Genomic DNA, 55801 nt, shown 5'->3' with positions numbered 1-55801 from the left:
TCGCCTCGATCATCCGCCGAGAACTTTCAGTGCGGTCGAAACCGGTCAGCAGCAAACCGCGCGGCTGATACGCCATGTAATTGCGCAGCAGGTTTTCTTCTTCATCGCGCGAGTAATGGAAGTTGCCGATCAGGACTTCGAAGCTCTTGGGGCGCAAAACCTGATGAATGGCTTCCAGCGTATCAATGAACAGCAAGTTGGACAGCGACGGCACCAGAACCACCACCGAATGGCTCTGGGCCGAGGCTAACGCCCGGGCAGCAGGGTTGACCACGTAGTTGAGTTCAAGCGCCGCTTTCTGCACTTTTTCCACCAGTTCGGTGGCCACTGTGCTGACACCGCGCAAGGCGCGGGAGGCGGTGATCGGGCTGACACCAGCCAGGCGTGCGACTTCGTTCAAGGTCGGGCGGCCAGTGGTGCGCGTATTTTTATCGTTTTTAGGGGAGTTCATCGAGCGGCTTGCCAAACAAAATTCGAGGCACTAAGGTAGCGCTGTCTCGATGCAGCTGCAAATGCGTGAGCGGGGTTTGCCTGATCCCCGCTTTTTGGCATTGGGAACGAACATGCTGCAACCCACAAAAATGACAAGAAGGCGTCGGCAACTTCTGCTTTTGTTCCAGTGTCACAACTGTCAAAGGTAGCGCTGTCTGCGCGCTGAGGTGTTACATGAATCATCCCATCACCGCCCTGGTCATCATGGGCGTTGCCGGTTGCGGCAAGACTTGCGTCAGCGAGGCCTTGTGCCAACTCAGCGGCGCGACCGCCATTGAAGGCGACACTTTTCACCCTGCCGCCAATATCGAAAAGATGAGCGCGGGTATCCCCCTGGACGACGAAGACCGTGCCGGCTGGCTCGACAGCCTGTGCGATGAGCTGCGCCGCGTGGATGCCAAGGGCGAGCGCCCGGTGCTGACCTGCTCGGCCCTCAAACACAGTTATCGCGAACGTCTGCGCAGCGCCTTGCCTGGCCTGGGCTTCGTTTTTCTTGAGCTGACTCCTGAAGTTGCCGCCGATCGTGTGTCTCACCGGCCTGGCCACTTCATGCCATCGACCCTGATCGACAGCCAGTTCGCCACGCTTGAATCGCCCGTTGGCGAGCCCCTGACCCTGGCTCTGGACGCGTCGAACCACAGCGTCGAGCAATTGGCGAAGCAGGCGCATGTCTGGTGGCTGGAACACGGCCTGAAACTCGCCGTATGAGTCTGGCCAGAAAAGATAGCGCTGTCCTTATCGCGTGCGAATTACCCGCTTTAATAACAACAACAACCAGGAGACACCCCTAATGTTTGGCATGTCCCACGAGACGTTCCTGCTGCTCGATGCAGTGGTCACGGTGATCGGGCTTATCGTCCTGATCACCAAGTTCAAGCTCCACCCGTTCATTGCCCTGATCATTGCCGCCGCATTCCTCGGGCTGACCTCCGGCATGCCGATCGGCACCATCATCAAGGCGTTCCAGGACGGCTTCGGTGGGGTGCTCGGTTTCGTCGGGATCATCCTTGCGCTGGGCACGATGCTCGGCAAGATGATGGCCGAGTCGGGCGGGGCGGATCAGATTGCCCAGACCTTGATCCGGGCGTTCGGCAAGGACAAGGTGCAGTGGGCCATGATGTTCGCCGCGTTCCTGGTCGGCATTCCGCTGTTCTTCGAAATCGGTTTCGTGCTGCTGATTCCGTTGGTGTTCATCGTCGCCCGGCGTACCGGCGTGTCGATCATCAAGATCGGTATCCCGCTGCTGGCCGGTCTGTCCGCCGTTCACGGCCTGGTGCCACCGCACCCGGGTCCGTTGCTGGCCATCGGCGTGTTTGGTGCCGACATCGGTAAAACCATTCTCTATGGTCTGATCGTTGCGCTGCCGACGGCCATTATCGCCGGCCCGATCTACGGCACGTTCATTGCCAAATACATCCCTGGCCATCCTAACCAGGAACTGGTGGATCAACTGGCTCGCGAGCCGGACGCGGCCGAGCTGCCAAGCTTTGGCATCACCCTGGTCACCGTGCTGCTGCCGGTGTTCCTGATGTTGCTCAAGACCTTTGCCGACGTGGTGCTGCCGGAAGGCAACTTCGCGCGCTCCTTCATGGACCTGGTCGGTCACCCGATCTCGGCGTTGCTGTTGGCGCTGCTGCTGTCGCTGTATACCTTTGGCCACAAGCAGGGCATGGGTTCGAGCAAGATTCTGAAGTTGCTCGACGCCAGCCTCGCGCCGACCGCCGCGATCATTCTGATCATCGGTGCCGGTGGTGGCTTCAAGCAGATGCTGGTGACCAGCGGCGTGGGTGACGTGATCGGCCACATGGCCGTGAATGCCCAGATCTCGCCGATTCTGCTGGCCTGGCTGGTGGCGGCAGTGATTCGCGTGGCGACCGGTTCTGCGACCGTGGCGACCATTACCGGCGCAGGCATCGTGGTGCCGGTGGTGGGGATGATTCCGGGTGTGAACCGTGAGCTGCTGGTGCTGGCTACCGGTGCCGGTTCGCTGATCCTGTCTCACGTCAACGACGCGGGTTTCTGGCTGGTGAAGCAATACTTCAACATGACCGTGGCGGAAACCTTCAAGACCTGGACCGCGATGGAAACCATCCTGTCCATTGTGGCGCTGGGCTTTATCCTGCTGCTGTCGATGTTCGTCTAAGCACACTGTCGCACTGATCGTTCCCACGCTCTGCGTGGGAATGCATCCCGTGACGCTCCGCGTCACAGTGGACGCGGAGCGTCCATAGCGGCATTCCCACGCGGAGCGTAGGAACGATCAGGTACAAAAAAACCGCATCGCTGCGGTTTTTTTGTGTCTGCTTAATCGATCAGGCGTTGGTTTTGGTTACTAGCCCATCCGCCCGGAACATCGCGCGAATCCCGCGCACAGCCTGGCGAATCCGGTCCTGGTTTTCGATCAGCGCGAAGCGCACATGATCATCCCCGTATTCCCCGAATCCCACACCCGGCGAGACGCAGACCTTGGCCTCGGCGAGCATCTTCTTGGCGAATTCCAGCGAGCCCAGGTGCGCATACGCCTCGGGAATCTTCGCCCAGACGTACATCGAGGCTTTCGGGTTCTCGACCATCCAGCCCAGTTCATGCAGGCCTTTGACCAGCACGTTGCGTCGCTGCCGGTACTGCTCGGCGATGTCTTTGACGCACTGCTGATCGCCTTCCAGCGCGGCAATGGCCGCGACCTGCAGCGGGGTGAAGGTGCCGTAGTCGTGATAACTCTTGATCCGCGCCAGGGCGTTGACCAGTTCGGCGTTGCCGACCATGAAACCGATGCGCCAGCCCGCCATGTTGTAGCTCTTGGACAGGGTAAAAAACTCCACCGCGATGTCCTTGGCGCCCGGCACCTGCATGATCGACGGGGCTTTCCAGCCGTCGTAGACGATGTCGGCGTAAGCCAGGTCGTGCACCACCAAAACGTCGTACTGTTTGGCGAGCGCGATCACGCGTTCGAAGAAATCCAGCTCCACGCATTGGGCCGTGGGGTTGGACGGGAAGCCGAGGATCATCATTTTCGGTTTCGGGATCGAACCACGAATGGCGCTTTCCAGTTCTGCGAAGAAGTCCACGCCAGGAATCAGCGGCACCGAACGCACTTGGGCGCCGGCAATCACGGCACCGTAGATGTGAATCGGATAGCTCGGGTTCGGCACCAGGACCGTGTCGCCCTGATCGAGGGTGGCCAGCATCAAATGCGCCAGGCCTTCCTTGGAACCGATGGTCACGATGGCTTCGCTTTCCGGGTCGATATCGACCGCGTAGCGATCCTTGTACCAGTTGGAAATCGCCCGGCGCAGACGTGGAATGCCTTTGGACGTCGAGTAACCGTGGGTGTCTTCACGCTGGGCGACGGTCACCAGTTTTTCGACGATGTGCGGCGGGGTCGGGCCATCAGGGTTGCCCATGCTGAAATCGATGATGTCTTCGCCACGACGACGGGCGGCCATCTTCAGTTCGGCAGTGATGTTGAATACGTAAGGGGGGAGTCGATCTATGCGCGCAAAGCGGCGCGGCGAACCTGGATTGGCCATTGTTGCCTCGGATAACGTGAGCGCCCGGAACCGTCCGAGCGACGCTGGCCACTGCGGTGGCCTGTTGCGGAAGATAAGGGCTGGTATGGCACACTGTCCAGCGACTCTGTAAACAAATTTGTCCGAAGGAAATCGGTTGATGGAATTTACCAGCGGCTTCTTGCTGAGCCTTTCGCTGTGCCTGGATATCGGCGTGGCCAACATCGCGATGATCACCCTGGCCATGCAGCGCGGCTATTTTCAAGGCTTTGCGCTGGGGTTGGGGACCTGTGTCGGCGACCTGATCTACGCGGTGCTGGCACTGGCGGGCATGACGGTTTTGCTGCAGTACGAAACCGTGCGCTGGGTACTGTGGATCGGCGGTTCGGCGTTGCTGGTGTATTTCGCGGCGAAGATGATCTACTCGGCGATTCACCATGAGGCGGTGCTGGCGCAGTCTGCGGAAGTGGGGCAGAACTCCCATCGCAAGGAGTTTTTCCGTGGCATCTTCCTCGCCATGTCATCCCCCAGCGCCATTCTGTGGTTTGCGGCAGTGGGCGGCACCTTGATCGCGCGCTCCGGCGGCAGTGGCGCCCTGAGTTCGGCGTTGTTTCTCGGCGGGTTTCTCTGCGCTGGCGTGCTCTGGTGCGTCGCGTTGTGTTTCGCTGCGAGTCACGGCGGCAAGTTGCTGGGCGACAAACTGCTGCGCTACTCCTACATGGCATCGGCGGCGATCTTCTGCTATTTCGCGGTCTACGTGATTCTATCGGGCTACAACGAGTTTATCGGCTCGGGCGCCGTCGAGCAGTTGCAGGCCCTGTAAGTGGGCGAATCGGTTCGGGCTTCTATACTCCCAGCCGAACCCACTTTTTTAGCCTCAGGAGTTGAGTCATGGATGAGCAAGAAGTCGTAAAACCGGCCGAGCCACGCATCGAACATGGGCACTTTCTGCTCATTGCCGGTTTTGGCGGGCGATTTACCCAGGAAACTTCCAGGAAAATTCCCGACCTCTGGGAAAAATTCATCCCCGAGATTGGCAAGATTCCTGGTCAAAAAGGCGAAGTAACGTACGGCATCTGCTGCAATCCGGATGGCAAAGGTGGTTTCGAATACATTGCCGGCGTGGAAATCAGCAAGCTCGATGACCTCCCCGACAAGTACCGCTGGGTCGAGGTTCAGCCCCAGCAATATGCCGTGTTCGAGCACAAGGGTTCACTGGACACCTTGCCCAAGACTTTTCAATACATCTGGAAGACATGGCTGCCGCAGTCCGGGTATCAGGCGGCGGACGCGCCGGAGTTCGAACGCTACAGCGAAGACTTCAACCCGAAGCTGAACACCGGAAAGCTGGAAATCTGGCTGCCGCTCAAAGAGTAATGAGCGCATCGAGAGGCGGATCGACTGTCCGCCTCTCGATATCACTTGCCTCGCTTCATCCGTCGCGCCCGCATCAGGTCGATCGACAACGTGATGAAGCCAAACGTGCTGATGCCCAACAGCATAAGAAGACCGATCTGAACGCTGCTCATGGTGAGTTCCCCCTATTGATGTCCAGAGACAGGACACATCAATAATCCACTCCAACGAGCAATGACAGCGCCTATACGCAGGCTTTACGGCGCCTGCGGTGATCGATATGAACACCTTATTAATCTATGATCCCAAGCCTTCTCATTCGCTGATTCCGAGCTGCCATGAACACCGTCATCCGCCACGTCATTCCTGCTGACCTGGACCGTTGCTACGCCATCGAAACCGTTGCCTACGAAGGTGACGAAGCCGCCACCCGGGAAAAAATCGCCACCCGCATCGCCACTTGGCCCGAGGGGTTCATCGTCGCCGAAGTCGACGGCGTGGTCGCCGGTTTCATCAATTCCGGTGCGGCGTTTCAGGTGCAAATGTCAGACGAAGCTTTCAAGGAACTGATCGGCCACGACCCGGCCGGCCCGCAAGTGGTGATCATGTCGGTGGTGGTGCACCCGGATTATCAGGGGCAGGGTTTGGCCAAACGATTGATGGCCGAATTCATCGAGCGGATGCGAGGTCTGAAAAAAACCCATATCCATTTGATGTGCAAGGAACGACACATTCCGCTCTATGCCGGATTCGGGTTCGCCTACATCAAGCCTTCGGAATCCGACCACGGCGGCATGGCGTGGCATGAGATGGTGTTGGCGCTGTAAACCTCTATCAAACAGCGCAGACCCCTGTGGGAGTGAGCCTGCTCGCGATAGCGGTGGCTCAGCCACCGATGATGTCGTCTGACACACCGCTATCGCGAGCAGGCTCACTCCCACAGGGGTTAGGTGTTGTGTCCGTGAACGCTGTCGCTCAGCCTTGCAGCACGCGTCTCAAAAAACCAGACTCATGCGCCGTTCATAGCCGATCCGGCCCTTGTAGGCTTCGCCGCTGTCGACCCAGCCGAATTTCGCATAGAGCGCGATGGCCGCTTCGTTGTCTGCATCCACCGATAATTCCAACGCTTTTATCTCTGGAAATGCCTGGCGTGCGACGTCGGGCAAGGCTTGCAGGCAGGCCTTTCCATAACCTTTGCCCTGAGCCCGCTGATCGACTTGCAAGGCGTGCAGGGTGGCGCTGTGTTCGTCGGCCCACGCGGGCAGCACCGGCGGACGCTTGAGCAACAGGAAGGCGACTGGCTTCTCCTCGGCCAGCAGGGCAAATCCCTTGACCCCGGGGCCAGGTTTGGAAAGCAGCGAGTGCAGGGCGCCGTGGATGTCGCCCGAGAACCTGATTTGCTCTTTGTGAACTTCGATGGCCTCGATCTGCTGGCGCTGAAGCGCGTTCAGGCTTTCATAAGGCACGAGTCGGGTTATCACTGGAGTGTCCTTTTTCCATCACAAAATATGTTTCGGATTCTAGCGAGTTTGCGTTCGTGGATTATTTTTATTTCAACGGTCGATTTGGCCTCAGGTCAGACGACTAAGGGTGTCTTCACACTGAAAACCACGGAGATCCACCATGAACGCTACTCACGAAATCGAGACCCTGATCGAACACTATCGCCAGGCCGTCATTGCCAAGGACATCGACAAGCTCATGCCCCTGTATGCCGAGGACATCGTCTCCTACGACGCGGTCAAGGCTCTGGAGTTTCGGGGTAAAGCCGCCTATCGCGCGCACTGGGAGGAGTGCATGGAAATGTGCCAGGGCGCGCATAAGTTTGATTTCAGCCACATGAACATCGTGGCGGATGAGCACATCGCCTTCGCCCACTGGCTGGCTCATTGCGGCGGCACCAATGAACAGGGTGAAACCCAGGCCTGCTGGATGCGTGTCACCGCCTGCTATCGGCGCGATGCCGGGCAATGGCGCATTGTCCACGAACATTGGTCGGCCCCGTTCGACATGACGAGCGGCAGCGCACTGTTCAACCTTGAACCCTGATCGTCGGGTTGTTTATCGGGAAGCCGCGCGAAAACACCCATCTGCGGCCATAGTTGATCAGTTCGATCCGGGAGAGTCCAAATGAAGTATCTGTGCCTGGTCTACAGCAACGAACAGACGTTGCACTCCTTGCCCGACAGCCCCGAGGACGCCGAGTGCCTGGCCTACGCCGAGTCAATCCAGGGCAGTGGCCGGATGCTCGCGGCCGAGGCGCTGGAATCGGTGCAGACCGCGACCACCGTGCGCATGCGCAACGGCAAGCTGTCGATCACCGACGGTCCGTTCGCCGAAACCAAGGAGCAATTGGCCGGCTTTTACCTGATCGATGCCAAGGACCTCAATGAAGCGATCCAGGTCGCCGGCAATATTCCGGCGGCCCGGGTTGGCAGCGTCGAGGTGCGTCCCGTTCGCCAGTTGAATCCCTGAATAACAATCAAAAAAACCAGGAGAGCCCATGAGTCCGCAAACCTTTGACCGCAAACCTGCCCCGTACGAGTTGTCCATCAGCCGGCTGATTGACGCGCCGCGCCGCAAGATCTTTCGCGCCTGGACCGAGCCCGCCTTGCTCGCCCAATGGTGGGGGCCCCACGGAATGACCACGCCCGAATGCGAAATGGACCTGTGGGTCGGTGGCCAGTTTCGCACTCTGATGCGCGCCCCGGACGGCACCGAGTACCCGACCATGGGCGTGTTCCTGGAAATCGTCGCACCTGAGCGGCTGGTGTTCACCGACGCGTTTATTCCAGGCTGGATTCCATCGGGCAAGCCGTTCATGTCAGCCGAAGTGACGCTTGAAGACCACAATGGCCAGACCCTCTATACCGCCCGCGCCATGCACTGGTCCGAAGAAGATCGCCAGGCTCACGACGCCATGGGTTTTCATGACGGCTGGGGGCAAAGCCTTGATCGGCTGGTGACGTTGGTGACTGACGGCATGTCCGACTGATGCCTGACAGTTCAGTCACGGCTCGGGTCGAGCAGGTCTACCGCGAAGACTCGCGACGGATTCTCGCGACCCTGATCCGTTTGCTCGGTGATTTCGACCTCGCCGAAGAGGCGATGCACGAGGCTTTTTTCGTCGCGGTCGAGCGCTGGCAGCGTGACGGCGTGCCGGACAATCCGCGCGCCTGGCTGGTGTCGACCGGGCGCTTCAAGGGCATTGACGTGCTGCGTCGGCGCGCGCGGTTTGCCGCTTCGAAACCGCTGTTGATCGCTCAACTGGAGGCGCTGGAACAGGCCGACTGGAGTGATGAAGACGTGGAAGATGATCGCTTGCGGCTGATCTTCACCTGTTGCCACCCGGCATTGGCGGCAGACGCCCAGGTGCCGCTGACCCTGCGCGAAGTCTGCGACCTGACCACGGAAGAAATCGCCCGGGCCTTTCTCTCGGCCCCGGCGACCATCGCCCAGCGCATCGTGCGGGCGAAAGCGAAAATCCGTGATGCGAAAATCCCTTACCAAGTCCCGACCCTGGCGGAATTACCCGAGCGCCTGGACAGCGTGCTGCGGGTGATTTACCTGGTGTTCAACGAAGGCTACTCGGCGTCGGTCGGCGCTGAAGTGACGCGAGAAGAGCTGACGCGCGAGGCGATTCGGCTCGGGCGTCTGTTGCTGCAATTGCTCCCGGAGTCGGAGGTGATGGGGCTGCTGGCCTTGATGCTGTTGCACGAGTCGCGGCGTAGAGCCCGGACGTCGGTAGACGGTGAGTTGATTGTTCTGGATGAACAGGATCGGTCGTTGTGGGATGCCCAAATGATTGCCGAAGGCTGCGCGCTGGTGGAAGCGGCGCTGAGCACTGGACGGTTCGGGCCTTATTGCCTGCAAGCGGCGATTGCGGCGGTGCACGCCGAGGCGCCCACGGCGGGGGAGACCGACTGGCAGGAGATTGTCGGCCTGTATGACGTGCTGTTGGCGGCGGTGCCTTCACCGGTCATTGAATTGAACCGCGCGGCGGCGATCTCCAGGCGCGACGGTCCGCTGGCAGGGCTGGTGTTGGTCGAGGGGATTCTGGATCGCGGCGAATTGCAGGACTACCACTTGGCGCATTCGGCGCGGGCGGAGTTTTGCCGGCAATTGGGGCGGGTCGAAGAGGCGCGGGCGGCTTATGAACGGGCGCTGGAATTGACGCAGCAGGTGCCGGAGCGGCGGTTTATCGAGGCGCGGATCAGGGCGTTGAAGTGAGGTGATTTCTCGGGCCCCATCGCGAGCAGGCTCGCTCCCACAGTGGAACGGAGCGGTCACAAAAGTTGTGTACACCACCAATCCCTGTGGGAGCGGGCTTGCCCGCGATAAGGTCCGCAGGACCTTCACTCCAGCATCTTGCCCAGCAACCAACTACCCGCCGGCCCCGGCGGATGCAACCGCGACCACAGCGCATCGACGAACACCGGTTTCGGCCAGCCGCGCACGTTCAACTCCTGCAACGTCCCCGGGCCAAACCGCTCCACCAGCCAGCGCGGCAAAGGCGCCCAGCCAAATCCACCCTGGGCCATTTCCAGCAGCATCAGGTAACTCGGCGCCGACCAGACACGTCCCTTCGCACGGCTTTCATACGGATTGACGATGGTCGCCAGCCGTAACTCCCGGTGCTGTTGCAGCACGTCCTGATCAATGCCGCTCAGCGTCGCCAGCGGATGCTCTCGGGAGACAAACAGCGCGATTTCGGTCTTTTCCTCAACCGTCGAGCTGACCAGGTCCGGCGGGTAACTGTCCTGTTTTTCCGCGAAGGCGACATGCGCCCGACCGCGTTGCACCAACGCCACCAGGTCATCGCATTCAGCGATCAGGCATTCAAGCTCCAGGTCCGGATAACGCTGATCGAACGCACTGAGCGCCGCTTCGAACCGGTCGGACTGATAGGTGTCGGAAATCGCCACCGTCAGCTTCGGCTCAACCCCTTGCGAGAGTTGGCTGGCGGTCATTTCCAGACGGCTGGTGGCGGCGAGGATTTCCTCGGCCCGCTGCAGCATCACGTGCCCGGCCGGCGTCAGGCCGGGTTTGCGGCTGCTGCGGTCGAAGAGGGTCAGGTTCAGATCGATTTCAAGACTGGCCACCGCCGCGCTGATGGTCGACTGACTGCGCCCCAGCTTACGCGCCGCCGCCGAGAACGAGCCTTGCGTCGCCGCCTGCACAAACGCCTGCAACACTTCTTGAGACGCCATGAACTATCGCCTTGATCGATGGTTATTGGTTATGAAGTATCGGCGTGAGGACAGATCATGGCAACCACAGTCACTCAGGGAGTCCTGATCATGAACGTCAACAAATCCATTACCGAACGAATCTTGCAGGCCATCGGTTTCGAAGTGCTGGCCATCCTGATCTGTACGCCACTGCTGGCGTGGATCATGGATAAACCGATGCTCGAGATGGGTGTCGTCACGGTGGTCATCGCGGCATTGGCGCTGGCGTGGAACGTGGTTTTCAACGGCTTGTTCGATCGCACGCTCAAGCGTTTTGAGATCGCTCATACCGCTTGGGTACGGGTCGTCCATGCGCTGCTGTTTGAAGGCGGACTTGTTGCGGTCGGGGTGCCGTTGATTGCCTGGTGGCTCAACGTCAGCCTGTGGCAGGCGTTCCTGCTGGACATCGGCGTGCTGCTGTTTTTCCTGCCCTACACCTACGTGTATCACTGGGTGTATGACGTGGTGCGGGAGCGCATGGTGATCGGCCGGGCTACGTTACGCAAAGCTCACTGACAAACTCGAGAAACGCCCGCACCTTGGCCGCCGGCAAGTGCCGTGAAGGGTACAAGGCATACAGCGGGAAACGCTCATCGGGCCAGTCGGGAAACAACTCGACCAGACGGCCCGCCTTCAAGGCCGGCGCCATCCCCAGGTCCAGTACCTGGGCGATGGCCTGGCCACTTTCACAAACGCTGTGCAGCGTGCCGACATCATTGACCAGCAAGCGGCAATGCGGCTGTACATGCAACACTGGCCGTCCCGGTCGATGGAATTCCCAGCCGAACGGGCGAGCGGTTTGCGGATCGCGGAACTGCATGCACACGTGCCGCTCGTCTTCCATGTCCAATGGCGTCAATGGCCGCCCATGTTTTTTCAGATAGGCCGGCGAGGCGACGGTCAGCACCCGCACCTCCAGCAATTGGCGCGCGACCAGCGAGGAGGACGCCGGATGCCCAAATCGCACGGCCAGATCAAAACCATCGGCCACCATGTCGCCCAATTGATCGCGGGTTTGCAGTTCCAGGTACAGCTCGGGATAGCGCTGCATGAACTGGCCGAGCGCCGGGCCGAGAATCAGTCGGGAAAAGTACGGGTCCATGTTTACTCGCAGGCGTCCCCGGACTTGAGTGGCGCTGCTGGATGCCGAGTTCGCCGCTTCTTCGAGACTGGCCAGCAGCGGCGCGATCTCGCCGTAGAAACGCCGGCCCTCATCGGTCAGGGTGACGGTGCGGGTGGTGCGGTCGAACAGGCGAATGCCCAAGCGTTTTTCCAGCCGGGCGATGGCGCGACTCACGCCCGATGGCGTCAGTTCCATGGCCTCGGCGGCGCGCACGAAGCTGCCACCATCGACTACCGCGCTGAAAACGCCCATGCCGCTGGCAAGACTGGCATCGAAGCTCATTGATGATTCCTGATCACGTATGCAATGACATTGATGCTATCGGAGAATCTCGCCCTTGCGCGGAAAATTCTCCCCATCGCGACAGTCGTCGTTTTCTGGCAGGAGAGCAGTTCATGTACGCAGTGATGGGCATTACCGGGCAGGTGGGTGGCGAAGTCGCCCGAACTTTGTTGGCTGCTGGCCGTGCAGTACGCGCCGTGGTGCGCAACGCCGACAAAGGCGCGCAGTGGGCGCAGCGTGGTTGTGAGCTGGCGTTGGCCGATGTCGATGACTGGCAGGCCATGGCCCAGGCCTTTACCGGCGTGGACGGTGTGTTTGTGATGATGCCGTCGAACTTCGACCCGTCCCCCGGTTTTCCAGAAACCCGGCAGTGGGTGGAAAACATCCGTCAGGCACTGGCAGCCGCACGCCCCGGTCACGTGGTGTGCCTGTCGACCATCGGTGCCCAGGCCACTCAGCCGAACTTGCTCAACCAGTTGCAACTGCTGGAGCAGGCGTTAAACACGCTGGAATTGCCCATCACTTTCCTGCGCCCGGCGTGGTTCATGGAAAACGCTCAGTGGGACGTCGAGCACGCGATGGGCTCGGGGATGATTCCGAGTTTCCTGCAACCGCTGGATAAACCGGTGCCGATGATCGCCACCGCCGACGTCGGTCGGGTGGCCGCCGAGCTGTTGCAGGAATCATGGCAGGGCAAACGCGTCGTCGAACTTGAAGGCCCGCAACGCATTACTCCGCTGCAATTGGGTGCCGGTTTCAGCGAACTGTTGGGCAAACCGGTGCGGATGCAAAGCGTGCCGCGCGAGACCTGGCAGTTGTTGTTCGAGCATCAGGGCATGCGTAATCCATTGCCGCGGATACAGATGATTGATGGCTTCAACGAAGGCTGGATCGAGTTCGAAGGCGAGCCGCGCAAGGGCAAGGTGGAACTGCTGACAGTGTTGAAGGGACTTGTTTCCCGGCACTAAAAAAAAGCGGGCTGATGATCAGCCCGTTTTTTTATGGCGCGGCACCCATCTGGAATTTGAAATCAGCTCCACGGATCGCCGTGTCGATGCGCTGCGCGTTCATGGACTGGCTGGCGAACCTGATCCAGTCCACAACCTAAGGCACCGCAGATAAACGTGTGGGAGCGGGCTTGCTCGCGAAGGCGGCGTATCATTCAACTCAACTGTTGAATGTGAGTCCGTCTTCGCGAGCAAGCCCGCTCCCACACGTTTTGTTTCAGCTTCCAGTTTGATGGTTAAACGTGGAAGTAGCCTACGCAGCTATCAAACGGCAAACGCTTGAGCTCGATCTTGTTCAGGTCCAGTACTTCGCGCAGGGCTTTGGTTTCGCCAGGGAAGTTGCGGTAAGCCACTTCGTCCAGGACCACGATCGCGCCTTTTGGCATGTACGGCAGGAAGGTTTCCAGCGCGACTTTGGTCGATTCGTACAGGTCGGTGTCGAGGATCAGCATGGCCACGACCAGGTCCGGGCGGGTCTTGACCCATTCCGGCACGGTTTTGACGATGTCACCTTTGACCAGCTCGCAACGCGGGATGCGGTTGACCGGGCGCAGCAGGTCGTTGGCGTCGATCATGTCCTGGATCAGCGACTGGTCGGTGTCGGAGAACATGGTCTCGTTGACGTCGGCCGGGTCTTCTTTCTTGTCGATGCTCTGGAAGCCTTCGAACGTGTCGAAGCCAATGATCGAGCGGTTGATCGCGTACGGTTCGAGAATCATCGACAAGTGCATGTACAGCATCAGCGAGTTGCCCTTGTACACGCCGCACTCGATGATCGCGCCCGGTACTTCAGCGACTTTCTTGAACAGCTCCATGCGCGACAGCGCAGCGGTCACGCCGATGCGGTTGGCGAAGACGAATGGCGCGTCGGCCACGTACTCGGCATCGACCCGTTTCAGAACGTTGGCACGGGTTTCGTTGTACTGGGCCTCTGCGGGCGTGATGCGACGCTTGGTCATTGCTGGATTCCTTGGAAATTCGAAAAGTCGTGGGCGTGGAAATAGTCTTTGAAGCCGGCGCCGACATCAGGGCAGGCGCTGTCGACGTTGATCGCGCCGCGCTTGTGCTTGAGGTCGTCGAGGTGCATCAGGCGGAAATCCACGCTGAAGCGGGTTTGTTCGGTGTGGTTGGCGACCGTGCCGTGCAGGTGCGAGCCTGAGAAAATCAGCATCTCGCCGGTGTTGCCGGCAATGCGCACTTCGGACGCGGTGTTGATGTCTTCCAGCGGCACCGGGTGCACGCGGACTTCCTCCTTGAGGTTGTCCTTGGCCTTGTGGCGCTGGTTGTTGATCCAGTCGTTGAGGCTCCATTGGCTGGAGGTGTTCTTCACCGGCACGTCGAAGTAACCGGCGTTGATCATCATGGTCTGGTCGGGGCGAATGGTGTGCACCGGCATCCAGGTGTTGATCTGGCAATCGACGCTGCCGTACCACGTGTCGCGATGCGGTTTGTAGGCATAGCTGACACCGGCGTGCAGGTAGTCATAGTTGGGCACCACGCGAATGCGCGGCACGTCGAAAATGTATTCGCGCGGATCGACGCCGATCTCGTCGATATACGCCAGGATCAGGTCCTTGGCGCGCTGGCTGTTGGTGAACTGGCCTTTGAGGCGCGTCACCAGGACCACGAATTCTTCCACCGGCATCAGCGTGTGCAGCGCCTGGTGATTGGTCTCGCCGTCGAAAGCGGCGGTGATGCTTTCCTGAGCGAACGCACACAACTCTTTGGCCGCGCGCAGCTGGGTGTTCAGGAAGATGTCGCCGGCGTAGATGGCTTCTTTGAAGTCAGCTTTTTGCTGAAGCTGATTGATGTACAGATTCACGATTTCACTCCTGAATGCATCGAGTCTCTTAAGAGTCGGCCACACGTTAGCAAACTGAAGTGCAATCGGGCTGGCGGCGGATCAATAAAAGCGAAAAGCGTTGAATCTTCGACGAAATGCTTTGTCCGGACAAAAAAATCCCCCTGTGGGAGCGGGCTTGCTCGCGAAGACGGATGCACATTCAACAGTTGAGTTGACTGACACTCCGCCTTCGCGAGCAAGCCCGCTCCCACAGGGGGTTGTGTTGAGGCTAGAAGATCTGGGTGAACAACCAATACAAACTGCCCGACAGCAGAATCGCCGCCGGCAAGGTCAGCACCCAGGCCATCAGCAGGTTGCGGATGGTCTTCATCTGCAAGCCGCCACCGTTGGCGACCATGGTCCCGGCCACGCCTGAAGACAGCACATGGGTGGTCGACACCGGTAATCCGAACATGTCTGCCGCACCGATGGTCAGCATCGCCACGGTTTCCGCCGAGGCGCCCTGGGCGTAGGTCAGGTGGGTCTTGCCGATCTTCTCGCCGACCGTCACCACGATGCGTTTCCAGCCGACCATGGTGCCCAGTCCCAGCGCAATCGCCACGGCGATCTTCACCCACAGCGGAATGAAGCGCGTCGAGTTGTCGATCTGTTGCTTGAACAGTTGCAGTTTGCTGGTGGTGTCTGCGTCGAAGTTGCCGACCTTGTTCTTGTCCATCAGGCGAATGGTTTCGCTGGTCAGGTACATGTCGTTACGCACGTTGCCCACGGCCTCGACCGGTACTTTGGACAGCGAGCCATAACCCTTCACCTCTGCGCCGATGCTGCCCGTGAGGGCGGCGAGGGCTGGAATCAGTTGTGGCGTGGCTTGCTTGCTGCGCACGTATTCGGACAGCACCGGACGCGGATCGGCCGGGGCCGGTAGCGGCGCGGTTTTCACCAATGCTTGCTGGGTGACTTCGGCGACGGCGGCGAACTGCAGCGCCTGGTCGGCCGGCATCGTGCGGTTCAACGCATAGGCCATCGGCAACGTGCCGACCAGAATCAACATGATCAGCCCCATGCCTTTCTGGCCGTCGTTGGAACCGTGGGCGAACGAAACGCCGGTGCAGGTCACAATCAACATGCCGCGAATCCACCACGGCGGCGGCGTGTTGCCGACCGGAGCCTTGTACAACGAGCGATTTTTGACAAACGCGCGCAGGGCCAGCAGCAACAGCGCGGCAAAGCCGAAACCGACCAGCGGTGACAACAGCAATGCATAACCGATCTTGGTCGCCTGCGCCCAATCCACGCCGCTGGTGCCGTCATGACCATGCATCAGGGCATTGGCGACGCCGACGCCGATGATCGAGCCAATCAAGGTGTGCGACGAGGAGGCCGGCAAACCCAGCCACCAGGTGCCGAGGTTCCACAGGATCGCCGCGATCAACAGGGCGAAGATCATCGCGAAACCGGCGGCGGAACCGACTTGCAGAATCAGCTCCACGGGCAGCAGCGCGATGATGCCGAACGCCACCGCACCACTCGAAAGCAGCACCCCCAGGAAGTTGAAGAACCCGGACCAGGCCACCGCCAGGTTTGGCGGCATCGAGTTGGTGTAAATCACCGTGGCGACGGCGTTGGCGGTGTCGTGGAAACCGTTGACGAACTCAAAGCCCAGGGCGATCAGCAGCGCCACACCCAACAGCAGGAACGGCGTCCAGGTGGTGACCACCGTGCCGAGTTCGCTCATGTCGTGCATCAGGCTGTAAGCAGTGAACAACAGTCCGCTGGCCAGCAAACCGAAGAAGATCACGAGGGTCAACAGGCTGGGTTTTTTGTCGAATTGCGGCTTGGCGCTTCTGGTGGCCGCTTGCGTCTGGGCAGAGAGGGAAGGCGTAGCCATGACGGACAGTCCTGGGGAGGGAAGGAGTGTCGCCCATGATCGTTGCTGAATGTTACAGAGGAATTGCGTCAGGTCAGGGTTTGGTTTTTTAAGGGCCGAATGATCGTTCCCACGCTCCGCGTGGGAATGCCGCCCGGGACGCTCCGCGTCCCTTCCCGGTGTGACGCGGAGCGTCAATGGATGCATTCCCACGCGGAGCGTGGGAACGATCACGTGTGGAGGGTCAATAATCCTGACGCTTGCGAAACGCCCAGCGCCCGGCGATCAGGGTAAACGTCGCCACCAGTGCCACCAGAATCCAGAACCCCTCAGGATCCCCGGCCAGCGGCACCCCGCCCACGTTCATCCCGAAGAAACCGGCGATGATGTTGATCGGCAGCGCCAGCACCGTGACCACGGTCAGGGTGAACAGCGTGCGGTTGCTTTGTTCGTTGAGGTTGGCCGCGATTTCTTCCTGCAACAGCTTGATCCGCTCACCCAGCGCCGTGAGGTCGTTGATGATCAGCGCAAACTCCTCGGTGGACTTGCGCAGTTCCTTGACGTCCTCTTTCTGCAACCATTGCGGCGGACGGTTGAGCAGGCGCAACAACGACCCCGGCTCCAGCGCCAACAACCGCTGCAAACGCACCAGCACCCGGCGATTGGCGCCCAGCTCGGCGCGGTTGGTCGACAGTCGCGAGGACAGCAACTCATCCTCAATCTGATCGACACTGAGGCTGGTCTTGCGCACGATCTGAGTCAGCACTTCACCTTGATCGCGCAGCAAATGCACCAGCAACTCCAGCGGTGAGCGAAAGCGCTCGCCGGCTTTCACCGAGGAACGCAGCTTGTCCACCGAGTGCAGCGGTTGCAGGCGCGCGCTGATGATCAACCGACTGCGGGCGCAGACCCACAGTGTCGAGACATCCGACGACACCATGCTTGAGAGGTTGAACACCACATCGTTGACCACCGCCAGCAACGCCGAATCGACATGCTCGATGCGCGTCGACCGCGAGCCTTCATGCAGCGCTTCGAAAAACTCTTCCGGCAGTTCCAGGTGGCTTTTCATCCAGCGCTCGCAGGCGGCATGCGCGAGGTTGAGGTGCAGCCAGAGGAATTCGTCGCTGTCGTCCGGTTGTTGCAAGCATTGCAGCGCCTTGGCCGAATCGATCTCGCGACCGCGCTCGCCCGGGCGAAAACTGAAACCGTAGAGCAGACCGAACAGGTCCGTGTCGCGATGGGTTTGGTCGATGCTGTGGTTCATGAGGGCTCGCAAGGAGAGGCGCCTGTCGCGGGTTTTACAGGTTCACTTGGGCCGCATCATCGCAAGGCACGATGACATTTTTGTGACACAAAAATAGCCGCAAACGATTGCTTTGCCGGTGGTCGGATTAAGCTCAAGAACCGCTTTGGTACGCCGATCACAACGCATGTGGCCGTGGCCACCAGCCAATGTTGCAGACAGGGATGTCCGAATGCCTTTCACGCTTTGTTCGGCGTGTTCCACCCCTGTCGTGAGTATCACTCGATGCTGCAAAAATCCCTGAGAGCACAAATTCTCGCCTTGTTGAGCGGTAGCCTGTTGGCGATGTTGTTGATCGCTCTGGCCTGCTTTCATTTCCTGTCCAGCGGTGTCCAGAGCTACGCGAATCTGATTGACGGGCCGCTGCACACCTCGCAATTGATCGATGAGGCCAACCTGCAATTCAAGGTGCAGGTCCAGGAATGGAAAAACGTCCTGCTGCGCGGCAAGCAACCGGCGGATCTGGACAAATACTGGAAGCAATTCGAAGACCGCCAGCGTGATGTGCAGGGCATCCTTGGCGAGCTGGCCGGGCAGAAGGGGATCGACTCGCAACTCAAGACCCGCATCGAACGCCTGCGTGACGAACACCGTTCGTTGGGCGCGGCCTACCAGAAGGGCCGCGATGCGTACGTGGCCGCGGGTGCCGATCCAACGGCGGGTGACACGGCGGTCAAAGGGGTGGACCGCGCAACCAGCGATCAGATGAGCGAACTGGTCAGTGAATTGCGCAAGCAGGGCACCGAGCAATCGAAGCTGATCAGTGCCGGCGCCGATCGCACGGTGCTGCTGGGAACCATCGTGATGCTCGCCTCGGGCTTGCTGATTGGCCTGTTGAGCCTGTGGCTGGTTAACCGCAACCTGGTTGAACCGATTCGCAAGCTGATCGAATACGTCGCGCAACTCAGCCAGGGCAAATTCGCCGATCGTGTGGCCAGCACCCGTCAGGATGAGCTGGGCAAGTTGGCGACAGCCGCCAACACCCTGCGTGATTTCCTCGCCGACACCTTCAGCCGCTTGCAGCGCAGCACCAAGGACCTGGACAGCGCCAGCGGTGAACTGAACTCCATCGCCAGCCTCATGGCCAGCGGCACCAACGATCAGTTCAACCGCACCGATCAGGTGGCCACGGCGATGAACGAAATGTCCGCCACCGCCCAGGAAGTCGCGCGTCATGCCGCCGATGCGGCACGTGCTGCCGACGATGCCGACCAGTCCGCCCAGCAAGGCGAAAAAGTCATGCAGGGCACCATTCACACCATTACCCGGATGCGTGGCGAAATCGCCAATACCGCCACGGTCATTCGCCAACTGGAAACCGACAGCGGGCGGATCGGCAAGGTGCTGGAAGTGATTCGCGGCATCGCCGAGCAAACCAACCTGCTGGCGCTCAACGCGGCGATCGAAGCGGCACGTGCCGGTGAAGCCGGGCGTGGTTTTGCGGTGGTTGCCGATGAAGTACGCAGCCTGGCCCAGCGCACGGCAGCATCGATCATCGAGATCAACCAGATTATTCAAACCGTACAAACCGGCGCAGTCGATGCGGCCCAGGCCATTGAAAGCGGGCAGTCGCGCAGTGAAGAAAGCGTCGAGCAAGTGACCCAGGCCGGCGCCATGCTGGAGCGGATCACCCATGCCGTGGAAGCCATTCGCGACATGAACCGCCAGATCGCCACCGCCGCCGAAGAGCAAACCTCGGTGGCCGAAGACATCTCACGCAACCTCACCGAAATCACCAGCATCGCCAGCACCAACCTGGACAGCGTGCGGCGCACCGAAGCGGCCAGCCACAATCTGCACGGCTTGTCGGGGCAGTTGAATGAAGTGACATCGCGACTGAGCGCCTGATGGCAATGGCTGTGTACCGGTTTGCTTACCGAGTCGGTACACAGTCGATCTCAAGTCCGCTGAACGGATGTCGATGACCGGATTACCCTGAACCCTTAAAGGATCAATCCCATGGTCAGCATCAGCTCCGTCTCGATCAATCAAACCCTCTCCACGCCCACCAGCAAAACCACGATCAGTGACAAGACTGACGACACTTCCACCACGGCAACCGGCACCGCGTCTGCCGACAGCACCAAGGTGGCTGCCGGTGGCGCGCCCGCGTCAGGTGGCAGCAGCTCCAGTAGCAGCAGCGAAGAATCCGATTCGGTGAAAGCCCTGCGCAAGCAGATTGCCGAGTTGCAAAAGCAATTGCAGGAGGAACAGCAACGACTGCAAGCCGCCCAGGCCAAGCAGGAAAGTGCTGATGCCAAAGCGGCTGACGTAGCGGCGGCGCAGTCGCAGATTGCGACCACCTCGGGTTCATTGCAGACGGCGACGGCGGCGTTGTTGCAGGCGTTGCAGCAATCCAGTTCCAGCACATCGGGTTCGTTGGTCAGCACGACGGCTTGATGCTCGAAGGCTGAACGTCATCCCCTTCATCAGGAGCTGAATGCAAAAAAGCCGCACGATCCGAAGATCGCGCGGCTTTGTTTTGTGTGCATCAGACGTCTTGTTTGTTGCTCAGGACTTTGCCGGTGGCGGCGTCGAAGTCCACGTCGAATTCTTTGCCGTCAGCGGTTTTCAGTTCCACTTCGTATTCGTAGCCATTGAAGTGGTTATCCAGATCGGTGTCGGTGATGGTCGCACCCGGGTGCAGTTTCAACGCGGCCTGGTTCATGTCTTCCAGTGGCTTGATCTTGCCGCTCTTGACCAGTTCAGGGATCTGGTCGACGCGGACATCTGCATGGGCCAGGCCAGCGGTGAATGTCAGGGCGGCGGCAGTGAACAGGGCAGTCAGGGTTTTCATGAAGTTCTTTCCTTGGGTGATCCGTTTAAGTGGATCATGTTAACCAAGGCAACTTAATTCACCCTTAATTCCTCCGGCATCGCCGCCGAGCCGATGCCCACAGGACCACATGGACCCTGTGGGAGCGTGGCTTGCCCGCGATGGGCACACCTCGGTCCTGGATCAGTAGCCGTTGTTCTGCAACAACTGCGCAACAGTCCCCGCCGCCGGACGCTTGTAGAACTTCAGCAGTTCACTGGCGCGGTTGGTGAAGATGCCATCGACACCGGCGTCCATGACTTTCTGATAATCAACGGCATCGTCGATGGTGTAGGCGTGCACCAACAGACCCTGATCGTGGGTGTACTGGTTCATCCACGGTTGCACCAGGTCGGAGTAGCTCTGATCACCACCCTTGGTCAGCGCGGCTGACGGGCCGGTGCCGATTGCGCCCTGGGCCTTGGCGTAGTCGATCCATTGCTGGAATTCGGCTTTGTCCTTCGGTTGTTGCTTGGCGTAGTAGGTCGCCTTGTCCTTGTCGCCGGACTCGGCAAACGTCACCTTGGATTTGGGCTCGATGCTGCCTTCGCCGACCCACAGCAACAGGATCTTGGGCACTTGTGGCATTTCTTTTTGCAGCAGTTCCAGGCTGCTCTTCTCGAAGGTTTGCAGCACGACTTTGCCTTTGCCCTGGCCAACCCCCAACTCGCTTTTGGCCAGTTTCGAGCCCGCCGGACTCAACCAGCCGCGGTCCTGGAGTTTTTCCTTGAGGTCATGCTCGATGCCGGGGAATTGCTTGGGTTCCTTGGTCTCGATGTACAGACCAGGCTTGTGCAGCGGATTGCCCCGGGCGATGTCGATGATTTCGTCGAGGGTCAGAATCTTCAGGCCGACGAAGGCGGGGCGGGCACGATCCGGGTAGGCGGTGTTGAACCAGCTGCCGGCATCCAGGGTTTTCAGTTCGGCGATGGTGAACGCATTGGCCGGGCTGTCCTTGCGCTCCGGGAATTTGCTCGCAACATCGGTGGTGCGTTGCAGGTTGTTGTCGTGCAGGGCAAACAGCACGCCGTCCTTGCTGCGTTGCAGGTCCATTTCCAGGTAGTCGGCACCCAGGTCGCGGGCCAGTTTGTAGGAAGCGGCTGTGGATTCCGGTGCATCGAACGATGCGCCGCGGTGGGCAATGACAGCCGGGTGAGGGATGCCCAGACGGGTCGCCAGCGCAGTCGGGCCTGGCTCGCTGGCAGCCTGTGCCTGGCCGAGGCCGAGCAGCATGCTCAGCAGCAGGGCACTTTTCGTGAAGGTAACAGGCATGGTCGAATTCCTTTCGCGATGTATTTTCAAAGACGTACCTTTTAACAACTGAGCGCCGCTTACGCTATCGCCAGACCGACATAAACGTGTTTAAAGCAGATTTTTCCAGCGCTTTTGTGCGGTTCTTTGCAGTACCCTTGGCGTCGGCAGTTTCCCCGGCAGAGGGAAATCCGAGTGCTTTCCTTGCGTGTAAACCATCGATCACCGGTCGTTAACGACCTTTTTGTGAGGTTTATATGCGCATCACTTCCGAACTCATCTGTCAGGCCGCCGACCAACTCAAAGGCTTCGTCGGCCTCAATCGCAAGACCGGCCAATACATTGTGCGTTTCAGCGAAGACTCTTTCGGGATGGACGTCGCCGATGACGGCATCATTCCTGTCAGCGAGTTTGTCTGGGCACCGGGACCGGAGCAGACCATGACCCTCAAGCGTGAGCTGATTCAGCTGTTGTTGGACCAGAACATCGATGACCGGATCAACATCACCGAGCCGTTGCGGGTGTACATGAGTCGGCAGGAAGTGCCGGAGATTGCGGCGATTCGGAGTCTGGTGCGGGGCTGAGTTTTGTAGTGTCTTTGCTGGCCCCATCGCCAGCAGGCTAGCTCCCACATTGGTGTTGTGTACGACACATCTCCCTTGTGGGAGCATTTTTGTGGTGCTTTTGAGGGCCCCATCGCAGGCAAGCCAGCTCCCACACTGGTTTTGTGAACGGCACATAACCCTGTGGGAGCTAGCCTGCTAGCGATGGCGGCCTAAAAATCACCGCCCACATTTACTGCTTGAACGCATACGCCCGCTCAACCTTGCACACCCGCGTATGACACGCCGAATACCACGTCGAGCGCCCACGCTCGCGAATCTCGCTGTGCTCGGGATGATGCTTCCACGCCAGAATCGCCGCTTCACTGGCCCAATAGGAAACAGTAATCCCCAACCCATCCTCGCTCCGAGCCGATTCCACACCCAGAAACCCCGGTTGCTCTCGGGCCAATTCCAGCATGCGCTCAGCAGCCTCGGCGTAACCTTGATCACCCTCGGTGCGCAGCGAGGTAAAAATCACCGCGTAATAAGGTGTTGCCGGTGTCGGAGCGATCATGATTTCTGTCTCGAGCAGGCTTCGATCAGCGCGCGCACCAGCGGCGGTGGCGTGCCGTTGAGCGCTGCGCGTTCAGGCTGGAACAGCGTGGCGACGAAAAACGGATGCCCCTGGAGTTCCACCGCCCGCAAGTCGCCGGCTGAATCGTGGCCAACGGCGCGCAGCTGTTGGGTCAATAACTCACGCTCGAACTGCGGATTAACTCCGTACCGGCAGTGATATCCCTCGATGATGTCAGCGCTTTCGTACGCCTTGGCGATCAACGAGCCTTCAACCAGATGAATGCTGTCCACGGCTTCAACCAGTGAACAGGTCAATGGCGTGAGCAACGCGCGCGCTGCATCGGGATGGGTTTCGCCGTGTTCGGCGTCTTTCCAGCCCAACACGTTTCGGGCGAACTCAAGCACCGCATGTTGAAACCCGCCACAGGTGCCGAGGAACGGGCGCTGCCGTTCACGGGCAAAACGGATCGCGCGCAACGCGCCATCCATGTCGCGATAAGGGCTGCCAGGCACGCACCAGAAACCGTCGAAGTGTTGTAAAGGGGTGTCGGCGTTGATGTGATCGGTGGCCAGCCACTGAAATTGCACATCCAGATTCAGCTGTTCGGCCGTCATGCCTAGTGCCACGGGAATGGCTTGATGGGCGGTGATCTGTGGGTCGTAATCACCGATCAGGGCGATGCGAATTGCGCTGGTTTCCATGAGTGATCCCCGGGGTTGTTGATTCCTGATGCCCACTATAGATTGGCGTTCACGCAATCAATATTGGCGTTATCCCAAGTGATCAATGCACCTGCGCACTATCGACTGGACTATCCCGACCTGGCGCTGATCCTCGCCCTGGTGCGCGGTGGCTCTCTGGCAAGGGCTTCCGCGCTGTTGAAGGTCGACGTGTCGACGGTGTTTCGCGCCGTTCGCCGACTGGAAGCTGCGTTGGGCCAGCAACTGTTCGAAAAAAGCCGCGCCGGGTACCTGCCGACCACGTTGGCGCAATCCCTGGCCGAGCAAGCGGAACGCGCCGAACAAGCGTTGGACGCGGCGCGCATAGGCGTGGAGCAGGGCGGTGAAGTCATCAGCGGCACCGTGCGCCTGACCTGCACCGATTCGGTTCTGCAAGGTTTGCTGTTGCCGGCACTGGCGCAGTTCATGCCTTCCTACCCGGCGCTGACCCTCGAATTGAGCACCTCCAACGACTTTGCCAATCTGAGCCGGCGCGATGCCGACATTGCCTTGCGCCTGACTCGCACACCGCCGGAGCATCTGGTCGGTCGACGTCTGGCGGATATTTCCTACCGGGTTTGCGCCAGCGCGGCGTATCTGAAATCGGTCGATGCGCACGACCTGGCGTCGCTGACCTGGATCGCGCCGGATGACTTTCTGCCCGACCATCCCACCGTGGCGTGACGGCGTCAGCAGTTCCCCGGCGTGACGCCCGGTTATCGCTGCAACAGCATGCTGTCGGTCACCGAACTGGTGCGCGCCGGACTGGGCGTCGCGGCGTTACCGGATTTTTTGATCGGCGACCAACTGCAACCACTGACCGGCCCTTTGCACGGATACGACACCGCGCTCTGGTTGCTGACCCGTCCGGATTGCCGAGCGTTGCGCTCGGTGGTGACGTTGTTTGATGAATTGGGACGGGCGCTTCGATTGCCTTGACCGATTGTTAAGTCTTCGACTGATCGTGGTTCAACACGTGTTGATGCACTTCCGAGGTCAGGCTTTCGATGCGTTCAGTCAGGCTCTTGGTCATTTCCGTCAACCGGGTGTTTTGTTCGAGCAATTCCATGAGTTGTGCGGTGTTCTTCGCCGCTTGTGCCTGGCGTTCGCTATTGGCCACCGCGAGGGATTCCCGGTGCAAGGCGTCGGCGTCTGACTGGGCCTTGTCCCGCGCTGCCTGACGGGTCTGGGCCAGCAAAATCAGGGGGGCGGCATACGCTGCTTGCAGGCTGAACGCCAGGTTGAGCAGGATGAATGGATAGACGTCGAAGTGGGTCACGCCAAAAACGTTAAGGCATATCCAGAGCGCGACGATCAACGTCTGGGCGCCCAGAAAGGTCGGCGTACCGAAGAACCGCGCAAACGCCTCGGCGCGCAAGGCAAACTTGTCAGTGCCGAACGTAGGTTCCAGGTGCGCGTGAGGGCGGTGAAAGCGCAGGTGATCGACGGGAGCCGCGGCAGTGGTGTCTTTAGGCTTGGTGGTCATGATGCTCTCTGCGTGATGCTGGGAAATAGCGTCACTATAGCCCTCACGCAAGTTTCATTCTGAAACACATTTCAGTGTTGAATTTCAGAGTGACCGGTGGGGATGGGCTAGGCAGAACGTGTCATTTTTTGCACCCGGATTCAGCACTGGTAGCAGGCCAGGAACATGTCCAGCGCCGACTCCACCACGGTGTTCTGCATCTCCTCCGCCAGTGGAGGCAGTCCCATGGAAATCTGCGGCCAGAACGCAAAGGACTTGAGCATTCCCTGGATCTGTTGCGCGGCAAATTGTGGGTCGACCTGTTTCAGGCGACCGTCGGCCTGAGCGGCGCGAATCCACACCGTCAGTCCTTCTTCACGCTCGCCCATTCGCTCGACCATGTTCTGCGCGCGCTCGGGGGAATGGATGGTGGCAGCAATCGCGACCCGCGCCAGGTCGAGAAAATTGTCATCGCCCAGCATCTGCAACTTTGCCTTCAACATCAGGCGCATTTGCTCGCGCAGTGGCTGATCGTGGCGGTAGGCGGTTTCCTGCTCGTCCGTCACCCGCGCCCACAATTGATTGAGGATTTCGGCGAACAACTCTTCCTTGCTCGGAAAGTGGTTGTACACCGTGCGCTTCGACACGCCGGCGGTGGCCGCGATCTTGTCCATGCTGGTGATGTCGAAACCGTTGGCACGGAATTCGGCAATCGCCGCCTGAATGATGGCTTCGCGTTTACGGTCGGTGAGTCGCTGTGGAGCTGTCATAAGTACGCTTCGGCAGGAGGCAATGGAGAATTACACTTGGTAGTTTACTTGTGAACGGGTTTGATGCAACCTTGAAACTACACTGTGCAGTGTAATGTTTTGTTAATCCTGCACCGTCAAGAATAGAGTCTCCGGCTGATGCGTGCGTGCCTTGGCCATTTATTGTCCCACCGTGGAAAACCGCCATTTGCGGTTTTTCTGGAGTCACTCAGTCATGGCCACTTCAATGTCCTCAACGGAAAATGCTGCCCCCACACCTGAAGCGTCCCGTCAGGTAGAAGGGCTCTTTCGCAACCATTCACCCGTGCAGCGTGAAGGCTTTCGCAAGATGTTGCGCATCATGTGGAACATGGTCTTCCACAAACCGAGCGACACCCGTCCGACGGCGCCTGTTCCGGTGCAAGCCTTGACCCAAGCTGCGTTGATTGCAGCTCCCAACCACAGCGTTTACCGACTCGGTCATTCCACCGTGCTGCTGAAATTGCGAGACAAGTTCTGGATCACCGACCCGGTCTTCGCCGAGCGCGCCTCGCCGGTGCAGTGGGCCGGCCCGAAGCGTTTCCACCAGCCGCCAATCAGCCTGGAACAATTGCCACCGATTGAAGCGGTGATCCTGTCCCACGATCACTACGACCACCTCGACTATGAAGCGGTGCTCAAACTGGCGGACAAGGCCAACTACTTCCTGACCCCGCTGGGTGTGGGCGACACGTTGATCAAGTGGGGCATCGACGCCAGCAAAGTGCGCCAACTGGATTGGTGGCAGGACACCGAAGTCGAGGGCATGCAGTTCATCGCCACGCCGTCGCAACACTTTTCCGGGCGGGGCCTGTTCGATGGCAACAGCACGCTCTGGGCTTCTTGGGTGATGATCGACGGCGACACGCGGATCTTCTTCAGCGGCGACAGCGGTTATTTCGATGGCTTCAAACGCATCGGCGAACAGCACGGCCCGTTCGACCTGACCCTCATGGAAACCGGCGCCTACAACGTCGAGTGGCCTCACGTGCACATGCAGCCCGAGCAAACCCTGCAAGCGCACATCGACCTCAAGGGCCGTTGGTTACTGCCGATTCACAACGGCACCTTCGACCTGTCGATGCACGCCTGGTATGAACCCTTCGACCGGATACTGGCGTTGGCCTGGGAGCGCAATGTGTCGATCACCACCCCGCAAATGGGCGAGGCGTTCAACGTCATGTACCCGCAGCGGGGGAGCGCCTGGTGGTCAGGAGTGGCAGAAGAAAGTGAGCAGATCACCGCTCAGAACGCTTGATCCTCTGCCGCCGGGCCGCGCACTTTGGCGCGGCCCGTGATCTTCGCCACCGTCAGATCGCTAACGTGCCCGTCGAGAATTTCATCCAGCTCCGACGACAACAGCCCAAGCCTTTTCGCCGCTTCAGCCTTATCCAGCTGACCGGTATCGAGGAGCATCCCGACCTTCATCAGGCATTCGGCCTTGGCCCTCATCTCGCCCCCATCGGCATCCCCCGAAGACGCCTGAGCGCGTCGGTTGTATTCATCGAATCCATTCATCAGCTGACACCTCACTCGACCATCGCATAGTCCGCCCGACCCACCGGATCAGGCGTCGACCCTCGCACATTCATCCCTCGACCCGGCGCAAAACCGGGGAAGAACACCAGACCTTCCGATTCAAACCGATACGCCAACGCCAGCCGCGTGACATCCAGCACATCGCGCTCGGCCTCAAATCGTTGAATGGCGTCCACGGAGACACCGGATTCCTGCGAAAGCTCTTCCACACTCCAACCCAGCATCGCTCGGGCCTGGGCACAGTGGGCCGGGGTGAATTGGAAAAGGGCGATACGTTCCAGGGTGATTTTCATCGCAAGAGAGGCCATGGTGTTCTCCGGGCTCGAGAGTGCTAATCCAAAAAGTACTGTGATTTTGTACAGTTGTTTTGCGCCCGGATCAAACTCAATTTTTGATTTTTGCTATTTCGTGGCGTTCATCCAGACGGACGGTAGGGATGCCGTCACGCTCGATTTCTCGGTTGGTTCTGGATGGATTTTTGGCAACAATAAGGGCCTGACCGTCTGAGAGTTTTCAAAGGAGGCTGCCATGCCGATCCTCGAAAGTGACTGGAAGAAATTCAAGGAGCTGCGCGAAATTGCACTCGATCGTTTCTGTCAGGGCGTCCTGAATGACGCAAAAACAATTGCCGAGCACGGTTCACTTTCGGCTCATGCCAGGTATCGAATGCTCTATCGCCTGATGCGAGATCGTGACAAAGACATAGTCAGGACGTTTGACGATAACAGCCAGTCCCGTTCCAGTGCGCTCCGTGGCTTGTGGTTGATGGTCATGCATGACTTGCTGACCGAAGCAGAATTATCGGTTCTCAGTGAAGCTGCGCTGGACTGCATCTCGGATGTCGTTCGTCAGCCCTATGAACTCGAGTGGGTTGAAGAGACTGCGCGAAGCGACTGATACCAGTAAAAACGAATCAAGGACCAAGGATGTTGATCTTCAATTGCACCGAAGCGGCCAGCAAATTTTTTAGTCGTGTCCACAAGGGCAAAACAATCACGCCTGTGCAGAAACCGCCGTCGCCCGTTATCGAGGACGATGAGCCAGTCGAATACGCCGAACAATGGCTGGTCCATGCCATCAGCGTCCAACGCAAACACGTGCTGTTCGTCATCCATGTGCAAACCCGTTATTGCATGATTTTCGCCGACGCGAAAAAAGCCGATATCGAAGGGTTTATTCATCGTTTTGCCGAGCGTTGGATACACGGCCTGATGCGTCATGCGGGGCAACACGATCTCCTGCGCTGGATCGATGACGAGCCGATGATGGAGCGTTTCCTGGTGAGTTGCAGCGAGTATGTGTTTTACAAGCGCGGCCATCGCGGTGCGCAACAACACATCAATGAAATCGCCTGGATATTTGAGGCGCGCGCGGCTGACTGGGGTACTTTGCCGTCGGACGAGTTCTCAGCGGCGCGCGTCGATGGTGATATGAACGACACACCAAGAGGTAGCAAAGGGCACAAGGACTATTACTTCCCTGATGAGGAAATGATCGTTCATTGGTTGCGCCGTTATGGCGGCTTGGATGAGCCCGCTGTTGAGGCAGCCCGCGAGCGGCGCATGGAGGTGAAACGGGAGATACGGGCGTTCGAAAGGCAGCTTGCACTCGAAGCGCAATGAGTCGTCGTGATAACACCGTAGCCCGGTCTTTTACCCATCGAGCCCCGGCGCTTCCCGAATAATGAAGTGATCCAGGTTCTCAATATTCGCACTGAACACCCCGAACGTCTGCTCGGGGTTTTTCTTGCTTGGCACCTGCTTCAACTCCGGCGTCACACCATAAAAGAAGCAATACAACTCAGCCTCACTGTCGATGGCATGCTTGATCTCTTCCAGAAACGCTTTGCGCTTGCGGTAGTTCTCGATCAACTTCTTGCTCAAGTAAACGTTCACCGAATAAGGCTTCTTCTTCGCCTCGTCCGCCTGCTTGAACCAGACCTTCTGCTCGAAATCGATACGAAAGCTCTGGGTGTAATCCTTGATCTCCTTGATCTTGCCCCAGTAAATCAGCCCCTTGTTGTCCGTCAGGTATTCGATCTTCTTGAAGAACGACCCATAAGGCGCCGTGTGCTCGCCAATCTTCAGCGGCATGCGCTTGAGCAGCTCCTTGTCCCCGAAGTTCGAAACAAAACACTCCACTGGATGCGCGAAGACACTGGTCTTGTCCGGCGCTGATTCACGACTCGGTTGCTCCGTGTGACTGTCCACCGAAGCGGCTTGCGGGGCATCGCGCACCACATCCGCAGTCACCGCCGGGTTCGACGGCTTACGCACATACTGACGCCGAGTCAGCAACAACTCCGACGGGAAATGCTCCTCGCGACTGTCATCCGTTTCCGCACCGTCCGCGTCCACACCCGACGCCGGCGCCTTGAGACTGGCATAAGGACAACCCGCCATATGCCGCGTGCTGGGCGTGTTCTTGAAGTGCGGGGTGCGAACGTAATTCACGTTCTTGGCGTTGAACGTGGTCAGCACATTTGCTGCATCGAAAGCCAAGCGGCATGCGTCATTGGGACATTGGAAGTGTTCCTTGGCGGAATCGAACTCCATCGTCTCGTCGAAATTCAAATCGCGCACGTCATAGATCGACAGCTTGTCGTCGAGGCTGAGGCAGTAGGCGAGGTCGAATTTCATGACGGGCTCGGGTCCTTGAGTGGGGAAGGGTATTAATAGCGGGAGGCGGGCTGCAGCGCACTTATTCTTTTGAAATTCTGCTTGCCATGTCCCCATAATCTCGTTTGCCGCTACTCATGCTAATAATCGGAAAGGACCCACGCTTATGTCTGACGGTAATCACATCAATATCGGTTCCATGGGCGATGCAAATCACATCAATATTGCCCAGCATCATTCGTTGCAGCCAACCGCCATTCAGTTCGATATTGACACGAGCAGCGTCGAGCGGCTGAGTCGCAAAAACGTGAATAAGGGGGCTGTGGGTTTTTTTCTGTCTCTGCCGTTACTGGCTCTCTCCTTCATGTCGATAGTGGCTGACGCTTTCGGCATTCTTTCGTATTTCAATATCGGATCGAGAGTCCCTGCTTACGTGATCATGGTTATTGCGATGCTCGGTCTACTATTTTTTAATCAAAAACGAAAAATTGCCACGACCACCATCCCGCCAAATCAGGCGAAATTTATCGATGGTCGTTGGGTCGAGCGAGATGAAAATGGCGACTATCTCCTCTACCGCAAGGCTGCCCCGTGTAATTACAAAGACTGTCGTGGAACCGTACATATTCAAACTCCACCGCCTCGCGAACTCCATAATCACGACTTAATTGGCGTTTGCGACATCGGTGGTAAACAGCATACCTATCGCGTCGATTTCAATGGCATTGGCGAGCGGCAGCACTTTGATTGGAGGCCCGCCGAGCAGAACAAACCTTGAATGCATGGATATTCACGTTGATGGAGTGAACATCGGTGCAGTGGTTCAAGCCATCACTCGATAATTAGGCGTTTTACCTTTCTGTAAAGCGACAATTTGAAGTCATGCTTGTCGCTTGATAGGTGGCAGCGTCGGTGACAGTTCGGGCATAGCGCGACTGCGTTAGTAATGCTGTCGGACCCTTTCTGCGCCAAATGCTTCACATGGTGCACTTCAAGAAATGGCAAACCATCGACTTCGAATGGGGCGTTCTGACCGCAGCCTTCGCAGACACCTTTCGCCAATTCAGCCACCCATGCCCGAATCTTAGGATCTCGGGCATAAGACATGGTGGTGACGCTGACTTGTTGCGGGTTCGCGTTACCTTTAGGCTCAACTTTGAGCCCTTTTTTTTGCAGGTTCGCAGCTCGACTGATCAACGTAAGGTGATGAGCAGTTGGAGCTGACTCGCCCGCGCCAGGCACTACTTTTTTATCTAAGATGTTGCGAATTCGTTGGCCAATACCCATGCCGAAGTTCTTGGCAGGCATGTAGCCTTCAATCCGCGGGAAGTCCATTTGCTCCAACACTGCAGAGATGTTCTGCATGCGGTACTCAATCGACGATGCACTGCGTTTGCTCAATGGCCCGTCACGCAAGAGTTGGTTTTCGACCGATTTCTTGAACGTCAGACCATTTTGTTCACTGCTCATCATCTTTAGATAAGCATCGATTGAAGCCTCAAGCTCCTGATCACTCCAGCCACTTCTTTCTTTTGAGGTATCCATACAGTCGCCGAGGGTTGAAAACCCTCGGACGATACTGAGTGGCCATTACGGCTGTCTACGAAAATTCCTACAGAAAAGACCGACGCTTCTTTCAGTCGATCCTACAAAGGCTAATTCACCGAATACTTTGAAAACTGAAACGGCTCCAAAACCTTTCGCCACCAAGGCTTAACCACTGGCACCCGCCGCCGCGTGCGATTAAGCAACAGAAAAGGCATGTCCCGCAGCCGAATCCAGCCTTCATCTTGCCAATGCAACAGGCTCAACGACATCTCCGGCCAATCCAACAAGCTCAACATCGGTCTATCCGTATTTTTCGTCTGCCCCGCATCACGCAATGCTGGGACCACCTGATGAGTCAACCACTCACGTAACAACCGATTCTCCGGCGCGTAGTGATACACCAACAACGCATACGCACCGGATTCACTGAGCATTAACCGCTTTTCTGGTTGGCCGTTGTAGTCAATCAACAACGTATGCCGCTGATCTTCGTCGAGTTTGCTGACCACCCGATCACCCAGATGAAAACCCATCAGTCGACCCAAATCGCGGGCGCAGAACCATGGCTGGTTTTCCAGGAGCAGGGCATGAAGGACTAGATTGTGGCGGGAGAAGGCCATTACGGAGAAGGGATCAGACATGGCTGATCACCAGAATTTCGAGAGTACGGGGTTGATCAAGTTTAGGCATATCCATTACCTCTACGTTTAGATTTTGGGGGGCCTGAACCCAACGTAGAGTGGACTTAAGAAATCCCAACGAACACAGCCAGCACGCATCTTAACGACACGAATCACCTAAAGGTGATTGCGCATCTGAGCGATTGGCCAAGCTTTCTACGTTGGGCGTTTCTTAGGCACCTGCAATGGAGCTTAGTGGTGCTTTGAGTGGACATCAATGCGGAAGCAGCTGTAAGTGCTGTAGGAGTTCTGACGCAGTAGCGTAGGGGTGAAAGGTAGGAATTCATTCCCCAATAAAAAAGCCCCGATCAGATCGGGGCTTTTAATTTTTCGACTTGTCGATTCAGGCAGCAATCGTCAAATCGTGGCGAGCGAGACTATTAGTCCCAGCTAAGCGCACCACCAGTTTGGTATTCGATCACGCGAGTCTCAAAGAAATTCTTCTCTTTCTTCAAGTCCATAATCTCGCTCATCCAAGGGAACGGATTCGTAGTCCCCGGATACTCTTCCTTCAACCCAATCTGAGACAAGCGACGGTTAGCGATGAACTTCAGGTAGTCCTCCATCATCGCCGCGTTCATGCCCAATACGCCGCGAGGCATGGTGTCACGTGCGTATTCGATCTCCAGCTGAGTGCCCTGCAGAATCATCTGCGAAGCCTCTTCCTTCATCTCAGCATCCCACAAGTGCGGGTTTTCGATTTTGATCTGGTTGATCACGTCGATGCCGAAGTTCAGGTGCATGGATTCGTCGCGCAGGATGTACTGGAACTGCTCGGCGACGCCGGTCATTTTGTTGCGGCGGCCCATGGAGAGGATCTGGGTGAAGCCGCAGTAGAAGAAGATGCCTTCCAGAACGCAGTAGTAGGCGATCAGGTTGCGCAGCAGCTCTTTGTCGGTTTCGACGGTGCCGGTTTCGAACTTCGGATCGGAGATCGAACGGGTGTATTTGAGGCCCCAGGTGGCTTTTTTCGCGACCGATGGGATCTCGTGGTACATGTTGAAGATCTCGCCTTCATCCATGGCCAACGATTCGATGCAGTACTGGTAGGCGTGGGTGTGGATCGCTTCCTCGAAAGCCTGGCGCAGGATGTACTGGCGGCATTCCGGGTTGGTGATCAGGCGGTACACGGCCAGGACCAGGTTGTTGGCAACCAGGGAGTCAGCGGTGGAGAAGAAGCCGAGGTTGCGCATGACGATGCGGCGCTCGTCGTCGGTCAGGCCTTCCGGATCTTTCCAGAGGGCGATGTCGGCGGTCATGTTGACTTCTTGCGGCATCCAGTGGTTTGCGCAACCGTCCAGATACTTCTGCCAGGCCCAGTCGTACTTGAATGGTACGAGTTGGTTGAGGTCGGCGCGGCAGTTGATCATGCGCTTTTCGTCGACGGCGACGCGGGCGGAGGCGCCTTCGAGTTCGGCGAGGCCTTCGGCGATGTCGAGGTTGTCCAGGGCAGCTTTTGCACGGGCGATAGCGGCAGAGTCGGTCGCGGTTACGGCGCGAGCTTCTTGAGCGGCGACACCACCAGCGGTGTCGAGTCGGTCCATGTTGGCTTCAGTCGCGTGGCCGGCGTTGGCGCCTTTTACCACGGTCTCGCCGCTGTCTTCTTTGTCGAATTCGTCCCAGCTCAGCATGACGTGTCGTCTCCTGCGTGAGGGCCAGATGCCCGTGTGAAAACTGAATGGTTGGTTTTTCACACGACCTTACTGGCCGCGTTGGATAGCGTTTTTTGCAGCGGTACACGCAGGCAAATAAACATAATTTTGTACGGGGTTCCGAGAGCCTCTGAGGGGCGCAGAAATCGGTGAGGACTTCGGCGTGGGCTTCAGACTGGCTGTTATCCCTGTAAGGGAATATTGCAGGCCCGTTTAAGGCGGCATTATAGGGAAATTTTTGCGGCCGTGGTGGGGCGAATCCGCGCATGGGGCGGTCGAGAAGGCGGGTTTTTCGGTCGGAGCGAGGGTTTACAGGGCTTTGGCTGGATATCGCGGGTGAAGATTTTTTTTCATAAATTTTGGCGAGCAAATTTTTTGTTCAAAAAATAGCCAAAAAAACCGGTTTTTCACTACATGTTGTGTTTTGAATCGGTTTTCGGTGGCTCCAGACACAACTAAGCCCGACCGAAGTCGGGCTGTAAGTCACGCTCGGTGATCAGCTGAAGCGAGCGGCACCAACGCGGTCAGCACCATCGGCAGCAACCTTGGCGGCGCCAGTGTGATCAGAACCATCGGCAGCGACTTTGGCGGCGCCAGTGTGATCAAAACCGTCAGCGGCGAGTTTGCCTGCACCGATGTGGTCGGCGCCATCAGCGGCGAAGGAGGCCGAGCCGGTGTGGTCGTAGCCGTCAGCAGCGACAGCCGATTCAGTGGTGAAAGCCGCCGAGCCGGTGCGGTCGTAACCGTCAGCAGCGAAGGTGTTGGCAGCCAGGACAGACAGGGTCAGGGCGAGGATCAGTTTGGTTTTCATGGTAGTGGCTCCAGGTTCGTGGGCGTTTTATGCCTTGGGTGTGGAATTCATACTACGCCGACAAATTTGATTAAAAAGCGCTAATAAATGCTTAAAACAATCGTAAAAATCGATCTATACGGTTCGGCGCTTCATCTGCCTGAAACAGCGGGCGGATGGGTCGAACCGTTTAGGGGAGTGCCGGGTGATTAGCCGTTAGAGCAGCCGTTACCCATGATGCTGTAGCGAAGAATATGGCGTTGACCGTTGGAGTCGTCGTATTCCATTTTCATTGGAACGACGCCACACACATCCGGTACTTCACTCATGGAGATAACTTTGGCGATGTCCAGGTGAGTGGAGTAAGTGTATTCCTCGATGGCCGGTTTTTGCTGCGCAACATCAGTCGGAGCCTCGTCTGCCATGGCGGTTACGCACAGACTGCTGAGGGCCAGAACTAATAAAGCTTTCATTTCTTTTTTACCTTTTAGAGGTCGAGTGGGGTCACGCAACCTTTTTGGGGTTGCGTGTGGAACTTGATCACTGGTTGGTTGATTAACTGCCTTCGTGGGGGCTGCAACTTGGTTAATCAGGGTTTGCCTTGTTGGCGAGGCTGATTTTAGGCGTGGGGTCTGCATTCATATAGGTGGGCTTTTGATAAACACCTTTGACAGATTTCGTAACAATCACCGATTAACGTCGTAGAAGGCGGTTTGTTGGCTAAATAACGACGTGGTTTTTCACGCGGGCCGCGTCATCGTTTTTCGCGGACAAGTCACGTTCCCAGTGGGCTGGCGGTGTGTTTGGGACGTGCGTTCCAGGCATGTCCCGGGCTTATCACGATATTTTGTAGGGGCTTGTTACTACCATCGTCGAATGGTTCTATAGGCCCGGCCCGGCTACAACAGGGTCATACAAAAACAACTATTCCACCGAGGTAAGAAAGATGAGTGCGGCTTCCCTGTATCCCGTTCGTCCCGAGGTTCTGGCCAACACGCTGACTGACGAGGCGACCTACAAGGCGATGTACCAGCAGTCTGTCGTCAACCCGGACGGCTTCTGGCGCGAACAAGCCAAGCGCCTCGACTGGATCAAGCCTTTCACCACGGTGAAGCAGACGTCCTTCGACGATCACCATGTCGACATCAAATGGTTCGCCGACGGCACCCTGAACGTTTCCTACAACTGCCTCGACCGCCATCTGGCCGAACGCGGCGATCAAATCGCGATCATCTGGGAGGGCGATGACCCTGCCGAGAGCCGCAACATCACCTACCGCGAGCTGCACGAACAAGTCTGCAAGTTCGCCAACGCCCTGCGCGGCCAGGATGTGCACCGCGGCGACGTGGTGACTATCTATATGCCGATGATCCCCGAAGCCGTGGTCGCCATGCTGGCGTGCACCCGGATCGGCGCGATTCACTCGGTGGTCTTCGGTGGCTTCTCGCCGGAAGCCCTGGCGGGCCGCATCATAGACTGCAAATCCAAGGTAGTGATCACGGCTGACGAAGGCATTCGTGCCGGCAAGAGGATCCCGCTCAAGTCCAACGTCGACGACGCCCTGACCAACCCGGAAACCAGCAGCATTCAAAAAGTCATCGTGTGCAAGCGCACCGGTGGCGACATCAAGTGGAACCAGCATCGTGACATCTGGTTTGAAGACCTGATGAAAGTGGCGGGCGCGGTTTGCGCGCCGAAAGAAATGGGCGCTGAAGAAGCGCTGTTCATCCTTTACACCTCCGGTTCGACCGGCAAGCCAAAAGGTGTCCAGCACACCACTGGCGGTTATCTGCTGTACGCGGCGATGACCCACGAGCGCGTGTTCGACTACCGTCCAGGCGAGATTTATTGGTGCACCGCCGACGTCGGCTGGGTCACCGGCCACACTTATATTGTCTATGGCCCGCTGGCCAACGGCGCGACCACGGTGCTGTTCGAAGGCGTGCCAAACTACCCGGACATCACGCGGGTAGCGAAGATCGTCGACAAGCACAAGGTCAACATCCTCTACACCGCACCGACCGCGATTCGCGCGATGATGGCGTCGGGTACTGCCGCTGTTGAAGGTGCCGATGGCAGCAGCCTGCGTCTGTTGGGTTCGGTCGGTGAGCCGATCAACCCGGAAGCGTGGGATTGGTACTACAAAAACGTCGGCCAGTCCCGTTGCCCGATCGTTGATACCTGGTGGCAGACCGAAACCGGCGGCAACATGATGAGCCCGCTGCCGGGTGCTCACGCGCTCAAGCCGGGTTCTGCGGCACGTCCGTTCTTCGGCGTGGTGCCAGCCTTGGTGGATAACCTGGGCAACATCATCGAAGGCGCTGCCGAGGGCAATCTGGTGATTCTCGATTCGTGGCCAGGCCAGGCGCGCACGCTGTACGGCGACCACGATCGTTTCGTCGACACCTACTTCAAGACTTTCCGTGGCATGTACTTCACCGGTGACGGCGCCCGTCGCGACGAAGACGGTTACTACTGGATCACCGGTCGCGTGGATGACGTGCTCAACGTCTCCGGCCACCGCATGGGCACCGCCGAAATCGAAAGCGCGATGGTTGCTCACCCGAAAGTCGCCGAGGCTGCCGTCGTCGGTGTGCCGCACGACATCAAGGGGCAGGGCATCTATGTCTACGTCACGCTGATCAGTGGCGAAGAGCCGAGCGAGCAGTTGCGTCTGGAGCTGAAAAACTGGGTGCGTAAGGAGATCGGTCCGATTGCATCCCCGGATGTTATCCAGTGGGCGCCAGGTTTGCCGAAAACCCGCTCGGGCAAAATCATGCGCCGCATCCTGCGCAAGATTGCGACGGCCGAATACGATGGGTTGGGAGATATCTCCACCCTGGCGGATCCGGGTGTGGTGCAGCATTTGATCGAGACGCACAAGACCATGAATGTTGCGTAAGTAACAATTCTTGAGTCATCGAAGCCCCGCCAGGCATTGCGCCTGGCGGGGCTTTTTCATACTGATCGTACCGATACCGATCGTTCCCACGCTCCGCGTGGGAATGCCGCCCGGGACGCTCTGCGTCCCTTACTGCGTGTGACGCAGAGCGTCACTGGATGCATTCCCACGCGGAGCGTGGGAACGATCAGTGTTGATTTTCAACCAATATTTATCGGCTCACCTGTCAGCCCATTCCTACTGTTACCCGCCACCCTTCAAGTAACTGAATGTGTAACCGCTTGAACCGATACGGGGCATTGAGAAACGCATCTCCCCATTCCCGGGCCTCTGCAGCCACCTAGAAAAATAAGACACAACGCTGCGCTTGCCGGATTAGAAGGGTTTGCCAATAATAGGCCCGCAATTTGCAGCATAGATCGGTTCACTGTCTTTTGCTCTTGCATGAATTTGCAAGGCTGTCAACGCGCCCAAGCGGCTTTCTCGGTGCTTCTGTAATTAGTTGTCGCATTGAAGAAATATCGGCTTCGGGCCTGTCGTTAGAATGCCGATCACTCGCTCGTTGTCGCCCGCGTTGAAAATAACGCGCGATTCCTACAACGCAGCATCGCTTTTCCGGTTCCACTCATTCGCATATTGGGCTGTCGCTCACTCTGCCGTTTTAGCCCTTTACCGATGGAGTCCCAAGATGAAGAAACTCGTGCTGCTTGGCGCCCTGGCACTGTCCGTGCTGTCTCTGCCAACCTTCGCCGATGAAAAGCCTCTGAAAATTGGCATCGAAGCGGCTTACCCTCCGTTCGCCTCCAAAGCGCCGGACGGCAGCATCGTTGGTTTCGACTACGACATCGGCAACGCCCTGTGCGAACAGATGCAGGTCAAGTGCGTGTGGGTCGAGCAAGAGTTCGACGGTCTGATTCCGGCGCTTAAAGTGCGCAAAATCGACGCGATCCTGTCGTCCATGTCGATCACTGAAGACCGCAAGAAATCCGTGGACTTCACCAACAAGTACTACAACACCCCGGCTCGCCTGGTCATGAAGGCCGGTACTCCGGTCAGCGACAGCCTGGCTGAGCTCAAGGGCAAGAACATCGGCGTGCAACGTGGTTCGATCCACGAGCGTTTCGCTCGCGAAGTCCTGGCCCCGTTGGGTGCCGAGATCAAGCCTTACGGTTCGCAGAACGAAATCTACCTCGACGTGGCTGCTGGCCGTCTCGACGGCACCGTGGCAGACGCTACGCTGCTGGATGACGGTTTCCTGAAAACCGACGCCGGCAAAGGTTTCGCTTTCGTTGGCCCTGCCTTCACCGACGTCAAATACTTCGGCGACGGCGTGGGTATCGCGGTTCGCAAGGGCGACGCGTTGAAAGACAAGATCAACACGGCGATCGCTGCCATTCGCGAGAACGGCAAGTACAAGCAAATCCAGGACAAATACTTCGCCTTCGATATCTACGGCAAGTAAGACGTCCAAGCGACAAGTCCGAAATGGCGCAAGCAACAGGATCTCTGAGGTTTGCGCCATTTTTTCATCCCAACATTCGAGGACCTGAATCATGTTGAAAGGCTACGGGGCTGTCATCCTCGATGGCGCATGGCTGACGCTTCAGCTCGCCTTGTCGTCCATGGCCCTGGCCATCGTTCTGGGTCTGATCGGCGTTGCATTGCGTCTGTCACCGGTTCGCTGGCTGGCATGGCTGGGCGATCTGTACTCCACGGTGATCCGCGGTATTCCCGATCTGGTGCTGATCCTGCTGATTTTCTACGGCGGCCAGGATTTGCTTAACCGTGTCGCACCGATGCTTGGCTTTAACGACTACATCGACCTGAACCCGTTGGCCGCCGGTATCGGCACCCTGGGCTTCATCTTCGGTGCGTACCTGTCGGAAACCTTCCGTGGCGCCTTCATGGCGATCCCCAAAGGTCAGGCAGAAGCCGGCATGGCGTACGGCATGAGCAGTTTTCAGGTGTTCTTCCGGGTCTTGGTGCCACAGATGATTCGTCTGGCGATCCCGGGCTTCACCAACAACTGGCTGGTATTGACCAAGGCGACTGCGCTGATTTCGGTGGTCGGTCTGCAAGACATGATGTTCAAGGCCAAGCAGGCGGCAGATGCCACCCGCGAGCCTTTCACCTTCTTCCTCGCAGTGGCGGCGATGTACCTGGTGATCACCAGCGTCTCGTTGCTGGCATTGCGTCACCTTGAGAAGCGCTACTCGGTAGGCGTAAGGGCGGCTGATCTATGATCTTCGACTACAACGTCATTTGGGAGGCCTTGCCGCTGTACTTCGGCGGCCTGGTGACCACCCTCAAATTGCTCGCGCTGTCGCTGTTTTTCGGCCTGCTGTGCGCCTTGCCACTGGGCTTGATGCGCGTGTCCAAGCAGCCGGTCGTCAACATGACGGCCTGGCTCTACACCTACGTGATCCGCGGCACCCCGATGCTGGTGCAGTTGTTCCTGATCTACTACGGTCTGGCGCAATTCGAAGCGGTACGTGAAAGCTTCCTGTGGCCGTGGCTGTCCAGCGCAACGTTCTGTGCGTGCCTGGCGTTCGCGATCAACACCAGTGCCTACACCGCTGAAATCATCGCCGGCAGCCTGCGCGCTACGCCGAACGGTGAGATCGAAGCGGCCAAGGCGATGGGCATGTCGCGCTACAAAATGTACAAGCGCATCCTGCTGCCGTCGGCCCTGCGCCGGGCGCTGCCGCAGTACAGCAACGAAGTGATCATGATGCTGCAGACCACCAGTCTGGCGTCCATCGTGACCCTGATCGACATCACCGGTGCCGCGCGCACGGTCAACGCCCAGTTCTACTTGCCGTTCGAAGCCTACATCACCGCCGGTGTGTTCTACCTGTGCCTGACCTTCATTCTGGTCAAGCTGTTCAAACTGGCCGAGCGCCGCTGGCTGGGCTATCTGGCCCCGCGGAAGCACTGATATGGAACGCATCGATCATTCATTGCCGTGGAGCCACCTGGGTAGCGAACGCCAGATTTCGGTGTTCCGCTTCGGTACCGGCGAGCGTAAAGCCTATATTCAGGCCAGCCTGCACGCCGATGAGCTGCCGGGGATGCGCACGGCTTGGGAGCTGAAAAAGCGCCTGACCGAACTCGAAGCCCAAGGCTTGCTCAACGGTGTGATCGAACTGGTGCCAGTGGCCAACCCACTGGGCCTCGGTCAGCTGTTGCAAGGCAACCATCAAGGACGTTTCGAGGCGGGCAGCGGCAAGAACTTCAACCGCGATTTCGTCGAGCTGAGCGCGCCAGTGGCCGCTGCGCTGGACGGGCATCTGGGTGATGATCCGCACGCCAACATCCGCATGATTCGCCAGGCCATGAGCGATGCGCTCGACGCCTTGCCGCCGGCCGCGAGCCAGTTGCAAGGCATGCAGCGCATCTTGCTCAGCCACGCTTGCACCGCCGATGTGGTGCTGGATCTGCATTGCGATGCCGAAGCGGCGCTGCACATGTATGCCTTGCCGCAGCACTGGCCGCAATGGCGTTCCCTCGCCGCGCACCTGGACGTGAAAGTGGGGCTGCTGGCGGAAGATTCCGGTGGCAGTTCCTTCGATGAAGCCTGCTCGCTGCCGTGGTTGCGGCTGTCGCGTCAGTTTCCCGATGCGCAAATCCCGCTGGCTTGCCTGGCGACTACCATTGAATTGGGTGGTCAGGCCGACACCGGTCGCGCTGAAGCCTGTGCTTATGCCGAAGGCATTCTGGCGTTCCTTGCCGAGCAAGGGCTGATCAGCGGCGAATGGCCAAAACCTGCGCAGGAAGCGTGCGAAGGCCTGCCGTTCGAAGGCACCGAATTGCTGTTTGCACCGCACCCGGGTGTGGTGAGTTTCCTGCGTAAACCCGGTGAATGGATTGAAGCCGGCGACGAAATTTTCGAAGTGATCGATCCGTTAGCGGATCGGGTCAGCACGGTGTGTGCTGGTACGTCCGGGGTGCTGTTTGCCATTGAACGGCTGCGTTATGCCCAACCCGGTTTCTGGCTGGCCAAGGTGGCGGGGCGCGAAGCGCTGCGTCACGGGCGCTTGCTCAACGACTGACTGACTGTTTTTGTGAGAACCGACCGCATGTACAAACTTGAAGTCCAAGACCTGCATAAACGCTATGGCAGTCACGAAGTGCTCAAGGGCGTGTCCCTGAAAGCGGCGGCTGGCGATGTGATCAGCATCATCGGCTCCAGTGGCTCCGGCAAAAGTACCTTCCTGCGCTGCATCAACCTGCTGGAGCAGCCGCACGCGGGCAAGATTCTGCTCAACAACGAAGAGCTGAAACTGGTCGCCAACAAGGACGGCGCCCTGAAGGCCGCCGACCCGAAACAGCTGCAACGCATGCGTTCGCGCCTATCGATGGTGTTCCAGCATTTCAACCTGTGGTCGCACATGACCGCGTTGGAAAACATCATGGAAGCGCCGGTTCACGTGCTTGGCATGTCCAAGGCTGAAGCCCGTGAAAAGGCCGAGCACTACTTGAACAAAGTGGGCGTGGGCCACCGCAAGGATGCCTACCCGGGCCACATGTCCGGCGGCGAGCAGCAGCGCGTGGCGATTGCCCGTGCGCTGGCGATGGAACCTGAGGTGATGCTGTTCGACGAACCGACTTCCGCCCTCGACCCTGAACTGGTCGGCGATGTGTTGAAGGTAATGCAGGCCCTGGCGCAAGAAGGCCGGACCATGGTGGTGGTCACGCACGAAATGGGTTTTGCCCGTGAAGTGTCGAACCAGCTGGTGTTCCTGCACAAAGGTGTCGTTGAGGAAAGCGGCAACCCGCGTGAGGTACTGGTCAATCCACAGTCCGAACGCCTGCAACAATTCCTCTCGGGTAGCCTGAAGTAAACCGAACTCCCGTTGCGCACCGGGATAGTGCATGCTTCGCAACCTAAAGGCTGGCCCCTATCCCCTGTGGGAGCGGGCTTGCTCGCGAAAGCGGTGGTTCAGTCAACATCGTTGTTATCTGAACCACCGCTTTCGCGAGCAAGCCCGCTCCCACAATGGATCTGTGTTGGTTTCGAGATATGCGTTCATTTACGGGCTAGCATTGGCCCATGCCTTCATCACTGTTTCGTTTCGGATTGCCCGCCATGACTGCCCATCGAATTGGTTTCCTGATTTGGCCCAGCACTAAAGCACTGACGCTTGCGCTGGCTGAGGAGGCCTTGCGTGTTGCCCAGCGTGTGCATCCGGACGTTGTCTACGAACTGTCGTTTTTACAGGCCGAACCGCCGACCGAAGGCGCCTGGCAACTGCCGGGTGAGCCGTGGGCCGGCAAGCTCGAAAATTTTCAGAAACTGTTTTTACTCGCCGATGAGCCGCCGACCACACTCGCGCCGGCGCTCAGCAGTTCGTTGAAGCAGTTGGTGCGAGCCGGTTGTGTGATTGGTGGTTTGTCGGCCGGTGTCTACCCGTTGGCTCAACTGGGTTTGCTCGATGGCTACCGCGCCGCCGTGCATTGGCGCTGGCAAGACGATTTCGCCGAACGTTTCCCGAAAGTCATCGCCACCAGTCATCTGTTCGACTGGGATCGTGATCGCCTGACCGCGTGCGGTGGCTTGTCGGTTCTCGACTTGCTGCTGGCGGTGTTGGCCCGTGATCACGGCGCTGAACTGGCCGGTGCGGTCTCCGAAGAACTGGTGGTCGAGCGCATCCGCGAAGGCGGCGAGCGCCAACGTATTCCGCTGCAGAACCGTCTCGGTTCCAGCCATCCGAAGCTCACGCAAGCCGTGTTGCTGATGGAAGCCAACATCGAAGAACCGCTGACCACCGACGAAATCGCCCAGCACGTGTGCGTATCCCGTCGGCAGTTGGAGCGGATCTTCAAGCAATACCTCAACCGCGTGCCGAGCCAGTACTACCTGGAACTGCGCCTGAACAAGGCCCGGCAGATGTTGATGCAAACCAGCAAGTCGATCATCCAGATCGGCCTGTCGTGTGGCTTCTCGTCAGGGCCGCATTTCTCCAGCGCCTACCGCAACTTCTTCGGCGCCACGCCGCGGGAAGATCGCAACCAGCGGCGTAGCAGCAGCCCGTTCGAGTTGTCGTCGGTGCCGTCGGAACGAGGCTGACGGCGAATTTATTCGTCTATTTCGGACTCTTCCGCGGACGACATTTGCATCTCGCCTCGATTGATCACCTCTTCTACGCCGAAATCCATGCCCGTCTTTTCGAAGTAGCTGATCATTTGCAGCAGCGCTTCTTCGGTAAACGGATTGCCCCGTAAGTTTATGGTTTCCGCTACTTCCAACGGCAATTCCATAAAGTCGCTCGGGATGTCGGCGATTGCGTTGTCGCTCAAATCTACCCAATCCAGCTGGGCTAGCGAAAACAGGCCGTTGGGTATGGTCGTAATACCGGTTCTCGAGAGTAGAACGGTCGCAAGCTCTGTCATTTGGCTCAAGTCAGGTGTGCGCGCCAGTGGGTTCAGGCTCAAGTCGAGATAATCGAGCTGTTCCATTCCGGCCAATGCGTTGACCGAGTCGGCAGACAGACTGATGCGACAGTCGGGCAGTGACAGTGAGCGCAACTGACCCATCTTGAATACCGCTTCGGGAATGTCGGCGATGTCGAAGTCACGCAGCCTCAAGCTTTTCAGGTTGGGGAAGGACTCCAGGAAACGCCCGACCCGAGTCACGCCATCGGCGCTCCGCAGCTCCAGTGCAGACACATGACTGAAGTCGGCGCTGAGTGGCGGAAGTTCTCCATGGATGGGCTGATCGAAGACAAGCTCATACGTTGGCTCAAGCGAATCATTGAAATCATCCAGTTCGGACTCTTGCCGCCAGCATCGCTCCAGCACTCTCGCGAATTCGTCGCGGTTGGCATGTTCGGCAAACAACTGGAAAGCATTGAACGGTTCGCCGGTCAGCGGGTGCAGGGGCGGCAGGTCGGCGGTCCAGGCTGCCAGATCATTGTTTAGCCGAGCGAGCTCCGCTTCCAGACGGGTCAGCTCTATGCGGCCATCTTCCAGCGTGCCCGGCAAATCGTAGACAAACTCGCTGGCCTGTTCGATCTCCCGGGTCGGGTAGAGCGCCCTGACGCGCTGGATATCGGCGTCCGGGGCATTGACGCCCACATCGAAGGTGGTTTCCAGGTAATGAAGTTTGATGAGTTGTCGTGCCCTGTCGGTCAGCGGGTTTGATGACAGGTGCACACCGCGTTTGTCGTACAGCGAACTGTCGAAAAAACCGGGCGGCAGTTCGGTGATGCCGTTGTTCATTAACAGGAGGGTGTCGAGTTTCGGGTGGCGCAGTGCGCTGCCGGGGATGTCGATCAAGCCTGTTTCGCTCAGGTCCAGGTGCACGAGTTCTGGAAACGAGTCGATGTTGGGAACCGTATCGAAAGGATTTCGGTGCAGGTCCAGCATCACCATTTTTTTCAGGGGGGACAGTTTTGACCACGCGAGGGCGTCAAACCTGATGGCGCAATCGTTGAGCACCAATGCGTCGAGGTTGGCCATTTTGGGGATGGCGTCGGGCAGGACGGTCAGGGTGAAACGGCGCAAATCGAGGCGACGCAGATGAGTGAAACGCTGCAGGAAATTGTGAATACCTTGTTCCGCACGACGGCCTTCAAGCGCAAGCAGTGAGACGTGGCTGAAGTCGGCCGTCAGTGTTGGCAGATCGCCCAGGATCGGTTCATTGAACCGCAATGCGTAGCGGGGGCCGATGCCTGGTGCATCCAAGTCCGGTTCCGATTGGCGACGCCAGCTGCGCTGGATTTCCTGGGCCAGCAATTGACGATTTTGCAGTTCGACCTGTCGTTCCAGATTCGTCAGCGCAAGCCTGGTTTCAGGGTGGACGGTGGGCGCCTCGTTTACCCATCGGTGCAGGTCTTGATGCAGTCGGGCAAGTTCGCGGCTCAGGCGGGACAGCTCGACGCGAGCGCCATCGGGATGTTGCTGCAAGCGACTGACCAGCGTCTGCAGTTCCTGTGGAGCAAGGTCGTGATAGACCTCGCGCACCCTGTCATCGAGCGAGGGCGAATTGGGGTCAACGCGACCATAACCATCAGTCCCGCCCGGCAGGCGCATGGTCGTCGGGTCATAGTAAGGTTTTCGCTGCGGATGTTTCGCAAACACGCTACGTAGACCCGGTTGGTTCTGTGCGTGCTCGGCGATGTGCTGTTTGAAAGCCAAGCTGTCTTCAAGCGAAAAGCCCAGCGTAGTGCGCTCGGAATCCGGCAGTGCCTGAAGAATGGCCTGATAAAAATTGACGGGCACATCAGAGACTTCATGGACCTGGTAACTGCCGTCATCTGCGTGCACCAGCGTTCTGACGAGGGTGGCGTTTTCCTGGCCGATGCTGTCGCGCAAGGTGCCTTCAGAGGAATATTCCCTGACCTCGATGCGCAGCCCGAGCGGCCAGCCGGGTAACGACTCGAGGCTATGCAACGCCAGTCGATGGGTGTCCGTTGTGTCCATGCCCTCGAGATAAAATCCCTCAAACGCCCGGGCGCCGCGCACCGCCTCCATGGCTTTCACCGCCACATCCTTGAGGCGCTGCGGCACACGACCATTCTCCAGTTGCATCAGCTCGGTGCCGGTTGTGTTGCTCACCAGTTCTTGTGCGATGTCTGTTGGCAAACCTTGAGCGCTTCCGAGCACCAGTTGAACGTGTGGGTCGTCGGTTTTTTCAAGCTCACGGTAACGCGATTCGAACAACGATTTGCGCTGGTTGAGGGCCTGGTAAAGATCGGGGTGATCGCCAAGGGGCTGCTCGACGATGGCCTGAATCTCGCGGTCGATTTTAAAACGCTTGATGGTGTCGGTCAGTAGCGAAGGCGGGCGTTGGTTCTCGACATGCGTCTCGCGCAGGACATTGTCGTGGAAGCCGCTGATCTGCAGGATCTGTTCGCGCTCGGTATTGCTGAACGACTCTACGCTGTGGCCGAGGCGGCGCATCACGGTTTCCCGGTCCCACGTCAGAGGTTGCTCCAGAGTGGTCTGCCAGGCGCCATGCCGGTTGTGCCGCAGGGGCGGTTGATAGGCGTCGGCTCGATGCGGATGCTCAATCTGAAACTGCGCTGTTTCACTGTCCGGCTTGACGCTATAGAGCTTGCCCTCAAGGTGCAGCAACGTCTTGCCCTGATGCTGATACAAACCCAGGTGATCGGGTTTGACGACAGTGGGCAAATCGACGGACTGTTCGTACGGTGTCAGGTCCGGCTTCCAGTATCGGGTTTTGCCCGCCGGGGTATCGACTGCCTTGAGCGGCGAAAGCAGCGCCACGGTTTCGCGGGACAGCAGACGGCTGAATGCACCCGCCGCCATGGCGCCGCCGACTGCGAATGCCCCCACTTCAACCACAGCTTCGACGAGCGTCATCAATTGTTCGAAGGCTGCTGTTTTCAGACCTTCGGCCCAATCGATGATGCCTTCAAATGTTTCGTCGAGTACCTGATAAGCCATGTAGGCCAGCATCACCTCTCCCAGGAAAGGCACAAAAGGCAATGCAACGAACGATGCCACTTCAAGAATCGATTTGGCGACATGGCTGAAGGCGTCCCACGCCGCCCATCGTGCGTTTTGGTCGGCACGGGCGGTCGAGACCGCGAGGGTGCGTGCGTCGTTGAGGATTTTGTTCAGTTGTTGCTGATAGAGGTGAATCCACAGGCAGCTGTTGATCGGGCTCAGCGAAAACTGCAGGTTCGGCTTGTCGATGGGTGTGTCGCGCCAGCTGGGCCGTGGATCGCCGCGCGTGTGCTCATGCCAGGTCACGCCGCTGAGTCGACGGTTGAGGTCGGCGAAAAATTCACCTCGTTGCCCATGATCGACAAAACGGCTGAAGAAGGTTTGGTAGGCGGGGGAGCGCAGTTTGCGGGTCAGGTCGGCCATGAACGACAAGGTATCGGGGTACTGTTTGAGCGGATGTTCCGGGTCGTCGGGAATGTAGACGACGATTCGCGATGCTTGCGATTTGAGATCGAGTCGCGGCGCAAAAATGACGATTCCGGTCAGTACTGAGGACATCACTTTCAGGTCATTGGCGTGCAGTCGCCAGTTGCCGAGCATCACGTTTTTGCGGCCCTCGACGATGGCGAGAATCGAACGATACGCATCGGCCGGCAGGTCTGCGCGAACGTGAGCCAATTGCAGTGCGGAGCGAAGGGCTGCCTTGTGCGTCGCGATGACACTCGACTTCAATACCGCGCCGGCCACGGGGTTGGTAAACCCTAGGTTGTCTTTGAGGTGCGCTTCGTACTGAGCGCCGATATCCAGTTCCCTGCACAACCGGGTGAAGTCCTGAATGGACAGTCGGGGTTTGATCGTCGGCAACGTATCGAGTTGCCCGGTGGACGAAGGTTTGGTGATGAATGTCGAGACGGATTCATAAGCATCCGACGCGGTCTCCGAGTCCTCGAAATTGTGCAGCGCCGCATCGAGCAGTGAAACCGTCCAGGTGCGGGCAGCACCAGTCTTGATCGCGAACCATGGCGTGGTTTGCGGGATGTACAGGCGCAGGAAGGTTGTTTCGACGTCCAGCTCCAGGCCGAAGCGACTCTTTAATGCATCACTCAGGAGGGGTTTGGCGAAGTCTCGGGCGTTTTGCAGCTTATCCAGCATCGACTCCAGCTTGTTGCGCTGAGTCCAGTGTTGCGCGCTGGTGGCTTTCAATGACAGCAACTGTTCGCGGGTGGCGGTGGTGTGCCATTCGGGCACTGCCACTGAAGCGCTTTTCAGTGCGCCTCGCGTTGCCGGTGATGCTTTCAAGACCCAGTCGGGCAGATTGTTGAACGCATGTTGGAAATGCGCGTCTGGTTGAGCCATTGGCTCCGGTTCTTGCTGATTCATGCGCTATTCCCTTAGCGGCTGGATGGACGCCAAGCAAAACAAACGATGAAGCACCGTGTGCGGTACATATTTACCGCACCGGTCGACAAGCCTGCCTATAACCTGTGCCGGCGGTTTAAACTGCGCCTTTGCGACCCTATATGTCGCATTGCCGTAAACCCGGGAAAAACCGGGGTTTGCGCTATAAGAAGTTGTCGCTTGGCGGCAAGGCCGGGCTGAAAACTGTCCTTACAATCCTCACCAAGCTCGCCAGTTCCCGGCGAGTGTTCCTCATCAGGAGACTCCGATGTCCGTTGAGCACGCTGCGGTAGAACGCGCCGATTTTGACCAGGTAATGGTTCCCAACTATGCGCCTGCCGCATTCATCCCTGTGCGTGGCGCCGGTTCCCGCGTTTGGGACCAATCCGGCCGCGAGCTGATCGACTTCGCAGGCGGGATTGCCGTCAACGTATTGGGTCATGCGCATCCCGTGCTGGTCAGTGCCTTGACCGAACAGGCGAACAAGCTGTGGCACGTGTCCAACGTGTTCACCAATGAGCCGGCCCTGCGCCTGGCACACAAGCTGGTCAACGCCACTTTTGCCGAGCGTGCATTCTTCTGCAACTCCGGCGCCGAAGCCAACGAGGCCGCCTTCAAGCTGGCCCGTCGCGTCGGTTTCGATCGGTTCGGCAGCGAGAAGTACGAAATCATCGCCGCACTCAACAGCTTCCACGGTCGTACCCTGTTCACCGTGAACGTCGGTGGCCAGTCGAAGTATTCCGATGGCTTCGGTCCGAAGATCACCGGGATTACCCACGTGCCGTACAACGATCTGGCTGCTTTGAAGGCCGCCATTTCCGACAAGACCTGCGCTGTGGTGCTGGAGCCGATCCAGGGCGAGAGCGGTGTCATTCCGGCCGAACTCGAATACCTGCAAGGTGCCCGCGATCTGTGCACCGCGCACAACGCACTACTGATTTTCGACGAAGTGCAGACTGGCATGGGCCGTACCGGTCACCTGTTCGCCTATCAACATTACGGCGTGATCCCGGACATCCTGACCAGCGCCAAGAGCCTGGGCGGCGGTTTCCCGATCGCGGCAATGCTGACCACCGAAGACCTGGCCAAACACCTGGTCGTCGGCACCCACGGCACTACTTACGGCGGCAACCCGCTGGCGTGCGCTGTTGCGGAAGCTGTTATCGACGTGGTCAACACCCCTGAAGTGCTGGCCGGCGTCAAAGCCAAGCACAACAAGTTCAAGGCTCGCCTGGAGCAGATCGGCGAGAAGTACGGCCTGTTCACCAAGGTTCGCGGCATGGGCCTGTTGATCGGTTGTGTGCTGAGCGATGCCTGGAAAGGCAAGGCGAAGGACATTTTCAACGCCGCCGAACGTGAAGGCTTGATGATTCTGCAAGCTGGCCCGGACGTGGTGCGTTTCGCGCCAAGCCTGGTGGTTGAAGACGCGGATATCGATGAAGGTCTGGACCGCTTCGAACGCGCTGCCGCCAAACTGACGCAAGCCTGATAGACCCTTCGACGCCTGACCATTCAGGCGTCGAACCCGATTTTTTATGCCGGACCGGATCAAATGTGGGAGCGGGCTTGCTCGCGAAAGCGGTGGGTCAGACAGCGATAATGTCGACTGATGCACCGCTTTCGCGAGCAAGCCCGCTCCCACGTTAGTCCAAGTGCTTGCAATGACTGCCGGTTATTTTTCCTAAAAGAGTTTTTCGAGAAAAGGAGTGACACCATGCTGGTGATGCGCCCCGCGCAAATGGCTGATCTGGGCGAGGTACAGCGTCTGGCTGCGGACAGCCCGATTGGTGTCACTTCCTTGCCGGATGACGTTGAACGACTCAGCGACAAGATCGCAGCAAGCGAAGCTTCGTTTGCCGCCGAAGTCAGCTTCAATGGCGAAGAGAGCTATTTCTTCGTCCTTGAAGACACGGCCACCGGCAAACTGGTCGGCTGCTCGGCGATCGTTGCCTCGGCCGGTTATTCCGAGCCGTTCTACAGCTTTCGAAATGAAACCTTCGTGCACGCCTCCCGCGAGCTGAAGATTCATAACAAGATTCACGTGCTTTCCCAGTGCCACGACCTGACCGGCAACAGCTTGCTGACCAGTTTCTACGTGCAGCGCGAGTTGGTCGGGTCGCCTTGGGCGGAACTCAACTCCCGTGGTCGTCTGCTGTTCGTGGCCAGCCATCCGGAGCGTTTTGCCGATTCCGTGGTGACCGAGATCGTCGGCTACAGCGATGAGAATGGCGACTCGCCGTTCTGGGATGCCATCGGCCGCAACTTCTTTGACCTCAACTACGCTGAAGCCGAGCGCCTGTGCGGCCTGAAGAGCCGGACGTTTTTGGCCGAGCTGATGCCGCATTACCCGATTTACGTGCCGCTGCTGCCGGACTCCGCTCAAGAAGCGATGGGCCAGGTGCACCCTCGCGCGCAAATCACTTTCGACATCCTGATGCGCGAAGGCTTCGAGACCGATCACTACATCGACATTTTCGACGGCGGCCCAACCTTGCACGCCCGTGTTTCGGGGATTCGTTCCATCGCCCAGAGCCGTGTGGTGCCAGTGAAAATCGGCGAGGCAGTCAAAGGTGTCGGTCGTCAGTACCTGGTGGCCAACGCCCAGTTGCAGGATTACCGCGCCGTGTTGCTTGAGCTCGATTACGCGCCAGGCAAACCCGTGACTCTGGATCTGGAAGCGGCCGAAGCCCTGGGCGTCGGTGAAGGTGCGAGCGTGCGCCTGGTGGCGGTTTAACGCCTGCTGCTATGCCTGGAAAGAATGCCTAGTAAGCAACAGTGTTTCGCGGGTGGCGCAAGCGGCCCGTCTGAGGAGATAGCATGATCGTTCGTCCCGTACGCAGCAGCGATTTACCCGCTCTGATCGACCTGGCCCGCAGCACCGGCACCGGCCTGACTACGTTGCCGGCCAATGAAGAGCGTCTGGCCCACCGGGTTGGCTGGGCTGAGAGGACCTTTCGCGGCGAAGCCGGGCGGGCCGATGCGGACTACCTGTTCGTACTCGAAGACGATAACGGGCGCGTGGTGGGCATTTCCGCCATCGCCGGCGCTGTCGGCCTGCGTGAGCCCTGGTACAACTTCCGCGTTGGCCTCACGGTCAGTGCCTCGCAAGAGCTGAATATCTACCGCGAGATTCCGACGCTGTTCCTGGCCAACGACCTGACCGGCAACTCGGAATTGTGCTCGCTGTTCCTGCACGCCGATTACCGCACGGGCCTCAATGGCCGCATGCTGGCCAAGGCGCGGATGCTGTTCATCGCCGAGTTCCCGCAACTGTTCGGCAACAAGATCATCGCCGAGATGCGCGGTGTGTCCGACGAAGCAGGGCGCTCGCCGTTCTGGGAAAGCCTGGGCCGTCACTTCTTCAAAATGGAATTCAGCCAGGCCGATTACCTGACCGGCGTGGGCAACAAGGCGTTCATTGCCGAACTGATGCCCAAGTTCCCGCTGTACACCTGCTTCCTGTCGCCGGACGCGCGCAATGTCATCGGTCAGGTTCACCCGGACACCGAGCCGGCCCTGGCGATGCTCAAGAGTGAAGGGTTCAGCTATCAAGGCTATGTCGACATCTTCGACGCCGGCCCTGCGGTCGAGTGCGAAACCGGCAAGATCCGCGCGGTTCGCGACAGCCAGGCACTGGTGTTGGCCATCGGCACGCCGGGTGACGACGCGACGCCTTTCCTGATTCACAACCGCAAACGCGAAGACTGCCGGATGACCGCCGCGCCAGCACGTCTCGCCGCCGGTACGTTGGTGGTCGATCCACTGACCGCCAAACGTCTTCAACTCAATGCCGGCGATCAAGTGCGCGCCGTTGCGTTGTCTGCTGCTCGGGAGTCGAAATAATGAATTCGCTATACATCGCAGGTGAATGGCTGGCCGGTCAGGGCGAAGCCTTTCAATCGCTGAACCCGGTCACCCAGCAAGTGCTGTGGGCCGGCGAGGGCGCAACCGCTGCTCAGGTGGAATCGGCCGTGCAAGCCGCGCGTCAGGCGTTCCCGGGCTGGGCCCGTCGTACCCTGGACGAACGCATTGCCGTGCTTGAGGCCTTTGCCGCTGCACTGAAAAATAACGCTGACGAACTGGCGCGTTGCATCGGCGAAGAAACCGGCAAGCCGCTGTGGGAATCGGCAACTGAAGTGACCAGCATGGTCAACAAGATTGCGATCTCGGTGCAAAGCTACCGCGAACGTACCGGCGAGAAGAGCGGCCCGTTGGGCGACGCCACCGCTGTATTGCGCCACAAGCCGCACGGCGTGGTCGCAGTGTTTGGTCCTTACAACTTCCCGGGCCATTTGCCGAACGGCCATATCGTTCCAGCGCTGCTGGCCGGTAATAGCGTGCTGTTCAAACCGAGCGAGCTGACCCCGAAAGTCGCTGAGCTGACGGTCAAGTGCTGGATCGAGGCGGGCCTGCCTGCCGGCGTGCTGAACCTGCTGCAAGGCGCTCGCGAAACCGGTATCGCCCTGGCGGCGAACCCGGGCATTGACGGTTTGTTCTTCACCGGGTCGAGCCGTACCGGCAACCATCTGCACCAGCAATTTGCCGGTCGTCCGGACAAGATCCTCGCGCTGGAAATGGGCGGTAACAACCCGCTGGTGGTCGATCAAGTGAAAGACCTTGATGCCGCCGTTTACACCATCATTCAGTCGGCATTCATCTCTGCTGGCCAGCGTTGCACCTGTGCGCGGCGCTTGCTGGTGCCGCAAGGTGCCTGGGGCGATTCGTTGCTGGAACGCCTGGTGGAGGTCAGTTCGACCATTGAAGTCGGAGCCTTCGACAAGCAACCGGCGCCATTCATGGGCTCGGTGATTTCCTTGGGCGCTGCCAAAGCGCTGATGGATGCGCAGGAACAGTTGATGGCCAATGGCGCCGTGGCGCTGCTGGAAATGACTCAGCCTCAGGCGCAAGCCGCGTTGCTGACCCCTGGCATCCTGGACGTGACGGCCGTGGTCGATCGCCCAGATGAAGAGCTGTTCGGTCCATTGCTGCAAGTGATCCGCTACGCTGATTTTGAGGCGGCGATCGCGGAAGCCAACGACACCGCTTATGGCCTGGCGGCTGGTTTGCTGTCCGATTCCGAAGCGCGTTATCAGCAGTTCTGGCTGGAAAGCCGCGCCGGTATCGTCAACTGGAACAAGCAACTGACCGGTGCAGCGAGCAGCGCGCCATTCGGCGGCATCGGCGCCTCGGGCAACCACCGCGCCAGCGCGTACTACGCCGCAGACTATTGCGCGTACCCGGTGGCATCGCTGGAAACCCCGAGCCTGGTGTTGCCTGCCTCGCTGACGCCTGGCGTGAAGATGGCGTAAGCCCAATCGCGGGCAAGCCCGCTCCCACAGGATTTGCGTCGGTCACAATATGTGTGAATACCACCGAACCTGTAGGAGCGGGCTTGCCCGCGAAGGCCGCGACGCGGTTTTACTGAACAGTTACTGAAGCCTATAACAACAGATTCTTGTGGAGCCTCGCTGATGAAATCCTATGAAGTCAATTTTGACGGTCTAGTGGGGCCGACCCATAACTACGGCGGCCTGTCCTACGGCAACGTCGCGTCCCAGAGCAACAGCCAGCAATCGTCGAACCCGAAGGAAGCTGCGCTGCAAGGCCTGGCGAAGATGAAAGCGCTGATGGAAATGGGCTTTCAGCAAGGCGTTCTGGCACCGCAAGAACGTCCAGACGTCGCCGCGCTGCGTCGCTTGGGTTTCAGCGGCACCGACGCACAAGTGATCGAGCAGGCAGCGAAAGACGCGATGCCGTTGCTGGTCGCCAGTTGCTCGGCGTCGAGCATGTGGGTAGCCAACGCCGCCACGGTCAGCCCGAGTGCCGACACGGCCGACGGTCGCGTGCATTTCACCGCTGCCAACCTCAATTGCAAATACCACCGCAGCATCGAACACCCGACGACCAGCCGAGTGCTGGGTGCCATGTTCGCTGACCAGAAGCACTTCGCTCACCACGCCGCATTGCCGGCCGTTGCACAATTTGGTGATGAAGGCGCTGCCAACCACACGCGTTTCTGCCGTGAATACGGTGAAGCCGGCGTCGAGTTCTTCGTGTTCGGTCGCAGCGCGTTCGACACCCGCTACCCGGCGCCGCAGAAATACCCGGCGCGCCAGACCCTCGAAGCCTCGCAAGCGGTGGCCCGTCTGCACGGCTTGAGCGAGAGCGGTGTGGTCTACGCCCAGCAGAACCCTTCGGTGATCGATCAGGGCGTGTTCCACAACGACGTGATCGCGGTGGGTAATGGCGAGGTGCTGTTCTATCACGAGGACGCGTTCCTCGACACCGAACAGATGCTCGCTGAACTGCAAAGCAAACTGGCCAAGGTCGGCGGCAAATTCCAGTCAATCTGCGTGCCGCGTTCCGCCGTAACCGTCGAAGACGCCGTTCGTTCCTACCTGTTCAACAGTCAGCTGCTGACGCGTCCTGACGGTTCGATGCTGTTGATCGTGCCGGAAGAGTGCCGTGGCAACGAGCGTGTCTGGCAATACCTGCAAAGCTTGACCAGCTCCGGCGGCCTGATTCGCGAGGTGAAGGTTTTTGATCTGAAACAAAGCATGCAAAACGGCGGTGGCCCGGCTTGCCTGCGCTTGCGCGTTGCTTTGAATGAAACCGAACTGGCGGCCGTCAATCCAGGGGTTATCATGACGGCACCGTTGTACGGCACCCTGACCGAATGGGTCGACAAGCACTACCGCGACCGCATGACCGAAAATGATCTTGCGGACCCGCAATTGCTGCTTGAATGCCGGACGGCACTGGATGAACTGACGCAAATCCTTAAACTGGGCGCGGTTTATCCATTCCAGATTAATTGAAAGTCGAGAGCGTAAAGACATGAGCGATACCCTGCAGCTGATCCTTGAAGACACCGACGGCACGCAACTGGAAACTTCCTGCACCCGCGTCGCGGTCATGTGGCAAGGCAAAGAGCTGTGGATCCAGCAAGATGGCCGCGGCCAGCTGCTGATCGGCGTGGACGTCGAAGAGGGTGATGCCGAATACGCTAACCTGCTGCTGCGCCCATTGGCGACTAATCTGGTAAGTCTGCAACTGGAAATGGAACCGGCTGAAGTCGGTGACGAAGACCACGTGCACGGCCCGGATTGCGCACACGACCACTAAG

Annotated in this window: 56 protein-coding genes and 1 pseudogene (1 of these 57 running past the window's edge); 33 read left to right on the top strand and 24 right to left on the bottom strand. The window is 58.6% G+C overall.

Annotated elements, in window-relative coordinates; translation table 11 throughout:
• Window positions 1–451: the 5' portion of a LacI family DNA-binding transcriptional regulator gene (locus tag K5K95_RS01600; protein ID WP_222588120.1), read on the bottom strand. Its footprint begins 581 nt before the window's first position; only the first 451 of its 1032 coding nucleotides appear in the window; the start codon lies at window positions 449–451; the stop codon falls past the left edge of the window.
• A 215-nt stretch (window positions 452–666) separates the two neighbouring features.
• On the opposite strand from K5K95_RS01600, the gene K5K95_RS01595 reads away from it, so the two are divergent.
• Together K5K95_RS01595 and K5K95_RS01590 are read left to right on the top strand one after the other, a co-directional pair.
• Complete coding sequence (locus K5K95_RS01595) at window positions 667–1200, top strand: gluconokinase (RefSeq protein ID WP_090187259.1); 534 nt, start codon at window positions 667–669, stop codon at window positions 1198–1200.
• 82 nt (window positions 1201–1282) lie between these two features.
• The gene (locus K5K95_RS01590; protein ID WP_222588119.1) at window positions 1283–2635 is read left to right on the top strand and encodes a GntP family permease; all 1353 of its coding nucleotides are present in this window, start codon (window positions 1283–1285) and stop codon (window positions 2633–2635) included.
• Window positions 2636–2804: 169 nt separating this feature from the next.
• On the opposite strand, the gene alaC is transcribed toward K5K95_RS01590, so the two are convergent.
• Entirely contained in the window at window positions 2805–4022 is a 1218-nt protein-coding gene (gene alaC / locus K5K95_RS01585) for an alanine transaminase (protein ID WP_222588118.1), read from the bottom strand.
• Window positions 4023–4161: 139 nt separating this feature from the next.
• Here alaC and K5K95_RS01580 point away from each other — a divergent pair, with 139 nt between their 5' ends.
• From K5K95_RS01580 to K5K95_RS01570, 3 genes are all read left to right on the top strand, one after another.
• The gene (locus K5K95_RS01580; RefSeq protein ID WP_222588117.1) at window positions 4162–4824 is read left to right on the top strand and encodes a LysE family translocator; all 663 of its coding nucleotides are present in this window, start codon (window positions 4162–4164) and stop codon (window positions 4822–4824) included.
• Window positions 4825–4892: 68 nt separating this feature from the next.
• Complete coding sequence (locus tag K5K95_RS01575) at window positions 4893–5378, top strand: GyrI-like domain-containing protein (protein WP_222588116.1); 486 nt, start codon at window positions 4893–4895, stop codon at window positions 5376–5378.
• A 317-nt stretch (window positions 5379–5695) separates the two neighbouring features.
• Window positions 5696–6184, top strand: coding sequence for a GNAT family N-acetyltransferase (locus tag K5K95_RS01570; protein WP_222588115.1), 489 nt, complete (start codon window positions 5696–5698; stop codon window positions 6182–6184).
• Window positions 6185–6352: 168 nt separating this feature from the next.
• Here the strand turns inward: K5K95_RS01570 and K5K95_RS01565 are convergent, their stop codons facing one another.
• Window positions 6353–6838, bottom strand: a complete 486-nt coding sequence (locus K5K95_RS01565; RefSeq protein WP_222588114.1) for a GNAT family N-acetyltransferase — start codon at window positions 6836–6838, stop codon at window positions 6353–6355.
• A 142-nt stretch (window positions 6839–6980) separates the two neighbouring features.
• On the opposite strand from K5K95_RS01565, the gene K5K95_RS01560 reads away from it, so the two are divergent.
• The 4 genes from K5K95_RS01560 to K5K95_RS01545 all read left to right on the top strand — a co-directional run bounded on the left by K5K95_RS01560 (window position 6981) and on the right by K5K95_RS01545 (window position 9587).
• The gene (locus K5K95_RS01560; protein ID WP_222588113.1) at window positions 6981–7406 is read left to right on the top strand and encodes a YybH family protein; all 426 of its coding nucleotides are present in this window, start codon (window positions 6981–6983) and stop codon (window positions 7404–7406) included.
• 81 nt (window positions 7407–7487) lie between these two features.
• Window positions 7488–7832, top strand: coding sequence for a YciI family protein (locus tag K5K95_RS01555; protein WP_222588112.1), 345 nt, complete (start codon window positions 7488–7490; stop codon window positions 7830–7832).
• Window positions 7833–7860: 28 nt separating this feature from the next.
• Entirely contained in the window at window positions 7861–8352 is a 492-nt protein-coding gene (locus K5K95_RS01550) for an SRPBCC family protein (protein ID WP_222588111.1), read from the top strand.
• Window positions 8352–9587, top strand: coding sequence for an RNA polymerase sigma factor (locus K5K95_RS01545; RefSeq protein WP_222588110.1), 1236 nt, complete (start codon window positions 8352–8354; stop codon window positions 9585–9587). Before K5K95_RS01550 ends, K5K95_RS01545 begins: the two co-directional genes overlap by 1 nt.
• 125 nt (window positions 9588–9712) lie before the next feature.
• Here the strand turns inward: K5K95_RS01545 and K5K95_RS01540 are convergent, their stop codons facing one another.
• Window positions 9713–10567 carry a LysR family transcriptional regulator gene (locus tag K5K95_RS01540; protein WP_222588109.1) on the bottom strand — a complete coding sequence of 285 codons (855 nt, stop codon included), beginning with the start codon at window positions 10565–10567 and terminating at the stop codon, window positions 9713–9715.
• Between the two features lie 90 nt (window positions 10568–10657).
• Here K5K95_RS01540 and K5K95_RS01535 point away from each other — a divergent pair, with 90 nt between their 5' ends.
• Window positions 10658–11104 carry a multidrug/biocide efflux PACE transporter gene (locus tag K5K95_RS01535; RefSeq protein WP_222590264.1) on the top strand — a complete coding sequence of 149 codons (447 nt, stop codon included), beginning with the start codon at window positions 10658–10660 and terminating at the stop codon, window positions 11102–11104.
• Here the strand turns inward: K5K95_RS01535 and K5K95_RS01530 are convergent.
• Window positions 11082–11993, bottom strand: coding sequence for a LysR family transcriptional regulator (locus tag K5K95_RS01530; RefSeq protein WP_222588108.1), 912 nt, complete (start codon window positions 11991–11993; stop codon window positions 11082–11084). The genes K5K95_RS01535 and K5K95_RS01530 overlap by 23 nt on opposite strands.
• 113 nt (window positions 11994–12106) lie before the next feature.
• Here K5K95_RS01530 and K5K95_RS01525 point away from each other — a divergent pair, with 113 nt between their 5' ends.
• Entirely contained in the window at window positions 12107–12961 is an 855-nt protein-coding gene (locus K5K95_RS01525) for an NmrA family NAD(P)-binding protein (protein ID WP_222588107.1), read from the top strand.
• A 14-nt stretch (window positions 12962–12975) separates the two neighbouring features.
• A complete protein-coding gene (locus K5K95_RS32955) occupies window positions 12976–13101 on the top strand; it encodes a hypothetical protein (protein ID WP_261398125.1) in 126 nt (41 codons plus the stop codon).
• A 135-nt stretch (window positions 13102–13236) separates the two neighbouring features.
• On the opposite strand, the gene K5K95_RS01520 is transcribed toward K5K95_RS32955, so the two are convergent.
• The 4 genes from K5K95_RS01520 to K5K95_RS01505 all read right to left on the bottom strand — a co-directional run bounded on the left by K5K95_RS01520 (window position 13237) and on the right by K5K95_RS01505 (window position 17935).
• The gene (locus K5K95_RS01520; protein ID WP_007946102.1) at window positions 13237–13959 is read right to left on the bottom strand and encodes a TylF/MycF/NovP-related O-methyltransferase; all 723 of its coding nucleotides are present in this window, start codon (window positions 13957–13959) and stop codon (window positions 13237–13239) included.
• Window positions 13956–14822, bottom strand: coding sequence for a hypothetical protein (locus K5K95_RS01515; RefSeq protein WP_222588106.1), 867 nt, complete (start codon window positions 14820–14822; stop codon window positions 13956–13958). The genes K5K95_RS01520 and K5K95_RS01515 overlap by 4 nt, the downstream gene beginning before the upstream one ends.
• A gap of 250 nt (window positions 14823–15072) precedes the next feature.
• A complete protein-coding gene (locus K5K95_RS01510) occupies window positions 15073–16689 on the bottom strand; it encodes an inorganic phosphate transporter (protein ID WP_222588105.1) in 1617 nt (538 codons plus the stop codon).
• A gap of 223 nt (window positions 16690–16912) precedes the next feature.
• Window positions 16913–17935 (bottom strand): transporter, encoded by a 1023-nt coding sequence (locus tag K5K95_RS01505; RefSeq protein WP_222588104.1) that lies wholly within the window; start codon window positions 17933–17935, stop codon window positions 16913–16915.
• A 264-nt stretch (window positions 17936–18199) separates the two neighbouring features.
• Between K5K95_RS01505 and K5K95_RS01500 the strand changes: the two genes are divergently transcribed.
• Window positions 18200–19822, top strand: a complete 1623-nt coding sequence (locus K5K95_RS01500; protein ID WP_222588103.1) for a methyl-accepting chemotaxis protein — start codon at window positions 18200–18202, stop codon at window positions 19820–19822.
• 111 nt (window positions 19823–19933) lie between these two features.
• Window positions 19934–20374 carry a hypothetical protein gene (locus tag K5K95_RS01495; protein ID WP_222588102.1) on the top strand — a complete coding sequence of 147 codons (441 nt, stop codon included), beginning with the start codon at window positions 19934–19936 and terminating at the stop codon, window positions 20372–20374.
• A gap of 91 nt (window positions 20375–20465) precedes the next feature.
• On the opposite strand, the gene K5K95_RS01490 is transcribed toward K5K95_RS01495, so the two are convergent.
• Window positions 20466–20771: a PepSY domain-containing protein gene (locus tag K5K95_RS01490; protein WP_222588101.1), complete on the bottom strand. Its 306-nt coding sequence runs from the start codon at window positions 20769–20771 to the stop codon at window positions 20466–20468.
• A gap of 162 nt (window positions 20772–20933) precedes the next feature.
• Window positions 20934–22061: a glycerophosphodiester phosphodiesterase gene (locus K5K95_RS01485; protein WP_222588100.1), complete on the bottom strand. Its 1128-nt coding sequence runs from the start codon at window positions 22059–22061 to the stop codon at window positions 20934–20936.
• Between the two features lie 236 nt (window positions 22062–22297).
• Here K5K95_RS01485 and K5K95_RS01480 point away from each other — a divergent pair, with 236 nt between their 5' ends.
• Complete coding sequence (locus tag K5K95_RS01480; RefSeq protein WP_222588099.1) at window positions 22298–22624, top strand: DUF2025 family protein; 327 nt, start codon at window positions 22298–22300, stop codon at window positions 22622–22624.
• 211 nt (window positions 22625–22835) lie between these two features.
• On the opposite strand, the gene K5K95_RS01475 is transcribed toward K5K95_RS01480, so the two are convergent.
• Window positions 22836–23159 (bottom strand): antibiotic biosynthesis monooxygenase family protein, encoded by a 324-nt coding sequence (locus K5K95_RS01475; protein WP_222588098.1) that lies wholly within the window; start codon window positions 23157–23159, stop codon window positions 22836–22838.
• Window positions 23156–23863, bottom strand: coding sequence for a CTP synthase (locus tag K5K95_RS01470; RefSeq protein ID WP_222588097.1), 708 nt, complete (start codon window positions 23861–23863; stop codon window positions 23156–23158). Before K5K95_RS01470 ends, K5K95_RS01475 begins: the two co-directional genes overlap by 4 nt.
• Window positions 23864–23878: 15 nt before the next feature.
• Here K5K95_RS01470 and K5K95_RS01465 point away from each other — a divergent pair.
• Window positions 23879–24820: pseudogene (locus tag K5K95_RS01465) on the top strand (LysR family transcriptional regulator).
• Window positions 24821–24827: 7 nt separating this feature from the next.
• On the opposite strand, the gene K5K95_RS01460 reads toward K5K95_RS01465, so the two are convergent.
• A complete protein-coding gene (locus K5K95_RS01460) occupies window positions 24828–25367 on the bottom strand; it encodes a DUF1003 domain-containing protein (RefSeq protein ID WP_222588096.1) in 540 nt (179 codons plus the stop codon).
• Window positions 25368–25507: 140 nt separating this feature from the next.
• Window positions 25508–26116, bottom strand: a complete 609-nt coding sequence (locus K5K95_RS01455) for a TetR/AcrR family transcriptional regulator (RefSeq protein ID WP_222588095.1) — start codon at window positions 26114–26116, stop codon at window positions 25508–25510.
• A 214-nt stretch (window positions 26117–26330) separates the two neighbouring features.
• Between K5K95_RS01455 and K5K95_RS01450 the strand changes: the two genes are divergently transcribed.
• Window positions 26331–27392, top strand: coding sequence for an MBL fold metallo-hydrolase (locus tag K5K95_RS01450; RefSeq protein ID WP_222588094.1), 1062 nt, complete (start codon window positions 26331–26333; stop codon window positions 27390–27392).
• Here K5K95_RS01450 and K5K95_RS01445 read toward each other — a convergent pair.
• Window positions 27380–27652 carry a helix-turn-helix domain-containing protein gene (locus K5K95_RS01445; RefSeq protein WP_261398124.1) on the bottom strand — a complete coding sequence of 91 codons (273 nt, stop codon included), beginning with the start codon at window positions 27650–27652 and terminating at the stop codon, window positions 27380–27382. The genes K5K95_RS01450 and K5K95_RS01445 overlap by 13 nt on opposite strands.
• Window positions 27653–27663: 11 nt before the next feature.
• Window positions 27664–27981: a helix-turn-helix domain-containing protein gene (locus K5K95_RS01440; RefSeq protein ID WP_222588093.1), complete on the bottom strand. Its 318-nt coding sequence runs from the start codon at window positions 27979–27981 to the stop codon at window positions 27664–27666.
• 220 nt (window positions 27982–28201) lie between these two features.
• On the opposite strand from K5K95_RS01440, the gene K5K95_RS01435 reads away from it, so the two are divergent.
• Both K5K95_RS01435 and K5K95_RS01430 read left to right on the top strand, forming a co-directional pair.
• Complete coding sequence (locus tag K5K95_RS01435; protein WP_222588092.1) at window positions 28202–28570, top strand: hypothetical protein; 369 nt, start codon at window positions 28202–28204, stop codon at window positions 28568–28570.
• A gap of 29 nt (window positions 28571–28599) precedes the next feature.
• Complete coding sequence (locus K5K95_RS01430; protein WP_222588091.1) at window positions 28600–29295, top strand: DUF6933 domain-containing protein; 696 nt, start codon at window positions 28600–28602, stop codon at window positions 29293–29295.
• A gap of 30 nt (window positions 29296–29325) precedes the next feature.
• On the opposite strand, the gene K5K95_RS01425 is transcribed toward K5K95_RS01430, so the two are convergent.
• Window positions 29326–30312, bottom strand: a complete 987-nt coding sequence (locus K5K95_RS01425; protein ID WP_222588090.1) for a hypothetical protein — start codon at window positions 30310–30312, stop codon at window positions 29326–29328.
• Between the two features lie 145 nt (window positions 30313–30457).
• Here K5K95_RS01425 and K5K95_RS01420 point away from each other — a divergent pair, with 145 nt between their 5' ends.
• Window positions 30458–31069, top strand: coding sequence for a hypothetical protein (locus K5K95_RS01420; RefSeq protein WP_222588089.1), 612 nt, complete (start codon window positions 30458–30460; stop codon window positions 31067–31069).
• Window positions 31070–31122: 53 nt separating this feature from the next.
• On the opposite strand, the gene K5K95_RS01415 is transcribed toward K5K95_RS01420, so the two are convergent.
• From K5K95_RS01415 to K5K95_RS01395, 5 genes are all read right to left on the bottom strand, one after another.
• Window positions 31123–31836 carry an HNH endonuclease signature motif containing protein gene (locus tag K5K95_RS01415; RefSeq protein ID WP_222588088.1) on the bottom strand — a complete coding sequence of 238 codons (714 nt, stop codon included), beginning with the start codon at window positions 31834–31836 and terminating at the stop codon, window positions 31123–31125.
• Between the two features lie 110 nt (window positions 31837–31946).
• Window positions 31947–32480 (bottom strand): Bro-N domain-containing protein, encoded by a 534-nt coding sequence (locus tag K5K95_RS01410; RefSeq protein ID WP_222588087.1) that lies wholly within the window; start codon window positions 32478–32480, stop codon window positions 31947–31949.
• 419 nt (window positions 32481–32899) lie between these two features.
• Complete coding sequence (locus tag K5K95_RS01405; protein WP_084322765.1) at window positions 32900–34150, bottom strand: ribonucleotide-diphosphate reductase subunit beta; 1251 nt, start codon at window positions 34148–34150, stop codon at window positions 32900–32902.
• 517 nt (window positions 34151–34667) lie between these two features.
• Complete coding sequence (locus K5K95_RS01400; protein ID WP_222588086.1) at window positions 34668–34982, bottom strand: hypothetical protein; 315 nt, start codon at window positions 34980–34982, stop codon at window positions 34668–34670.
• 188 nt (window positions 34983–35170) lie between these two features.
• Window positions 35171–35434, bottom strand: a complete 264-nt coding sequence (locus K5K95_RS01395; RefSeq protein WP_090187135.1) for a DUF2790 domain-containing protein — start codon at window positions 35432–35434, stop codon at window positions 35171–35173.
• Between the two features lie 473 nt (window positions 35435–35907).
• Between K5K95_RS01395 and acs the strand changes: the two genes are divergently transcribed.
• The 7 genes from acs to K5K95_RS01360 all read left to right on the top strand — a co-directional run bounded on the left by acs (window position 35908) and on the right by K5K95_RS01360 (window position 43933).
• Window positions 35908–37863, top strand: a complete 1956-nt coding sequence (gene acs, locus K5K95_RS01390; protein WP_222588085.1) for an acetate--CoA ligase — start codon at window positions 35908–35910, stop codon at window positions 37861–37863.
• Between the two features lie 688 nt (window positions 37864–38551).
• Window positions 38552–39325: an ABC transporter substrate-binding protein gene (locus K5K95_RS01385; protein ID WP_090187130.1), complete on the top strand. Its 774-nt coding sequence runs from the start codon at window positions 38552–38554 to the stop codon at window positions 39323–39325.
• 91 nt (window positions 39326–39416) lie between these two features.
• Window positions 39417–40106, top strand: a complete 690-nt coding sequence (locus tag K5K95_RS01380; RefSeq protein ID WP_090187128.1) for an ABC transporter permease — start codon at window positions 39417–39419, stop codon at window positions 40104–40106.
• Window positions 40103–40801: an ABC transporter permease gene (locus K5K95_RS01375; RefSeq protein ID WP_222588084.1), complete on the top strand. Its 699-nt coding sequence runs from the start codon at window positions 40103–40105 to the stop codon at window positions 40799–40801. Before K5K95_RS01380 ends, K5K95_RS01375 begins: the two co-directional genes overlap by 4 nt.
• 1 nt (window position 40802) lies before the next feature.
• On the top strand, window positions 40803–41915 hold the full coding sequence (locus K5K95_RS01370; RefSeq protein ID WP_222588083.1) for a M14 family metallopeptidase: 1113 nt from the start codon (window positions 40803–40805) through the stop codon (window positions 41913–41915).
• 27 nt (window positions 41916–41942) lie between these two features.
• Entirely contained in the window at window positions 41943–42707 is a 765-nt protein-coding gene (locus tag K5K95_RS01365; protein ID WP_007943885.1) for an ABC transporter ATP-binding protein, read from the top strand.
• Window positions 42708–42952: 245 nt separating this feature from the next.
• Window positions 42953–43933, top strand: coding sequence for a GlxA family transcriptional regulator (locus tag K5K95_RS01360; RefSeq protein WP_010457247.1), 981 nt, complete (start codon window positions 42953–42955; stop codon window positions 43931–43933).
• A gap of 8 nt (window positions 43934–43941) precedes the next feature.
• Here K5K95_RS01360 and K5K95_RS01355 read toward each other — a convergent pair whose 3' ends face one another.
• Window positions 43942–48657 carry a dermonecrotic toxin domain-containing protein gene (locus tag K5K95_RS01355; RefSeq protein WP_222588082.1) on the bottom strand — a complete coding sequence of 1572 codons (4716 nt, stop codon included), beginning with the start codon at window positions 48655–48657 and terminating at the stop codon, window positions 43942–43944.
• Window positions 48658–48943: 286 nt separating this feature from the next.
• Between K5K95_RS01355 and K5K95_RS01350 the strand changes: the two genes are divergently transcribed.
• From K5K95_RS01350 to K5K95_RS01325, 6 genes are all read left to right on the top strand, one after another.
• On the top strand, window positions 48944–50164 hold the full coding sequence (locus tag K5K95_RS01350; protein ID WP_222588081.1) for an aspartate aminotransferase family protein: 1221 nt from the start codon (window positions 48944–48946) through the stop codon (window positions 50162–50164).
• Window positions 50165–50389: 225 nt separating this feature from the next.
• On the top strand, window positions 50390–51409 hold the full coding sequence (gene aruF / locus K5K95_RS01345) for an arginine/ornithine succinyltransferase subunit alpha (RefSeq protein ID WP_090187112.1): 1020 nt from the start codon (window positions 50390–50392) through the stop codon (window positions 51407–51409).
• Window positions 51410–51492: 83 nt separating this feature from the next.
• Window positions 51493–52518 carry an arginine N-succinyltransferase gene (astA, locus tag K5K95_RS01340; RefSeq protein ID WP_222588080.1) on the top strand — a complete coding sequence of 342 codons (1026 nt, stop codon included), beginning with the start codon at window positions 51493–51495 and terminating at the stop codon, window positions 52516–52518.
• On the top strand, window positions 52515–53984 hold the full coding sequence (gene astD, locus K5K95_RS01335) for a succinylglutamate-semialdehyde dehydrogenase (protein ID WP_222590262.1): 1470 nt from the start codon (window positions 52515–52517) through the stop codon (window positions 53982–53984). Before astA ends, astD begins: the two co-directional genes overlap by 4 nt.
• Window positions 53985–54146: 162 nt before the next feature.
• A complete protein-coding gene (gene astB / locus K5K95_RS01330; RefSeq protein ID WP_222588079.1) occupies window positions 54147–55493 on the top strand; it encodes an N-succinylarginine dihydrolase in 1347 nt (448 codons plus the stop codon).
• A gap of 19 nt (window positions 55494–55512) precedes the next feature.
• The gene (locus tag K5K95_RS01325) at window positions 55513–55800 is read left to right on the top strand and encodes a hypothetical protein (protein WP_033056735.1); all 288 of its coding nucleotides are present in this window, start codon (window positions 55513–55515) and stop codon (window positions 55798–55800) included.
• Window position 55801: the final 1 nt, after the last annotated feature.

This window comes from Pseudomonas sp. DR48, from assembly GCF_019823085.1.
Taxonomy (GTDB): domain Bacteria; phylum Pseudomonadota; class Gammaproteobacteria; order Pseudomonadales; family Pseudomonadaceae; genus Aquipseudomonas.
Note: the sequence above shows the minus strand (reverse complement) of the source record. Positions and strands in the feature narration are given on the sequence as shown.

Coding starts and splice junctions, on each gene's coding strand:
- K5K95_RS01595 (WP_090187259.1), top strand. CDS start 667: ATGAATCATCCCATCACCGCCCTGGTCATCATGGGCGTTGCCGGTTGC.
- K5K95_RS01590 (WP_222588119.1), top strand. CDS start 1,283: ATGTTTGGCATGTCCCACGAGACGTTCCTGCTGCTCGATGCAGTGGTC.
- alaC (WP_222588118.1), bottom strand. CDS start 4,022: ATGGCCAATCCAGGTTCGCCGCGCCGCTTTGCGCGCATAGATCGACTC.
- K5K95_RS01580 (WP_222588117.1), top strand. CDS start 4,162: ATGGAATTTACCAGCGGCTTCTTGCTGAGCCTTTCGCTGTGCCTGGAT.
- K5K95_RS01575 (WP_222588116.1), top strand. CDS start 4,893: ATGGATGAGCAAGAAGTCGTAAAACCGGCCGAGCCACGCATCGAACAT.
- K5K95_RS01570 (WP_222588115.1), top strand. CDS start 5,696: ATGAACACCGTCATCCGCCACGTCATTCCTGCTGACCTGGACCGTTGC.
- K5K95_RS01560 (WP_222588113.1), top strand. CDS start 6,981: ATGAACGCTACTCACGAAATCGAGACCCTGATCGAACACTATCGCCAG.
- K5K95_RS01555 (WP_222588112.1), top strand. CDS start 7,488: ATGAAGTATCTGTGCCTGGTCTACAGCAACGAACAGACGTTGCACTCC.
- K5K95_RS01550 (WP_222588111.1), top strand. CDS start 7,861: ATGAGTCCGCAAACCTTTGACCGCAAACCTGCCCCGTACGAGTTGTCC.
- K5K95_RS01545 (WP_222588110.1), top strand. CDS start 8,352: ATGCCTGACAGTTCAGTCACGGCTCGGGTCGAGCAGGTCTACCGCGAA.
- K5K95_RS01540 (WP_222588109.1), bottom strand. CDS start 10,567: ATGGCGTCTCAAGAAGTGTTGCAGGCGTTTGTGCAGGCGGCGACGCAA.
- K5K95_RS01535 (WP_222590264.1), top strand. CDS start 10,658: ATGAACGTCAACAAATCCATTACCGAACGAATCTTGCAGGCCATCGGT.
- K5K95_RS01530 (WP_222588108.1), bottom strand. CDS start 11,993: ATGAGCTTCGATGCCAGTCTTGCCAGCGGCATGGGCGTTTTCAGCGCG.
- K5K95_RS01525 (WP_222588107.1), top strand. CDS start 12,107: ATGTACGCAGTGATGGGCATTACCGGGCAGGTGGGTGGCGAAGTCGCC.
- K5K95_RS32955 (WP_261398125.1), top strand. CDS start 12,976: ATGATCAGCCCGTTTTTTTATGGCGCGGCACCCATCTGGAATTTGAAA.
- K5K95_RS01520 (WP_007946102.1), bottom strand. CDS start 13,959: ATGACCAAGCGTCGCATCACGCCCGCAGAGGCCCAGTACAACGAAACC.
- K5K95_RS01510 (WP_222588105.1), bottom strand. CDS start 16,689: ATGGCTACGCCTTCCCTCTCTGCCCAGACGCAAGCGGCCACCAGAAGC.
- K5K95_RS01505 (WP_222588104.1), bottom strand. CDS start 17,935: ATGAACCACAGCATCGACCAAACCCATCGCGACACGGACCTGTTCGGT.
- K5K95_RS01500 (WP_222588103.1), top strand. CDS start 18,200: ATGCTGCAAAAATCCCTGAGAGCACAAATTCTCGCCTTGTTGAGCGGT.
- K5K95_RS01495 (WP_222588102.1), top strand. CDS start 19,934: ATGGTCAGCATCAGCTCCGTCTCGATCAATCAAACCCTCTCCACGCCC.
- K5K95_RS01490 (WP_222588101.1), bottom strand. CDS start 20,771: ATGAAAACCCTGACTGCCCTGTTCACTGCCGCCGCCCTGACATTCACC.
- K5K95_RS01485 (WP_222588100.1), bottom strand. CDS start 22,061: ATGCCTGTTACCTTCACGAAAAGTGCCCTGCTGCTGAGCATGCTGCTC.
- K5K95_RS01480 (WP_222588099.1), top strand. CDS start 22,298: ATGCGCATCACTTCCGAACTCATCTGTCAGGCCGCCGACCAACTCAAA.
- K5K95_RS01475 (WP_222588098.1), bottom strand. CDS start 23,159: ATGATCGCTCCGACACCGGCAACACCTTATTACGCGGTGATTTTTACC.
- K5K95_RS01470 (WP_222588097.1), bottom strand. CDS start 23,863: ATGGAAACCAGCGCAATTCGCATCGCCCTGATCGGTGATTACGACCCA.
- K5K95_RS01460 (WP_222588096.1), bottom strand. CDS start 25,367: ATGACCACCAAGCCTAAAGACACCACTGCCGCGGCTCCCGTCGATCAC.
- K5K95_RS01455 (WP_222588095.1), bottom strand. CDS start 26,116: ATGACAGCTCCACAGCGACTCACCGACCGTAAACGCGAAGCCATCATT.
- K5K95_RS01450 (WP_222588094.1), top strand. CDS start 26,331: ATGGCCACTTCAATGTCCTCAACGGAAAATGCTGCCCCCACACCTGAA.
- K5K95_RS01445 (WP_261398124.1), bottom strand. CDS start 27,652: ATGAATGGATTCGATGAATACAACCGACGCGCTCAGGCGTCTTCGGGG.
- K5K95_RS01440 (WP_222588093.1), bottom strand. CDS start 27,981: ATGGCCTCTCTTGCGATGAAAATCACCCTGGAACGTATCGCCCTTTTC.
- K5K95_RS01435 (WP_222588092.1), top strand. CDS start 28,202: ATGCCGATCCTCGAAAGTGACTGGAAGAAATTCAAGGAGCTGCGCGAA.
- K5K95_RS01430 (WP_222588091.1), top strand. CDS start 28,600: ATGTTGATCTTCAATTGCACCGAAGCGGCCAGCAAATTTTTTAGTCGT.
- K5K95_RS01425 (WP_222588090.1), bottom strand. CDS start 30,312: ATGAAATTCGACCTCGCCTACTGCCTCAGCCTCGACGACAAGCTGTCG.
- K5K95_RS01420 (WP_222588089.1), top strand. CDS start 30,458: ATGTCTGACGGTAATCACATCAATATCGGTTCCATGGGCGATGCAAAT.
- K5K95_RS01415 (WP_222588088.1), bottom strand. CDS start 31,836: ATGGATACCTCAAAAGAAAGAAGTGGCTGGAGTGATCAGGAGCTTGAG.
- K5K95_RS01410 (WP_222588087.1), bottom strand. CDS start 32,480: ATGTCTGATCCCTTCTCCGTAATGGCCTTCTCCCGCCACAATCTAGTC.
- K5K95_RS01405 (WP_084322765.1), bottom strand. CDS start 34,150: ATGCTGAGCTGGGACGAATTCGACAAAGAAGACAGCGGCGAGACCGTG.
- K5K95_RS01400 (WP_222588086.1), bottom strand. CDS start 34,982: ATGAAAACCAAACTGATCCTCGCCCTGACCCTGTCTGTCCTGGCTGCC.
- K5K95_RS01395 (WP_090187135.1), bottom strand. CDS start 35,434: ATGAAAGCTTTATTAGTTCTGGCCCTCAGCAGTCTGTGCGTAACCGCC.
- acs (WP_222588085.1), top strand. CDS start 35,908: ATGAGTGCGGCTTCCCTGTATCCCGTTCGTCCCGAGGTTCTGGCCAAC.
- K5K95_RS01385 (WP_090187130.1), top strand. CDS start 38,552: ATGAAGAAACTCGTGCTGCTTGGCGCCCTGGCACTGTCCGTGCTGTCT.
- K5K95_RS01380 (WP_090187128.1), top strand. CDS start 39,417: ATGTTGAAAGGCTACGGGGCTGTCATCCTCGATGGCGCATGGCTGACG.
- K5K95_RS01375 (WP_222588084.1), top strand. CDS start 40,103: ATGATCTTCGACTACAACGTCATTTGGGAGGCCTTGCCGCTGTACTTC.
- K5K95_RS01370 (WP_222588083.1), top strand. CDS start 40,803: ATGGAACGCATCGATCATTCATTGCCGTGGAGCCACCTGGGTAGCGAA.
- K5K95_RS01365 (WP_007943885.1), top strand. CDS start 41,943: ATGTACAAACTTGAAGTCCAAGACCTGCATAAACGCTATGGCAGTCAC.
- K5K95_RS01360 (WP_010457247.1), top strand. CDS start 42,953: ATGACTGCCCATCGAATTGGTTTCCTGATTTGGCCCAGCACTAAAGCA.
- K5K95_RS01355 (WP_222588082.1), bottom strand. CDS start 48,657: ATGAATCAGCAAGAACCGGAGCCAATGGCTCAACCAGACGCGCATTTC.
- K5K95_RS01350 (WP_222588081.1), top strand. CDS start 48,944: ATGTCCGTTGAGCACGCTGCGGTAGAACGCGCCGATTTTGACCAGGTA.
- aruF (WP_090187112.1), top strand. CDS start 50,390: ATGCTGGTGATGCGCCCCGCGCAAATGGCTGATCTGGGCGAGGTACAG.
- astA (WP_222588080.1), top strand. CDS start 51,493: ATGATCGTTCGTCCCGTACGCAGCAGCGATTTACCCGCTCTGATCGAC.
- astB (WP_222588079.1), top strand. CDS start 54,147: ATGAAATCCTATGAAGTCAATTTTGACGGTCTAGTGGGGCCGACCCAT.
- K5K95_RS01325 (WP_033056735.1), top strand. CDS start 55,513: ATGAGCGATACCCTGCAGCTGATCCTTGAAGACACCGACGGCACGCAA.